Genomic DNA, 57671 nt, shown 5'->3' on the forward strand with positions numbered 1-57671 from the left:
GTTTTCAGCGCCGTACTACCCGATTGGGAGTGCAAAAGTCCTACATTTATTTTTGATATGCAAGTCCTGGAAGAAAAAAAATTAAAATAATTTTATCTTTTTTTATAACTCGCTAATCATCAAAAGTTTAGTTGTCAATTTTTTTTATGATTAATAGTATGTTTAGGAAGGGAGTGTTAATATGGTGGGCCTACCGAAAAAACTCGACCGTATGCTCTGAAGCATATTGGTCATCACCTGGCTTTATTCTTTTCACGAAAAAACGAGCCTTTTTCCCTAGCCTGAGGCTTGTGTATTTTGAAACAATATGCTCTTGTGTACCAAGCGGCTGTAAAGAGGGATACCAAAGGATGTAACCAGGCTTCTCAAACAAAAGTTGTGGTTCTGACCAGTTTTGGCTGTTTGCATCAATCCCCAGTTCAGGATTTTTATTAAATGAAATATAAACCTGACTACCCTGCCATGATTTACCAACTACCTTTGCCATTAACATAACCCAGCAATTCAGATAGGTGTTCCAGCTTACAGATGGCCCCCAATAAAACCCACCCGTTGCGGATGATGCGGGTCCTCCTCCTGCTTTCAAGGGAATTTGCAAACTGCTTATGGGTTTTCCAAAACTATTGTAAGCTGCACCAAAACCAGTCCCATCCCATCTTTTTGCTTTACCCTGAGGATTATCCAAATCTTTTAATGCGATACGGGCTACGCTTATGCACTGCCCTCCCCATTCCGTTTCCTTTTTATAGGTATGTTCATCATAAATACCGGGATAGCCGTACTCTCCATAGAATAGATAAAGATATTCTCCGCTTGCCACCGCGGATGGATCACCAACGCCACCAGCAAATGTGTTGGAGATGTTGTTAGGTTTTAAAATCATCCGGGGATTAAGATCTTCGATGAAAATACCTTTGTTTTCCCAGTTTTTTCCTCCATTTGTTGATTTCATAATCCCGATCCTGCACACCGCTGCGGGGCTTTCAGGCCCTTTTAACCCCTGAGGCCACTTTTCATTTTTATATCCTTCCCTGGTTATTGAATCGTAGGGAAGTGTCGATTGATAATTTTCGTTATGATAAACGGCGTAAAGGGTGTTGCCTGATTTATCGTGCGATTCCTGATAAACGGTTTCAAACCATACAGCACCATGTAAACCGGGTTTGCCAACCGGAGCATTTTTTGGCAGCACAGGATCTGAAAATTGGCTGGGATTACTCTTAAATGCTTCATCTGCATTACTTCCATTGGCAAATTTGAGATCTTTTGCATTACCCCAAAGTGGATCTTCGCCGTATTTGCCGGGGAAGATTCTGAAGGTATCGCCAATCCAGGCTTCTGCCATATTACAATCCACAAAAGAATTGAATACTATTTTTTCGGAAGACAGCAGCCTGAACTGTGGTTGACTTACCTCGCTCTTCTTGGGAGAACATCCTTCTGAAAAAGCCAACACCAGAGAAATACAGATCCAGGAGAATATAGAGGAATTGTTCATGATATAAATATTGCAAGATATTGTGTGTGAAAAAGAAGATGCAATATTCAAATAATATTCTGGGTGTACAAAAATATTTTAGGATTAATAATTAAAAGATATACGAACCTTAAACCGCAAGAAGCTTAAATATTTCTAAAATACTCAATCACATGCATCTTCAACAACGCTTCCTGCTTGTCAATACCGCCCTGAGGCAATGCCCGGTTTAGTGTATAATGCGGCCAGCCGTCCTTATCCCTTTTTTCAAACAGATAATAAGAAGACAGACTTAATACCTTACATATTCCTACGTGCATGAGATCCTGTTTTTGTTCTTTGGTAAATCTTTTAGCGCCCTGTCCCAATTCCTGTACGCCTATCAGAAATAATACGCCATTGAGATCACTTGGTCGTTTGCCCAGCAGTTCTTCCAATGTCTGAAGTAAATGTTCCCATTGCGCTTCCAGGGGTTGGTCTTCTATATTTAATGTGCTCATATTAGTTCTTGGTCTGTTAATATGTATCAGTCAAAACTTAGCCCGTAGCCTTATTTAACCAGTACAATAATTTATACCTATATATAGGAAAGGAAAAATCACATCAAATTGCTGACGATTAATCAAATCTCCGGTTTGTTTCTGTTTTATCAAAACCAATAACAGAAGGCGGACGTTCTATTTGTCACGATGTTTTAATTTTCCGGTTAAATGATTGTAAACTCTTGATCATATATAGAATAGAAAAGAGTGCATTTGCCGGTTTTTCCTAACTTTGGGTTTTGTGCGATACGAATGAAGAATACTGATACGAATAATATACATAAGGAGGGAGATAGATTGAGCAAGCCAGAATATTTAGATACACTGAACGAACCGCAGCGCCAGGCCGTGGTATATGGTAATGGTCCGTTAATGATTATTGCCGGTGCCGGTTCAGGAAAAACACGAGTACTTACTTACCGGATTGCCCATTTGATTGAAAATGGCGTAGATCCATTTCGTATTTTATCCCTGACTTTTACCAATAAGGCATCCGGAGAAATGCGGAAACGTATCGAAGGTGCTGTCGGAACAGAAGCGAGAAATATCTGGATGGGTACTTTTCACTCTGTTTTTGCCAAAATCCTGCGGATCGAAGCAAGATATCTGGGTTATACCAGCGATTTTTCGATTTATGATACGGACGATTCCAAGTCGTTATTGCGCAGTATTATAAAGGAATACAATCTGGATGATAAGGTTTACAAAGCCAATGTGGTTTATAACCGTATTTCCGGAGCGAAAAACAGACTGGTTTCTGCGGACGATTATATCAACAATGCCGTAATCCAGGCAGATGATGAAGCGGCCAAAATGAAGGAAATCGGGCGGATTTACAAAACCTACGTAACGCGCTGTTTTCAGGCGAATGCGATGGATTTTGATGATCTCCTTTTTAATACAAACGTTTTGTTTCGCGATTTTCCTGATGTTTTGTACAAATATCAGCACAAATTCCAGCACGTGATGGTGGATGAGTTTCAGGATACGAACGTTTCGCAGTATCTCATCACCAGAAAATTATCAGCAGTTAACCGGAATATTGTCGTTGTAGGTGACGATGCGCAAAGTATTTATGCTTTCCGCGGCGCTAATATTGAGAATATTCTGAATTTTGAAAAGGACTTTCCGGATGTTCAAACCATTAAACTTGAACAAAATTACCGTTCAACGAGCACGATCGTAAATGCTGCAAATTCCGTTATAGCCCGAAATAAATCCCAGTTAAAAAAGGAAACCTTCACCGTTAATGAGGAAGGTTCTATGATTGACGTGATCAAAGCGGGTTCTGATAATGAAGAAGGACGTTTGGTAGCCGGAGCCATTTTCGAGGAGAAAATGCAGAAATCGCTTAAAAACGAAAATTTTGCAATTCTTTATCGTACCAATGCACAGTCACGTTCCTTTGAAGAAGCGCTTCGAAAACTGGGAATTAAATACCGGATTATCGGCGGACAATCTTTTTATCAAAGAAAAGAGATTAAAGATATTTTAGGGTACCTGCGTTTTACGGTCAACCAGCGCGACGAAGAAGCATTCAAAAGAATTATTAATCTTCCGAAACGCGGGATTGGCGATACAACCGTTGCCAGGATTACAGTAACAGCGGCTGAAAATAATGTTCCTATCTGGGAAGTTGTGAGTAATATCGGTAATTACGCAACTGGCCGTACTATTACCCCGATTGAGCAATTCAGTACTTTGATCAAAAGTTTTATGTTGATGATCGAGGCAGGGAAAGATGCTTTTGAGGTGGCATCACATATCGCAAAAACATCCGGACTTCTTCGTGAATTGTATGAAGATAAAACCGTCGAAGGGCTTTCGCGTTATGAAAACGTCCAGGAATTGCTGAATGCGATCAAGGAGTTTGTTGATAGTGAAGAAAATGAAGACAAAACACTAAGTGCTTTTCTTCAATCGGTTTCACTTTTGACAAATGCCGATGAACCGGATGAAAACGAGGATAATGACCGGGTTACAATGATGACCATTCACTCGGCAAAAGGTCTGGAATTTCGAAATGTCTTTATTGTTGGTTTGGAAGAAGATCTTTTTCCAAGCCAGATGATGCTGGAAAGCCGGCAGGATCTGGAAGAAGAACGCCGTCTTTTTTATGTAGCGATAACCCGTGCTGAACAGAAACTTACTTTCTCCTATGCGGAAAGCCGTTACCAGTGGGGACGCCTGAAAATGTGTGAACCAAGCCGGTTTTTACTGGAAGTTGATGCAAAATATCTGAATATTTCTCAATCATTTCAAAGAGAAATTGGTCGTGAAGGTTCATCTTCATCGCCTATGTCCTTTGTCAAAAACCTGAGCCCGAGAAGACCGACAGAGCCTAGGCCGGCCACTGCCGCATCATCTCACATACCTTCTTCCGATTTTGTGCCTAGTGATACCCATGATCTTGCCGAAGGCGATAAAGTGGAACACTCCAAATTTGGTTTTGGCACGGTTGTTAAGATGGATGTGAACGGAACCGACCGCAAGGCAACAGTAAAATTTGATAAAGTGGGTGACAAAACTTTATTACTCAGTTTCGCCAAATTAAGAATAGTGAAATAAATCGTATTGCATAGTTATAGTACGATGATACAGGACTTTACATAATGTAAAACCACGCACCGCCACGAGACTCATTAGATTTAATACTCTTATGGCGATGTACTAATGATTATTTTTTAAACGATTAAATTATGTTCATCGAAAAAGACCTTCAACAGATTCAGGAACGCGGAAGCGATGCCACAGTAGTAGAGGAGCAGGTTCATTATTTTGTAAACGGGTTTCCGTTTCTTCATTTGTCAAAAGCGGCAACAGTTGGGGATGGAATTATTCGTCTGTCAGATGCACAGATTGAACTGGTCATTAAGGCGTTTGACAAAAGTTCGTCTGACGGCGAAGTGGCGTTATTGAAGTTTGTTCCCGCTTCCGGAGCCGCGACACGTATGTTTAAGTCATTATTCAGCTTTTTACAGGAAGATAAAAAGGATAAATCTGTTGACGAATTTTTTGCCAGACTTACCGAATTTGCTTTTTATGAAGATTTAAAGGCTTGCATGGCGTCAGATGGAATCGATATTTCTTCTGCTGATGAAAAAACAATCGTTTCTTACTTCCTTTTGAACAAAGGTTTAGGATACGGAGAATTGCCGAAAGGATTATTAAAATTCCATAATTATGATAGCCGTTCGCGTACGCCACTGGAAGAACATTTGGTGGAAGGTGCTCATTATGCGAATGCCGGAAGCAACGTTCAGATCCATTTTACAGTATCACCGGAACACCGTGATAAATTCGAAAAGTTAGTTGTCGAAGTATTGCCGACCTATCAAAGTGAGTTCGGTGTGAAGTATATGGTATCATTTTCCGAGCAAAAAAGCTCAACGGATACCATTGCTGTGAACATGGATAATTCGCCATATCGCGAAAAAGACGGCGGTTTATTGTTCCGTCCGGCCGGACACGGCGCTTTGCTTGAAAATTTAAGTCAGCTTGATGCAGACATTATTTTCATCAAAAATATTGATAATGTCGTTCCTGACAGAATTAAAGGAGATACTGTTACTTACAAAAAAGCACTGGCGGGTATTGTACTTGAATTCCAGAGAAGAATATTTGGTTATCTTGATAAATTGAGTGCAGGAGCTGATGCTTCATTGTTCTCAGAACTTGATACCTTTTTCCGTGAGGAACTATGTGTTGTGCCGCCGGCAACTTACGAAAGCTGGTCTGATGATCAGAAAAAGGACTATTTCGTTGGTAAGCTTGATCGTCCTTTACGTGCCTGCGGTATGGTGAAAAATCAGGGAGAACCTGGTGGCGGTCCTTTCTGGGCAGAAAACGCAGATGGATCTTCTTCTTTGCAAATCGTGGAATCGGCGCAGGTTGACGTTGACAACGAACAGCAAAATGGTATTTTCAAAAATTCAACCCATTTTAATCCGGTTGATCTGGTCTGTGCGATCAAAAATAAAGACGGGGAGTTATATGACCTCAAAAAATTCCGCGATCCGCTTACTGGCTTTATAACCTACAAATCAAAGGACGGAAAAGAGTTGAAAGCACAGGAATTGCCTGGTCTGTGGAACGGATCGATGGCGAACTGGAATACGCTTTTCGTTGAAGTTCCTTTGATCACTTTCAATCCGGTAAAAACAGTAAACGACCTGTTGCGCGAACAGCACCAATAGTGTCAACAGCATAGTTATAACAGGAAAAACGTCGAATCCGTAACGGGTCCGACGTTTTTTATTGGAATAATTTTCCTAATGTCATGCTGTCAGGGGCAATATTTCAAGGAATTGGTAAAACCTTACTTTCTTTGAAAGTTGACAAAATCACCATCGTTTGTGTGCTTGCCACTTCTTCAATTTCATTTATTTTTTCCAACATCAGTTTTTGGTAAGTGCTGATATCCTTTGAAATTACTCTTAGCAAGAAATCGCCTGTACCGGTAATATGGTGACATTCGATTACTTCCGGAATTGCATGTATTTTTTCAACAAATGATTCAGTAACAGCTTTTCTGTGGCCAACCAAAGAAATCTGCACGAATGTACTTACGCCTAGACCAACTCTTTCTGGTTCTAATTGTGCGTGATAACTTTTAATAATTCCTGATTGCTCAAGTTTCTTTACACGTTCAAGTGTAGGAGCCGGTGAAAGCCCAATTTCCTTTGAAAGCTGTGCGTTCGTTATCTTGGCATTCGTTTGTAAGATCTCCAGTACTTTACGGTCTATCTGGTCTAATTTAATGATAGCAGACATTGCTTATAACATGGTTTATAGTTAGCCCCACTTTTCAGGACGCTGCAAAACTAATTAGTTTCCCGAAGATAATTGTAACTTTATACTGAAAATTTGTCAAAAAAAAGAATTTTAATAGGTAAAATGGCCTTTTAGTACTGAATTGTTGGGTGATACTTTTGTAAAACCCATTAATATCTATTTTATTAAACGGAATAAGCCTCTATTTTCTGTAAAAAGTCCTGATACGTTATACGTATTCCTTCAGTCAGATCCGTCTTGTGTTTCCAGCCTAATGCATGAAGCTTGCTGACATCCATCAATTTGCGCGGCGTACCATCTGGTTTGTCCGTATTCCAATGAACTTCACCTTCATAACCTACCGTTTTCTGAATAAGCTCAGCTAATTCTTTAATCGTCACATCGCTGCCGACACCGACATTAAGGAAACCCGGCTCGCTATAATTTTGCATCAGAAAGTAACACGCATCAGCCAGATCGTCGGCGTGTAAAAATTCACGTAAAGGCGAACCCGTGCCCCACAGCTCCACAACAGGTTTATTTTCCTCCTTGGCTTCATGAAATTTGCGGATCATGGCGGGAAGTACGTGGGACTTATTCAGATCATAATTATCATTCGGGCCGTAAAGATTTGTTGGCATCACCGAAATGAAATCGCAGCCATACTGACTTCTGTATGCCTCGCACATTTTTATACCAGCAATTTTAGCGATTGCATAAGGTTCATTCGTCGGTTCCAGCGTTCCCGTAAGCAGAGAATCCTCATGAAGTGGCTGAGGTGCTAATTTTGGGTAAATACAGGATGAGCCTAAAAAGAGCAGCTTTTTTACATTAACCCGGTAGGCGCTGTCGATGATATTATTCTGGATTTGCAGGTTATCGAACAAAAATTCTGCACGATAAATATTGTTAGCCATAATCCCTCCTACCTTCGCAGCAGCCAGAAAAACATATTCCGGGCGTTCTGTTTCAAAGAAATCTTTTACAGATGCCTGGTCACGCAAATCAAGTTCTGAGGAGGTGCGGAATACAAAATTGTTAAAACCTTCAGCAGTGAGTTTACGGTGAATCGCCGAGCCGACCATACCGCGATGTCCTGCGATATAAATTTTAGCGCTTTTTTCCAATGTGTTATGTAAATTTGTAGGATGAAAAATCAATATCTTTAATACCCAATTCGTTACAAAAGTAACAATCTTACCCTGAAGAAAAATTCAATACACATGCAAAGAGTTATTCTGGTCTGGTGTTTCCTAACCATTTTCCTAGTGAAGGGAGCTTGGGCGCAGACTGAAACAAAGGAGTTTACACCGCCGTCATGGCTTCCAAAAGCAGCTGATCCCGATTCTGCGAAAGCGAAAAAAGCAGGTTCGAAGGATTTGAAATCGTTCGTTTCCGGGCTGGATCCTGCTGCAACTGCTACGCTTCCCGGCGGAAATAGCAAATCCACGTCTCTTACTTCCCTTTTCGGCGAAACGATTCCGGATCTTGGGCTTAAAGTAAAAGAATACAAAAGCCAGAAAGCGGACCGCAAATTAAAAAAGGAAAAAGCGCGGCTTGCAAAAGTGATGTATAAAGATGTGCCGATGGTGGCGATGGACATCCGATATGGCAGTGGTGACAGAACTACGCTCGAAACTTTTCACGTCCTGAAAGAGCCGAAACCATTAAATAATTACGCGCGTGCCACCGAAACACGCTGGTATGACACCAAGGGGAAAAAGCTAAGCTCTGCCATTATTAAGGATAAAGAAAAGTCGCTTTTGCTGCATGGCTCATATAAAAAGTATGTTGGAGAAAATCTGATAGAGGAAGGTTTTTACTACATGGGTGTGAAGGATGGCCGTTGGGTCAAATATGATACCAAATTTAACTTAATTGATAAGGCAGTTTGGGATAAGGGTTTTCCTGCCGAGTCCCGTATAACCTATTATGACTCAGCACATACAAAGTTAAAAGAAGTAGTGCCGGTGATGTTTGGCGAAACGTCCGGGGAATTTCTTCAATTTTATGACGAGGGCCAGTTAATGGCAAGCGGTAAGCTTGATCATGGAAAAAAAGTTGGTCGCTGGGTTGAATACTTCCAGTACCGTCGCCAGCGCAAAAAGGAAATTCAATATCCGAAAACCAGTTGGGATGAAGAGTTTGAACCGTTTGTGTTGCGGGAGTGGGATGAAAAAGGTAAACTTCTTTACGATTATACCAAAGATCCACGCGCCTCGGTTGAGGAAGAAGTTGAAAATTAATCGTTCGAATGGGTGGAAATTGCTGTCCATCTACTTTATTCGCGTGTTGGATTAACACGAGCCTAATCATTGTATGTTTCAAGCTTTCCTTAATTTTGCCAGGACTAAAACCTGGCTTGCAGTAATTTTTTGCATAATTCCTGTACTTATTTATTTTTTGGTATTTAAAGTAATAGCTTTGAATATCAATTATATAGCTTTCGATGACATCCTGATTTTAGGTATTATCCCGGGTTTTGAAGACGCTTCCTGGCCCGATCGCTGGAAACGGCTTACGGAACTTTTTCCTGAACACAGGCTGGTTTTTTCCCGCTCCATTATTCTTTTGCTCCATTCGATTTTTGGAAGGATCAATTTGATTTGGCCGATGATCGTGGCGAATATTTGCTGGACGGCCTGCGCATTCGTTTTTTACAAAGCATTCCGATATTTCCGGCTTTCAGTATGGTACTTTGTGCCCGTGATGTGGCTTTGGTTCTCAATCCAGTCATTTGAAAATGTCTTCTGGGGTGTAAGTTCCCTTTGTAATTTCGGCGTTCTGCTGTTTGTTTTGAGCGCACTTTATTTTGCAACACACCATCCGAAAAAACATTATATCGCTATCGTTTTCGCAGTTCTGGCGACTTTTACTTACGGAAACGGACTTATGGTTTTTCCGGTTATTGGATTAATAGCCTGGCTTATGGGGCGCAAAAGAGATTTTGTCATCACTGTGCTGGTAACGGGCATTATTGCTGTTATTTATTTTATAGACTTCACGCCGATCACGCAAAATCTTGATTTTTCTAATCCGCAGCAAGTCAAAGAAGGGTTTCTGGGATACTTCGGATTTATTGGTTCCATTGCGACGATTTCTGCTTACGATGCAGCAAATTCAGTTTTGATGACGGCTGTCGCGGCAGGATTTATTATGATCGCAGCACTTATCTATTTATTTAGAAAACAATGGATTTTGCTATGGAATGCAGCCTGGCGGAAAACGCCGTATTTAAATTCAGGAGCATTATTTTCATTGGGAATTGCAGCCTTTGTAGCCGTTACCACACTTGCGTTGGTTTATAAACGTATCCCGACTGATACTTTTGAAGGGATGTTCAAAGGTCGTTACCGGATGTATTCAACGCTTTGGTGTATCGCTCTTTATTTTGGGTTACTATCCCTGACATCAAGGCCTTCGCTACGCTTTTCAGTTGCCACGATCGTGCCCTTTGTCATTTTTCTAAATCTGATCATCCTTCACAGCAATTTCGCTTTGGCAATCAATAACCGTCGCATGGCGATCGTGCAGGAATTCAACGCACGGTACAATGCAGACTGGCTAGGGGTAAAAATGTTTTCGATGGATCAGGCGCGGTTTGAAAAAATACGAGCCTATTATAATTCAGAAGATCCGTTGACGGAAGGCTGGAATCCTCGTTTGGCAACAGATTCTATACCATGTCCGAAAGTTTATGAGCCTGATACGGTTAAAAAAGACGGTAGTTACATTGTTGTAAATTTCGAGAAAGACTTCTTCCCGGCAGAAAAAAATTATTCGGATGGTGCTTATGTGATACTAAAATCTGCGGAGCATACCTATGCGTCTGCACAAACGCAATATCCGGTTCCGCTGAAAACCACGCTTCGCAGATTTATGTATTTTAATAAGGGTGCTTATGTGAATTTCCACTCGGCAACTGTGGAACCAGGCTTGTACCGGATTTATTTATTGGTACGGAAGAATGGTCAAAACACCATTTTCTGCACCAATAAGACCTGGAAGGAGGATTAAAAGTTTGAATTGCCACAATATTTTGCATTCATTATGTCAGTTGCCTCTGTAAGTTGAATAACCGTATGCAGATAGTGTAATTGGAACATGATAATGTTTGCTGACTTTAATTTCAAAGACTACTTCGATAAAGGGATAAAAACTCTGTACATTCTGGCTTTTAAAATAATCTGCTGTCAAGAACGTCAATTTGTAAATACCTTCATTAGCTTTTTCAGAACTAAGAAAGTTGGAGATGCGGCCATTGGCATCCGTGATTTTTTCATCAATTACTGACCATGTTTTTTTATCTGTGTCCATCTTTTCAAGTTGGATGGGTACACCTGATGCGGGCATACCTTTGGAAATATCAAGGATATGACTTGATAACTGGAACGTTTTGGTCTGTGCGAAGGCCAGCGTAGTACTCAACGCTAAACTCAGCGTAAGAATTAAGTTTTTCATGTGTTTTTAGTTTAATTAATTTGTGTTAATATTCCTGCCTCTGAGATACCAGCCGATTTTGCGATCAAATCGTCGTTCTCAGGGCTTCCTCCGCCTGCAACGCCAATAGCACCGACCAGCTTACCTTCATACCAAAGAGGGCAGCCTCCACCAAGTAGCAGCAGTTCCGGTAGATTTGCCAAATTTTCTGTATCAGGATTTGACCGTGCATTTCTTGACAACACCAAGGTGGGGGTTCTGGTCGAAACCGAAGTATAGGCTTTCCTTCGGGCTGCTTCCGTATTGTGTGGTCCAACATTTTCCTGGCGACTGACGAGAATGACTTGACCTGCCGCATCCAAAATTGAAATGGTGACTGATTTCCCTAAATCGCTGGCACAAGCTCTCGCCTGTTTTACAAGTGCAACTGCTGCATCAAGTGTTAACTGATATGAAGGGCTCAGATAGCTGGTTGCTTGGGTAGAAACCCCTTGGTCGGGATTAACTGTTTGCGCAAGCAAAATGCCCGGAAATATGGATGTTAATATGAGCAGTTTGACTTTCATTGTAAATTGTTTTTTGCAAAACTACAATTTCAATCTGCCGGAAGTGTTGACCTATGTCAACGTTTTTAAAGCATTGATTTTGTCCTGCTTAACGTAGATGGAGAAATTCCCAGATAGGAAGCGGCCATTTTATTGGATACCCGAAGCAAAAAATTTGGCTGTGATTCGATGACCCACTTTACTTTTTCCAGCGCATTAAATCCCTGAAACCCATAAATGCGTTTTTGGGCATTAACAAAACCCAATTCAAGAATTTCTCTGTAGATTTGACTGAACTCAGGCACGGTATCTACGAGTTGAAAAAAGTCTTTCCTGGAAATTACAAGAAGTTCGGACTTTTCGATGGCCTGCAGATACTCCAGTGCTGGTCTCTGGTCTATAAAGCTGGGAAGGGCAGTGACAAACATGCCGTCAAATGCGAAATAACGGGATGTTTCAACGCCTGCGTTGCTCACTGTAAAAAGACGTAGACATCCGGAATTAATGAAGTAGTAGACTTTGCAAGTCTCATCGTAATCTATCAGTAACTGTTTGCGGTGAGCTTTTATGGGTTGAAAATAAGAGCATATATCTTGAAGTTTTTCAGGACCAATTTTATGTCGGTGCAATATGTAAGATGCCAAAGGCCGATATACCAGCGGCAGTTCGTTTATTGACTCTATATTTGCCATATAACTAGTGAAATGATAATCAACGTTTCAACTGTTCCGGCACCGGCGCGGCTGAATACCAATAGATATAAATAATGATCTGCAAATCACATAAAAGCCTAATATTTATTATGGATCCCGGTCAGTATTCGTTCCACTTCTTTCCGGACTTCTGAGCTTGGCTTGGTGAAATTATTGTTCATGAAGCTGAAAACCAGCGTTTTTCCTTTCTTTGTAACAAGATAACCGCTGAGGTTATAGTTATTACTGAAGCTGCCCGTTTTGGCAAAAATGAACGGTTCCTGCCCTTTGAACATATTTTTCAAACTTCCGGTGGCTCCGCCGTTTGGCAGTATTTTAAACAACCGCTCCTGAGGAACTTTTGCATAAATCTTCTGCAACAAAGCTGCTATAGTTCTTGGCGTAAAAAGATTGTAGCGGCTTAATCCCGAGCCATCCTTCCAAACCAGATTGTCAGGCATATCACTTAAATAATTCTTTTTGGCATGTTCAATCGCCTTTTCGGTATTTAACGGCAATCCGTTTGCAGAAGCATAAAGTAACATCAGCTGCTCAGCCAGCATATTATCGCTCACCTGCATCATACGCATATACAAGGAATCCGAAGGTATACTTTTAACTATTTGCAATTCAATAGTAAGCGGAACGTGAATCAGCTTGATTTCCTTTTTAAGGGCATGACTCAGCAGCTGAACTGTCATTTCATCCGTCATATGGACCGGAATATCTCTTGTTTTTCCGGCTGCCAGAGCTTTCGGAGAATAATGAAAAGTATTTTGAAATTCTTCTCTTTTTATGCCGACAACCGATGTGTCCGGTTGTAAGGATTTTTCCCAGATTTTCGGTTTTACGCGAAATTGTCTGTCCGTCAGTCCAGTAAAACGCGCAATATTGCCATAAACAGGCATTGGTGATATTTCCGGCTGATAGTCGTCATTATAATCGCTCCATGCCCATCCCGGACCGTAGCGCTCATCCTGGAAATTTACAGGAGAAAAAAATATTTGCTCTTTTCTGCTTTGTAAAAAGTCGATGACAGCGCTTTTAGGCAGATCAGGATGAAATAAAGACGGATCGCCGGTGCCACGGATAATCAAAAGCTCTCCCCATTCCAGATATTCCAAACCAGGTAAGGAGTCGCCAAGCGCACACAAACCAGCGTAGAAACTGAATAATTTTGTATTAGAAGCCGGATTGAAATATTTATCAGATTGATAAGACGCAACGGCTTTGCTGCCCGTCAGATTATTGATCGAAATACCGGTATGCTGCTGACTTAAAACCGGAGAATTTTTTATTTCGCGTTTTAAATAATGAGAAACCGAGCAGCCAGATAATGAAAAAATCGTTAACAGAGAAAGGAGCGTGCGCATAGAAATCGGTTAGTACCAGTCTGTAAAGTTAGTATTTTCGGCTAAAAAACGAAGAAAGCATATTCATAGTTTGATCAGCCACGATTTTTTTTGAAAGAATTACGGCTCCGAATTTAGTAATTTGCAAATCTTTTGACAAAACACATACAATGAGTGACCTTCACGCCGTCCTGAAACAATACTGGGGCTACGACCAGTTTCGACCTGTGCAGGAAGAGGCAATCCGGTCGGTGCTGGAAGGAAATGACACACTATTATTACTGCCCACCGGTGGCGGAAAATCAATCTGCTTTCAGGTTCCTGTACTTACGATGGCAGGTGTTTGCATCGTCGTAACGCCTCTTATTGCATTGATGAAGGATCAGGTTGAGCAGCTTAAACGAAGAAATATTCCGGCTGCTGCCATTCATTCGGGTATGAACCGCCATGAAATTGATATTACGCTGGATAATTGCATTCACGGGCAAACCAAATTTCTTTACGTTTCGCCCGAGCGCTTACGGACAGACATCATGATTGCGCGGACCAAACAAATGAAAGTTTGTCTGCTGGCCATCGATGAGGCGCATTGCATATCAGCCTGGGGTTATGATTTCAGGCCCTCCTACTTACTTATTGCAGAATTCAGATTATTAATTCCGAAAGTTCCGGTCATGGCTTTAACCGCCACAGCCACAGAGCAGGTTCAGATTGATATTATTGAAAGGCTGGAAATGAAGCCGGTCAGAGTTTTCCGGCAGTCTTTCGCACGGGCAAATTTGTCTTACTCGACATTTTTGGAAGAGAATAAAGAAAGAAAGCTGCTTCAGATTCTTAAAAATGTGCCGGGAACAGCGATCGTTTATGTGCGAACGAGAAAACGGACGAAGGAATTGGCTGACTGGCTCACCAAACAAGGTGTCCGCGCTTCGGGGTATAATGCGGGTTTGCCATTCAAAGAACGTTCCGACAGACAAACGGCCTGGATTAAAAATCAGGTCCGGGTGGTTGTTGCCACAAACGCTTTTGGTATGGGCATTGACAAGCCGGACGTGCGCGCTGTGGTTCATTTTGACTTGCCGGACAATCTCGAAGCGTATTATCAGGAAGCTGGAAGGGCTGGCCGTGATGAAAAAAAATCTTTTGCAGTTGCGCTTTATAACAAAATTGACCTCGACGAACTGGCCGAAAATGTTGAAAGGAAATATCCTTCCATGGATGTTTTAAGAAAGGTTTATCAATCGCTGGCGAATTATTATAAAATTCCCGTTGGGGGTGGTGAATTTTCTGGTTACAGTTTTGATATACAACATTTTACAGGAATATTTGGCCTGATTGTTAATGAAACACATTTCGCTTTAAAACTTCTGGAAGAGGAAGGTTTTATTCAGTTAAGCGAAAATTTCAACGATCCGGCCAGAATTCATTTTGAAGTAGACAACCGTCAATTATATGATTTCCAGATACGGTATCCGGAGTTTGATTCGTTTATAAAATTGTTGTTGCGGCTGTATGGTGGAGAACTTTTCACTGAATACATCAGGATTTCTGAAACCGAGCTTGGGCAGATTTACTTCGCTCCGGAGGCAGAAATTATAAAAAAGCTGTCGTTTTTGAAGGAACGCGGTATTATCGATTATGAACCACGAAGAGACAAACCGCAGCTGACATTTCTGACACCGCGATTTGATGCTGCTCAGTTACCGCTAAATGTTTTTGAAATTGAAAGAAGACGAGAGCGCGACAGACAGAAAGCAAGGGCGGTGATTCAATATGCATCCAATAAAAACCGTTGCCGTACACTACTTTTATTGGAATATTTCAACGAAATGGATGGCCATGAATGCGGAGTTTGCGATGTTTGTATAAGGAAAAAAAAGAATGAGTCCAATTCCGGGATAGATGAAGAATTAGGTAACAAAATACTGCTTTATCTGAAAGACACCGGCTCGGTAACACCTCGGTTTTTGAGCCAGATTTTTGATTATGCGCCAGAGCAGCTCTTTTTGCAAACGGTCAAATATTTGATTGAAGAAGAAATAATCCAATACGATAACGTTGGAAAACTAAATTTAAACAGCAGATACAATTCTTGAAAAAGCAACTTTTTAATCTTACACTATTAATAGGATTTTTGGCAAAATCCGCATATTCCCAACAAATTCCCGGACTGGTAACCAGCAATTATGGCGGACTTTACAGGGCAACTGAAAATCCTTCTGCTATTGCAGGTTCTCGCTACAAGTTTCAGGTAAATCTGGGAACGATCGGGAGTAGTATCAACCATCGGTATTTTGTGTTTCTAGGGAAAAACTCGTTGTTTTATCCACTGTTAGCGCCGCATTCCAAAGATGAACTTTATGGCCGGTCGCGCACGATGGGATCGCTGACAGACAAAAATCCTATTTATCTCGCAAGTGAAATTCGCTGGCCTTCGGCCATGTTTTCGATTGGGAAATATCAGGGTGTGGCGTTTCAATTGCGGACCCGTGGGTTTGTGCAGGGAAATAATGTGCCGGATGATATCAGGAATTTGTATTTTAAAAGACTGGATACCGGGATGGATGAAGTTGCCCGTCAGGAATGGGGAAATTTTAATCTTGTTCAGCAGAGTTTTTCCGAATTGAGCGCATCTTACGGCGTTCAGATTTTAGATCTGGAAGCGCACAAACTACGGATTGGAACTACTGTGAAAAGAATTTTCGGAGCCAGAATTGGTTATGTTACGGGATCTGTGAATGATTTTCAAGTCAGCCGCGTTGCAGGAGGCACAGATGAAAATCAATTAATTCTGAATGATTTTTCTTATGAAAGTGGTTATAGCCAATCCAATCAAAAGATGAAACTCGGCAATATTTTCAATTCAGATAAGTATGCAGCAGGCTGGGCTTACGACCTTGGTGCGACTTATGAGCTTGGAGATTATTGGCATAACGAAGACGAAGCATTCGATCAGAGCCCAACTTATCTGCTCCGTTTGGCCGCGTCTCTGACAGATATTGGTTCAATAAAATACAAAACACAAAACAGCAGAGTCGTTAGCGGGTTTCAGGAACAGGCTGTTATTGGGCAAAGGGAACTGGAAATAATAGGAAACGAAGGAGCAGACGGACTAATGAATTTATATCCTGAAACTTCTGATACCACGTTTCACAGAAATGTGAGGCTTCCGCAGGCCATGCATCTGGAAGCGGATATTCAACTGGTCAAAGGATTTTTTGTAACGCTGGCGCAAACGAAACGGTATAAGCCAAGAACCGATAACCCGCTTGATCTGACCCAGCCAAACGTCTTCACCATCACGCCAAGATTTGAAGATGAGGATTCAGACTTTGCCTTCCCGATTTCATTTATAAAAGGAAATAAACGCGTTTCCCTGGGCGCCATGGCTCACTTCGGGCCATTTTTTGTTGGATTTAGTAATATCAACGGACTTGTAAAAAAAGGCGGAGCGAGAGGCAGTATGGCTTATGTGGGCTTTTCAGTCTGGAAGTTGAAGGGGTGGAAGAAGGGGTAATTATGTCTCATTTCAAAGTTGATAAATTTCCTAATTCCTCTTTTATAGTCAGAAAATTTAGCTTAAAAATACGTTCCTTCATAGATATTATCCGAAGGTATAGTAGAAACTTCTAATGAGTTTTTTGGTATTCTTTCTCCCATAACGTTTCCGTTAGAACATTTGGCAAAATAAATGGGATATTAAGTTTCCATTTTATTTTTTCAGTGGAAGAGATATTAAAGCAAAGTTGGTTCTGGTAAAATTAGAGATTTTAGAGGAGATTTGCGCCTGTTTAAACCGCCTGTGACAGAATACGATGAATTCCCTGGACACGGCCACTGCTTTTAACTTTCCAGATATCAAAGTTTTTCTGCATGTCAAGCCAAAATTCTGCGTTGATTCCAAATCCACTTTCAAGCCGTACCGCCATTTCAGCAGATATAGAAGATGTTTCATTAACAATTGCTGATAACTGTTTCCTGCTGACGTTTAACTCCCTGGCTGCTTTTGTGATTGATATTTTCATTTCTTTTAAAACATCTTCCCGCAGAACGGCACCAGGGTGTACCGGTTTCATTTCACTTTTCATTATTGTATATTTTAGTGATAATCAATATAGTTGATATCAAATACATTCTCTTCTTCAAAGCGGAATACAATCCGATAGTTACCTGTAACCCAAATTGCCCAGTATCCTTTCAAATCACCGCTTAATTGATGTAACCGATAACCAGGAATTGCTTTGATCGGGTCGAGCGTTTTTGCGGTGTTTAAAACCGACAAAATACGCCTGATTTTTTCTATTTGTTCAGCAGGTAGTTTGGAAGGATTATTCTTTTCCCAAAGTAACCTAAGCCCCTTATGGGCAATGGTTTCAATCATTTTTACAAATATACAGTGAAACCCCAAAGGTTACAATTTTTGCAAATATTTTAATTTAGAAGTTAATCAATCGAAGAGTAAAGTGTCTGTAAATTATATCGTAGGAGTCTACCTTTTCCGCCCAAACAACCCCCCAATCCTTCTGAACATTCTCTTTTCAAATTCCCAGAAAAAAGTAAATTTTCCCCAAACCCAGCCCCAGGCTAATAAGACAACCTGATAGAGCGGAAGGATTATTAGGATATTTACTGCCCAGAGCATCCAGGATGGTGTTGATTCTTTCGAGAGTCCAACCAGATCGAAAAGCGCGCGCTTCATGTACAGAATAGAAAATCCTGTGCAGGCAAAAACCAACAAAATGATTAGTACATCCCATCCATTTTTAACATTCCAGCGCTGCTTTAACTTTTCAATCATAAAGGTTATTCGTATAAAAATCCTAAATGTTCCGCTTTGATCGGCTCAGTATCCAATGGCAGGAATTCTTCCCAGAAAGGATCATTCGGTACACCGGCTTTGCATATAATCGGCTCTTTTTTTACCGGATGTTCAAAGAAAAGACGACGTGCATGTAAATTGATGCTTGCATCCGGATTTGCTTTTGGGTAGCCATATTTCAAGTCACCGCGGATCGGGCAGCCCATAGAAGCCAGCTGCACACGAATCTGATGAGGACGGCCGGTAACGGGTGTTATTTCCAGCAAATTGAATTTATTAACATCTCCCAGAAGCCGGTAACTAAGCTCGGCGCGCTGTGAACCAGGTACTTCGTAGTCATAAGCCGTTGTCACATTTCTTTGCTCATCTTTAATAAGCCAATGTACAAGTTTGCCTTTCTTTTCCGGCGGACGGTTTTTAACGACAGCCCAGTATGTTTTCTGAACATCGCGCTTACGGAAAATTTCATTCATCCTTTCCAGCGCTTTTGATGTTTTTGCAAAAACAACCAAACCACTAACGGGACGATCCAAACGGTGGACAGTACCCAGAAAAACAGCCCCTGGTTTGTTGTATTCTTCCTTGATATATTCTTTCAGCATGTCAAGCAAAGGCTTGTCACGCGTGGAATCTCCCTGCACAAGTATGCCGGGTTCTTTGTTAACAATCAGCAGGTGATTGTCTTCGTATATAATTTGAAATGGACGCTTTGCCATAATATTCAGTGTTAATTTTTCCCGTAAAAATCAGGAAAATAGGTGATCAATAAGATTCTTTCTCGTTTGGGAAAGATTTGCCTTTAACGTCTTTAATATAATTTGTGATTGCCTCGTTCATGATGTCGTTTAAATTGGCATACTGACGAAGAAAACGCGGTTTAAAACCTTTGTTGATTCCTAACACATCATGCAGAACGAGTATCTGGCCATCGGCATGTGGTCCCGCACCGATGCCAACCGTAGGAATGGCTATGCTTTCCGAAACCTGTTTGGTAAGCGCCGATGGAATTTTTTCCAGGACAACAGAAAAACAGCCTATTTCATCCAGCATTTTAGCATCTTCCAAAAGCTTTTTTGCTTCAACTTCTTCTTTGGCACGGACCGTATAAGTACCAAATTTATAAATGGATTGCGGCGTAAGTCCCAGGTGGCCCATAACCGGCACTCCAGCACTCAAAATCCGCATCACAGATTCTTTAATTTCTAATCCGCCTTCCAGCTTGACTGCATGTGCGCCAGATTCCTTCATTATGCGAATGGCAGAACGAAGTGCCTCTCCAGAATTTCCCTGATATGAACCAAAAGGAAGATCAACGACAACCAATGCACGTTTCACAGCTCTGACAACCGATGAGGCATGATAAATCATCTGATCGATCGTAATCGGCAAAGTCGTTTCATGGCCAGCCATCACATTGGACGCGGAATCTCCAACGAGTATCAGTTCAACGCCGGCAGCGTCAACGATACCTGCCATTGAATAATCATAAGCGGTCAGACAGGAAATTTTTTCGCCCCGCGTTTTCATTTCCTGAATGATATGGGTCGTAACTCTTTTTATATCAGAACTATGTATAGACATCTTTTTTAATGATTAATTGTTAATGGTAAATTGTTAATGATGGTTAATAATAAATGGCCGACATTAAGCATTAATCACTAACCATTAATCATTAAAAAATTACCTTCTGATCAGCCAGCTTTCCGGGTTAAGACGGGATGTACTTTTCCAGATCTGGAACTGAAGCTCCGAGGTGCCGTCGCTGTCAGTCGCTACGCGGCCTATTGTTTCCCGGGCTTTTATTTTTTGTCCCGCCGTCACTGTAACACCTGACATTTTCGCGTATACCGTCATATAATTACCGTGTTGAATTGCTACAACATTACCCATTCCCGGCATTTGTGTTACATCCAAAACAACACCATCATACACGGAGCGTACAATTTCTCCTGCATTTGTTTGAATATCAACGCCGAGGTTATCAACCATCACGCCTTTTAAAACGGCATGTGGACGTTGTCCGAAATGACCGGAAATAAATCCTCTTGTTGGCCATGACAAACGTGACTGGGATGCTGCAAACGACGATGCAAGCGTAACTTCTTCATCACTCATACCACTTGAAGATATGGCAGGTTCTTCTTTTGGCTCTTCTTCAACAACTTTTGCCTCGCCTTTTTTCTCTCTTTCAGCATTCTCGCGGGCTATGCGCTCCCGTTCTGCTTTTCTTCTTGCTTCTCTGGCAGCACGTTCCTCCCGTTCCCTTCTCTCCCGCTCTTTCTTTTCTCGCTCTGCGATCCTTCGGATGTTGGCTTCTAACAGATTTGTCGCCTTTTTGTTTGCAGCTAACTGATTACGTAATTCAACCTCTTTTTGAGACAATTCCTGAACAACCTGATCCTGTTTGGTCTTTAAACCTTCCAGTTTTGTATTTTCTGAAACCTGGGTCGTCAGTACAGTTTGTTGCTGCTGTTTTTTAGAAGTAATACGCCGGCGCTCTGCAAGTAGTTCCTTTTCAAGCACTTCCATTTGTTTTACCTGCCCCTGACGCGCATCCGTATATTGCTTCAAATATTTATACCGAAGTACGAATTGATTAAATGTACCTGCTGAAAATAAAAAGATCAACTGGTTCATGTAAACATTCCGCTTGGAGGCTTCGTAGATCATGTCGCCATATTCCGCCTTTAATTTGCCAAGATCGTTTGCCAGAATCTGCTGCTTTTTTTCAAGTGTTTTAAGTTCACCATCCAGCAATTTTAAGTCGTCTGACAACAGGTCTATTTTTTTCTTAAGCGTATTAATCTGCTGACTAAGTGCGCGCAACTGACCTAAGTTTACTTTTTTCTGGGAAGATGTTTGTTTCAGAATTCCCTGAATTTCATTCATCTTGCTCTGGTTTTCACTTTTTTCCCGTTCCAGTTGCTCACGGGTTTTCTGCGCAGATACGCTAAGTGCTGTACAAAACAGAAGAGTCAGTACCAGAAATATTCGTCGATAATACGTTTTGTGAAAGGGCATATTAATTTTTCTTGCTGCCAAAATACCTTAAAGGTCAGGCAAAGTTAAGCAGACTTCACGTTTTTGCGCCTATAAAACAGTAGACAATCTGTTATTTACCTTTTCGGGCATAACTGGACGGTATGCTAAACGGGAATCCGGGACTTTGGGATACCAACTCTACTTTGCTGTGTTTGATCCGCATAGTAGTCTGATAGAACTGGTTATCTTTTTTGGATTGTACGTCCAGATTGATAAGGCTGCTGAATGGGAACAACATACTGTTCACTTCCTTAAAATCCTCATAATCCAAAGTAATTGTGTTATTTGTAGGCATTTCGACGGCCTTAAGACGTTCAAGTTTTTGATTTTTTTCACCAATATAATTGTCAACGACAATTTTTCCACTGTTTTGGCGCAGTGTAAAAAAATCGTTTTCCTTGTAAAACTTGGCGTCAGTAGTTTGCTGAATAGGTAAATTTCCAATGATGATCGACTGCAATAATTTGAAATTAAGTTCAAAATTATATTGCTTACTCAGCTGCTCGTAGGTTATGACAAAGTACTCTTTATGAAATTTATCAAGAAAAACGATAGAATCCGGCGTGATCAATCCGCGCCCTACTTCAAAACCCACGCCGGTTACTGAAAGCCAAATCAGACTGTCTTTTTTGATACGAATATTTACGTTTGTATTTTCAAAATCCTGTGTGCTGCTGCGAAGTGAAAATTTAGATTTGGCAACAAGGTAATCAAATGCAATTTCCTGCACTTTTACCGGAACTGCCTCTCTGTTTTCCGATACTGAATCTATTTTGGAAGAATCTATGGATACAAAACCAGAATCTAAACTCGGCCTTGTTGTGCCTTTTGAAAGATGTTTTTTGTGGCACGAAGTTAACCAGATACACCCGAAGGCCAGAAACCATACCGTAATCTTATTGCTCATGTAATGTTCCGGTTGCTATTTTTTTGTCAAGAAGTTCTGTTGTCTCACCCATTTTTTTTGCCTTTTTCCACTGTAAAACCGCATTCTCGCGCTCTCCCAGCTTAAACAGCACATCCCCATAATGTTCAACAATCGTGCCACTGACATTGGTAGAATCGCGCATTGCTTTTTCAAGAGACTCCTTGGCTTTTTTGTAATCTTTCCTGATATAAAGTACCCAGGCATGTGTGTCCAGATAAGTTGGGTTATTCTGATGCTGCTGAATCAACCGCTCCGACATTTTCAAAGCCTGGTCAAGTTTTTCTTTACGCAGTGAAAGAAAATAGCTGTAATTATTAAGGACGTGGTCGTTATCTGGATTTTCCATCAAGGCAAGATCGTAGGCTGCGTCGGATTTTGCATTCTCTCCCAAGCCGTTGTAAGCATCTCCAAGCTGCGCATGGATGTAAGGAAGCATGTCTTTCTCAGTAAGCAATTTCAAACTTTCTTCAAATGAAGAAATGGCTTTTTTATAATCCTTCTTCATCAGATGCGCCGTTCCGTTTGAATACCAGAGCAACCCCTGATTGGGAAATACTTCCAAAGCTTTTTCCGAATGAACTAATAGACTGTCAACCTGATTTAATTCTCCATCCAGCTGGATAACAGCGCCCCAAACCTTATAGTCAGATCCGTCGATCGAGGTTGCTTTTACATACCTGTCACGCGCTTCGGCTTTTTTGCCGTTGCGCATTAATAAATCTCCGTAAATGACGTTAGTTCTGGCATCGTTCGGATGGGTATCCACAAGCTGTTTCGCAAGAGCCAAAGCTTCCCCCGTTTCCTGATCCGATTTCAGCATTGTCAGATATCCGGAAAGCACGCGGATCTTCGGCTCAGCATCCAGGTTCGGGTTAGCAAAAACAAGCTTTAACTCCTGGTTGCATTTTTCAATATCACCATTTCTGCGATAAATATCTGCAAGCAGCACATGCGCCTGTGCCTCGTCAGGATTAATTTTTAATGCCTCTTCCAAAGGAGCGACGGCCTCTGAAATTTTGTCATTTGCGATAAGCATTTCAGCAAGTTCAATCCTGTAACTTACTTCACTTGGCTCGTTTGCAATAAGTTTGTTTGCCTCTGCCAACGCTTTGTCAAGCTTGTTTTGTCTTAAATAAAGCTGTTCTTTCTGGTGAGTTATTTCTTCGGTAATACCTATGGATTTTTCAAGTCCGTCATACGTCTGGATGGCCTCGTCAAACTGTTCATTAAAAACATAAATGGCAGCCAGCTCAATTCCATATTGAATATTTTCAGGACTTTGCGCGACCAGTGTTTCATAAATTAATGCTGCCTCAGCGTATTTTTTCTTTTTTGCATAAAGCTCTGCCAGCTGCTGCGCGTAGAAAAGATTTGTTTTATCGAGGTCATAGGCTTTTTTCGATGGAACCAGCGCATCATCCTGGCGATCCAGCTTCAATAAAGCGGTAGCAACCAGATAATATCCGGCAGGGTCCTGAGGACTTTTTTGAGTGATCTGCTCAAATATGGGAAGTGCCCGTGCCGGTTGGTCCGTCATCATGTATTTCATTCCATCGGATGTTAACGTCTCTTCTTCGAGACGAAATCCGATAGGTGCGGTCTTTTCCTTTTCACGGGTTTTTGGCTTACGCTGAGCGTCTGCCGGCGTGATTTCGGAAGCCACCAATAGGCCTGCCCATAAGCATATTTTGAAAAATTCTGTCCTCATATCTTATCTTGTTGCCAATCATAAATCGAGACAGATCGGCCATTTCAATATAAACAGCAAAGGTATCACTTTTTTTGGGGATGGACAGGGTCAAATTTCCACCTGCTTTTGATTACTAACGCATTTTATGAAGTAATCTTATAACCGGGTTAGTTATCGTACCGAATATCCTGTTTCTGCCGAACCAGGTATTCCCCAAGTTGTTAATGCCTCTACGCGAATATTGACGTTCGTACTGGCGTCGGTATTGAAATAGCTGAATTTTACTTTTCCATCTTTGCCTGTCCGCAATAAGGGAGCCCAATGAATGGTTGTCCGGTAATCCGGTCTGGCATCTTCAGGTCGCTTCAGGTCGTAAAGAGGTTCGTAAAACTTTTTGGGCGTATCAAACCCTGCAATTTTCGCTACGGTAACACCAGGCGTAACATCCTTCGAATAATCGTAGTTTGAATTCCCCCTTTTTGTCAAAATAGAGATCACGCCTCCTCCTCCCCGGCTTCCATAAATAGCAGCAGACGCGCCTTTCAAAACATCAATCGATTCCACATCAAAAACAGACAAAGAAGTGATCAGATCTTTGTCAACAGGCATTCCATCCAACAAAAACGTGGGCTCATTTCTACCTCCGCGAATGGATACTCTTGCATTGGGTCCGGAGCCCATCACTGAAACCCCCGCCACCCTGCCTTGTAACATATCCAAAACCGTATTCGCACCGCCGGTCATTTGTGGCGTGACTTTGATAGAAGCATCAGCGCGGCTATATAGTTTTCTCGAATCTCGTTCTTCGGCTCTTTTTCCCTTAATCGTTACCTCTCTCAGCAGTTTTTCCCGGCTTGCTCTGATTTTTCTTTCTATTTCAAGATACTCTTCCGCCCGTTTTAAATATTCCGACATTCTCACAGCGTCTACTGTCATTGGGTAAAATGGAATTTTCAATATAGTAAACTTCGGTGGGTCAAACGGTGCTAAAATGATGTTAAGACCAGCGCTGTTTCTTGCATTCATTCCCTGCAGGCGAACGTTCAGCGAATCATCAAAAATCAGGTTTTCAAGCGAAAAGCGGCCGGACTCCCCTGTTTCGGTGGTCAGAAAAGTATTGATACTGTCATTCGTCAAAAAGACAGATAACATCACTTTTTCGGCTAATTTTTTATTTCCCTTTTTAACTTCACCCTGAACTGAAAACCCTTGCTCAACAAATCTTGTAGGTGTTGTATGATTTTCCTGTAAAACATCAGCCCACTCGAATCGCCGCCAGCCCTGCGTCATCATTAGTATATCCAGCTTTATTTTACGATCGGTTTTTGTTGTGTCAAAATAATAGGCTGGTTGTTCAATATGGCCTTTTAGATCTGATGACAACAGCAGGTAAGAAATAATGTTCTGTTCGTAAGGCTGTTGCGCGATCTGGCCGCCGTCGGTAACAGCGACAGAAAGTATAGTTTCAACTGGCTTGCCTGCCGTATCGGTAGCCATAATTTCAATCTCGGTTTTTTCTCGTGGATTGTAAGAATCCTGATTTTTGTTGATCTTCAAATGCAGTCTTTCACCGTGATCTACAAAAATAAGCCGTTCGCTGACGGGATTGTTCTGGCTGTCAAAAAGGGTAAGTTGGGTAATGCCATCAGGTAAAGTTGATGTTGGAATATTAATCTGTAATCCCTTTTTTGATACTTTTCCCTTGGCTGCAAATGCTACCAAACCGCGGGTATGCGCAACAATATTCACTTCTTTTTCGATATTGTCGGGAAAACTGGCATAAACCAAAATACGCATTTTATCGGTTGTTGTCAGGTTATTTACCATCATCGTAAAACCTTCTCGTTTAACTTCCGGAAATGTAAAACGTTGGTAAGAGCCTGATTTTTTTCGTAGATAGGCAGTGTATACCTGGCCTGCTACCGGCTCCAAGGGAAATCTGCCCATTCCTAAATGTTCACTTTTGAGCGCTACGATAGTGTCGTTTTTCTGATTTAATATAAAGCCAGTGACATCAGCTCCCAACCCTGTTTCATCTATCGCCTTAAATCCAACCCTCGTACTCAGGCCTGCAACCAACTGCCCTCCTTCCGGGAAAAATTGTACATCCAAAGCCGACGTTGCAGTCTCTTGATTGTTGGTTTCATTGTTAAAAACATAGACATCTTTATGAAAGAAATAATCTTCGGAAAAGTTTCGCATCCAGTTGGTATAGGCGCGAATAGTATATGCTCCGACCGGCAGCGCGTCATCCAGTTTAATTTCCCCATTTCCAAAACCTCCGTCCAGTTTTACACGTTTCAAAGAAATATTTTTTCCTGTTCTTTTCTCAATCAGATCAACGTACAAAACACGGCTTGCACTGTCAGCAAAATGGACTGACCCTTCGGCAAGATATGCACCAAACCAAAGCGTATCTCCTGCAACATAGTATGGTTTATCAATATGCAGGAATGCTTTTTCCTGAGGAAATATCTTCCGGTATTCCTCGAGCCTGCTAACGATCAATTTTGAAAAATCGTCTTCTGCCCATTTGTAGGAAACCAGTGCGAGTGCTAATGTGAAAAGGGCAATTTTAAAAAATGAGGTTTTTAAGAGCATGGCTGTTGATTAATCGGTTTGTTACTCAAAGGCTACAATTTAGATTTTATCATGGGTAATTTATCAATAATTATTGAAGGTTGGTTAATAGTTCTTCTGTCACCCATTCTGGGTTGGGGATAGTTAGTGTCAGAATTTTCTACAATACTTTCATCCCTCCGGGATTTTTAGCAATCGTAATGCTCGTCATATTCGCCAATTCTGGTAGGTTGATGGTTTTCTGGAGTGTCGGAATCAAGATTCGTGGCCCTTCTGTCTTCTTTCATCTTTTCATGGTTTTGATGACATAGCCTGATGCTGTTTTTTACAATACTTTCATCCCTTCGGGATTTTCGGCAATCGTAGTGCTTGTCATATTCGACAATTCTGGTAGGTTGATGGTTTTCTGGAGTGTCGGAATCAAGATTCGTGGCCCTTCTGTCTTCTTTCATCTTTTCATGTTTTTGATGATATAGCCTGATGCTGTTTTTTACAATACTTTCATCCCTTCGGGATTTTCGGCAATCGTAGTGCTTGTCATATTCGGCAATTCTGGTAGGTTGATGGTTTTCTGGAGTGTCGGAATCAAGATTCGTGGTCCTTCTGTCTTCTTTCATCTTTTCATGTTTTTGATGATATAGCCTGATGCTGTTTTTTACAATACTTTCATCCCTTCGGGATTTTCGGCAATCGTAGTGCTTGTCATATTCGGCAATTCTGGTAGGTTGATGGTTTTCTGGAGTGTCGGAATCAAGATTCGTGGTCCTTCTGTCTTCTTTCATCTTTTCATGGTTTTGATGATATAGCCTGATGCTGTTTTTTACAATACTTTCATCCCTTCGGGATTTTCGGCAATCGTAGTGCTTGTCATATTCGGCAATTCCGGTAGGTTGATGGTTTTTGGAGTGTCGGAATCAAGATTCGTGGTCCTTCTGTCTTCTTTCATCTTTTCATGGTTTTGATGATATAGCCTGATGCTGTTTTCTACAATACTTTCATCCCTTCGGGATTTTCGGCAATCGTAGTGCTTGTCATATTCAGCAATTCCGGTAGGTTGAAGTTTATATGGAAGTGGTGGAATTAGAATTCTTGGGAACATCTATATGGTGACTCTTCTGTCACCCTTTCAGGGTTTTTATGTATATCATGACGGCATATTCTACAATACTTTCATCCCTTCGGGATTATAAAAATTTCCTCAATATCGGTTTATAATAATCCCGAAGGGATGATATTATTATAGAAATAGCAGGATTCTACTTCGGGCGTAAATCCGGAACGGGTGACAGAATAAACCTATTATCACCAAAAAATTTTCCTGTAAACTTGAAAAATGTTGAATTTCAAACCGTTCAAATGTTATACCCTTCCTAAATCCCGAAGGGATGACAGTATTATAGAAACAGCAGGGGCCGGCCTACAACGGAAACCCGGAACGGGTGACAGATTTACAGCCCCGAAACCTGGATTGTTTACACAATTACTCAATCCAGTCAATCAAATATTTCTCATCATACGAAACTTTAAACTTTTCCAGCATAGCAAGATATTCCTCTCGAAATGTTCGTTTTTGATGATGACTTTCCTGATTTTTGATATAATTAAAAACCGAATCAATTTGCGATTGACTATAGGAAAAAGCACCATATCCTTCTTGCCAGGAAAATTTGCCGGCAACATACTTTTTCGAATTGATAAAATTGGAAGAATTATTCTTTACGTCCCGTACCAAATCTGATATGGACATAGAAGGACGCAACCCGACAAATAAATGTACATGATCACCAACGCCATTAACAATAATTGGTTTTTTCCTCTAATGATGCCAGCGATGTATTCAAAAATCTCTGTTCGAAATTCCTTTCTAATCAAATTTTCTCTGCCTTTCACGGCAAAAACGACCTGAACATACAATTGTGAAAAAGTGCCAGCCATGGTAATTTTAAGTTAGTGTGTGTTAGAATATTTGAAGGTTAATCCTTCCGGTTCAACCGTTGAACAGCCAGGAAAATCGGATAACTTAATACCAGAAATAAAATTGAATACTTGCTGCTTGAAATATCCTGCACGACAGCCGAAACCAAAAATGCTAATGAAATAATTAACATCAGAATTGGCAAAACCGGATAGGCAGGTACTTTCCATGGACGCGCCAAAAGCGGTTCTTTTTTTCGTAACATCAGTAAGGAAGCGAATCCGGAGGCATATCCTAAAACAAAAAAGAAGGTAGCTATGTCGGAAAGTTTTTCGCAGGCTTCTTTGCCTACAAGGATCAGTACAATAGCAACAGCGGCCGTTATCGGCATGGCAAGGGCTGGTGTTCCACCTTTGTTTACATAAGTTGCGGCATTAATAAACAAGCCATCCCGGCTCATGGAATACAAAACTCTGGGGTTGAACAACATCTGCGCATTCACAATCCCGAGAATGGATACCATCAGGAAAATGGTAACAATTTTCGCAGATCCTTCACCAAATATCAGTTTGATCGCATCGGCAGCAGCCAGTTTCGAATTGGCCAGTTCATTCATTGGCAGAATATAAAGTATTGCCAGATTGCAGAGCAGGTAAATAATGATAATCAATAAAACACCGCCAATCATCGATTTAGGAAGGTTTTTTGTCGGATTTTCATCTTCTTCTGTGAAATAAGCTGCGGTGTGCCAGCCATCATAAGTATAAAAAATTGCCTGAAGAGAAAATATGACCGGACCGATAAAACTTCCCGTTTGAATAATTTTACTTGTCGTTAAAGTGGCATCGGCAGAGGAAATCTCATTTCCATACATGTAACAAACTGCTACAAAAGTGAATAGTCCAACAGCTTTAAGAAAACTCATTACATTTTGAAAGGTACTTGCCAGGGCCAGGCCAATCCAATGTATACCTGTCAGTATCAACAATATGGATGCGGCAACATAAGGTTCATAACCCAGAAGTGACGGTATTAAAAGTGCGAGATATTCGCTCATGGTATATACTCCGAAACCCAATGCAGCGCAGGTCCCCATCCAGCTGTTAATTCCAACAACAAATCCGGCATAATCGCCAAATGCACGGCGCGCATAAACATACCAGGCACCTGCTTTCGGGACGGAGGTTCCCAATTCAATGGTGCATAACGTTCCCAGAAAAGCATATAAACTTACTGCAATCCAAACGCCCATGATGAGCCATGGTTCACCAAGTTGGGCGGCAATGGGGCCTGGTTTTCGAAGAATTCCTGTTCCGATAGTACCACCGATTGTTACGGCAATACCAAAGCCAACACCGAGTATTTTCAGTAATTCTTTTTTGGGAGAAGGTTGTGTCATAGGAGTGATTAGGAAAAGTGCTTTTCCGAAAATAGTTAAACTTTCGAGAAAGTTAAGAAACGTCACCCCTATTTGTTCTGGATGAGTAATTCAAACGGGTATAAAAAAACAGGGTACACGCCGATAGCGTGCACCCTGTTCAAATTTTATTATGTTTTACCCTACAAAACCGCCTCAGCCAAAACCAAAACTTTATTGTTCAGTACCTCAACCACACCACCATCGATGGTATAAGTTGTTTTGGCGCCGCTGATATCTACAACTACGTCTCCACGTTTAAGCGAGCTTACAAGTGGGGCATGGTTGTTCAATACCTGAAACTGTCCGTCGGTACCCGGTAATGTTACAGCATTTGCCTCGCCGGCAAATACTTTTTTATCTGGGGTAATGATATCTAAATGCATATTTAATTGGCTTTTGGCTGTTAGCGATCAGCTGTTAGTATAGATATGAATATCTCACTATCAGGCTGTTAATCAATCATGTGATTATCTGTTAGCAGCTTCTGCCATCATTTTTTCACCTTTGATCTGAGCATCTTCGATCGTACCAACAAGGTTGAAAGCCATTTCAGGCAGGTGGTCATATGCACCGTCCATAATCTGGTTGAAACCTTTGATGGTATCGTTGATATCTACCAATACGCCTTTCAAACCTGTAAATTGTTCAGCCACAAAGAAAGGTTGTGACAAGAAACGCTCTACACGACGAGCACGTGATACAACAAGTTTATCATCATCAGATAATTCTTCCATACCCAAAATCGCGATGATATCCTGCAATTCTTTGTAGTGCTGCAAAATATTTTTAACACGTTGCGCACAGTCGTAATGTGCGTCACCCAATGTCTCAGCATTCAGGATACGTGAAACTGAATCTAGTGGATCCACAGCAGGATAGATACCTTTTTCAGCAACTTTACGAGAAAGCGTAGTCGTTGCATCTAAGTGGGTAAATGTCGTTGCCGGTGCCGGATCCGTCAAGTCATCCGCAGGTACGTAAACCGCCTGTACAGATGTAATAGATCCGCGTTTTGTTGAAGTGATACGTTCCTGCATAGCACCCATTTCTGTTGCTAGTGTAGGCTGATAACCTACCGCAGATGGCATACGACCCAAAAGAGCCGATACTTCAGAACCCGCTTGTGTAAAACGGAAGATATTGTCAATAAAGAAAAGAATATCACGTCCTTGTCCTTCACCATCTCCGTCACGGAAATACTCAGCAACTGTAAGACCTGAAAGGGCAACACGCGCACGAGCTCCAGGAGGTTCGTTCATTTGACCGAAAACGAAAGTAGCCTGTGAATCTTTCAAAGTGTTGTAATCAACTTTGGAGATATCCCATCCACCTTCTTCCATGCTGTGCTTGAATTCGTCACCGTATTTAATGATACCTGCCTCGATCATCTCGCGCATTAAATCATTTCCTTCACGGGTACGTTCTCCAACACCTGCAAATACGGAAAGACCAGCGTGTGCTTTTGCAATGTTGTTGATCAATTCCTGAATCAATACAGTTTTACCAACACCAGCACCACCGAACAACCCGATTTTACCACCCTTAACATAAGGAGCAAGCAAGTCGATCACTTTGATACCTGTGAAAAGTACCTCCGTTGCCGTTGCCAGATCTTCAAATTTTGGAGCTGAACGGTGAATAGATACACCGTTAACAGAAGAATCAACCGGTGTAAGACCATCAATAGCTTCTCCGATTACGTTGAACAAACGTCCTTTGATCGCTTCGCCTGTAGGCATTTTGATCGGGGCGCCCAAAGGTTTCACCGCCATTCCGCGCTGCATACCTTCTGTACTGTCCATCGCAATTGTACGAACTCTGTCTTCGCCTAAATGTTGTTGACACTCAAGGATTACTCTTTGACCGTTTGATTTGATGACCTCTAATGCATCAAGAATAGCCGGGATGCGTTCGCTGTCTTCAAATGATACGTCTACAACGGGGCCAATTACCTGCGTAATTTTTCCTATGTTTGTCGCGTTTGCCATTATAAGAATTTTAGTATAGTCTATGAGAGGTTATTTCGAACCGCAAAAGTAGGAGATAATTTGGTCAGTACCAATAGTGTCCCTCGCGATTTATTGGATATTTTTTAGAAAATCACCCAAATTATGTGAAAAGTGTATAGAAATTATCAGAATTGATGTCAAATTCACTTTGGAAAGGAACTTTTTCTTTCATGTTTAGACAAATACAATTAAGCTTTAAGTTATATTTTGATTTCCGAATTAGTTAGGCGCCCATTTGATGACGTTCTGAAATTGTTTAAATTTGAGTAATTATTAACCGAGTATTTATGAATGCACAACTTCTAGAGCGTATCACATTCAATCCTAATCAATGTGGTGGAAAACCTTGCATTCGAAACATGCGTATCCGGGTAACAGATGTTATTGAATTACTAGCCAATGGACTCACTCCTGAACAAATTGTGAATGACGAATTACCCGCTTTGGAGCTTGAAGATGTAACTGCCAGCTTGCTTTATGCGGCGGCGAAAATAAATCATCCAGTCTTTCAAGCGGCCTGATGATCATTCTTGATGCTCACATTTCGTTTCACTTCTCATGCGTAACGGAAGTCCTCCAAAATTAATTTGGCTTACTTGTGGTAATACTTCAAAGAGCAGACTGCAGGAAATTCTTGCAGTGAATTTAACACAAGCATTAAAACTCCTCCAAACAACCGATCTGGTGGAAATCACAGGACGATAATGTTCGTTTTATATATCAAAGCGCGGCACATCTGCGTTTGTAATTTCTTGATATCGGGTTAAAAAATATTTATGAAAGAACTTTTTTTTTGGAAAGTATGGTCTTCGTCAGAACGCAAAATCACGATAACCGCTCTCGTCATCGTCGCGCTCGCCTTGCTTTTTTTTATTGTTAAAAGTATCAATCCTCTCGCCAATGTGATCCGCTGGGACGTGCTCAGCGAATTGTCTGAAATTTCAACCGTTGTTGATATTTTAAAGTTTGATCAATGGCAGTATGGTATATCCGCGCCTTCAAACCTCGTGACGGAACAATTCGTCGCATCGACAATGGAAACGGATTTCCTGACCATCAGGATATTTTGGGGATTTATCATCGTAGGACTTTCTTTTATTCTTGCTTCACTGACCACAATGCCCCGGTTTTGGTATCTGACCGGAATGGTGATTTTTATTCTTTTACTTGCTTCTGCGAGACTGGAAACACTGGGTATTTTTGGAGAGGGAAACAAAGCACTTTTTATTATCACAATAACATTATATACCGGAATAAGTTATTACTTCCATGCGTTTCGGCCTGATATCGGCATCGGAATCAGGATACTGGGAATATCAGCGGTTTCTCTATTTCTCTTTGGACTGGTCGCATTTCTTTCGCCCGTTGCATTTCCGGCGCTCACAGCCGCATCCTATTCTTTGCCGGTCTGGCTGCTAATTTCCATTGCATTTTTATTAATATCCGCCACTGAAATAGTCGCTGGTCTGGTTTGGCTAAGTACCAGCGGACAAAATAAAAACGGCAAATCCGGATTGACTAATTTTCTGGTAATCAGTATTCTGTATTTGTTGTCACTTGTTCTTTTATACCTAAAAAATACAAGACAGATTGACTGGGATCTCACGTTTTTAAGCCCGGTTTATCTGGCTATTGCTGCGGGGATTCTGGGTATTTGGGGATTCAAAAAAAGAGCAGATGCTACAAACGGGTTATTATCTTTTCGTTCGAACGGATTCTGGTTATACATCGGAATGTTCATCGTCACCGCTGCTTTTGCCGGATATGCAAGTGGAACGGCAAATGATCCGCTCATTGAAGTATTGGAAGATGTAGTCGTAAACGGACAGCTCGCCATGAGCCTGGTTTTTCTGTTTTACATTCTTGTCAATTTTTTTGCTGTTTTCAAGCAAGGGCTTGCAGTTCATAAAGTCTTGTATAAACCAATGCGTTTTGGATTAACGCAAACGCGTTTGTTCGGTTTTGCCGGGGTGGTAATCTTATTTTCTGTACAACGATTACTTCCTGTTTATCAGGGAATTGCAGGTTATTTTAACGGTTTGGGTGATTTGTATAGCAACACGCGTGAATATCCGCTGGCAGAGCAATATTATAAAATGGCTTTACAGCAGGAATTTCAAAACCATAAATCCAATTATGCCCTCGCCTCGCTGGCACTGAACCAGGGAGATAAAGTTGCTGCGGCCTATTATTTTCGTCAGGCATTATTGAAAAACCCTTCCCCACAGGCTTATGCCGGTCTGACTGATGTATTAATGCAGGAAAGTTTGTTTTTCGATGCTGTTTTCAGTTTACAGGAAGGACTCCGGACTTTTCCTGAAAGCGGAGAATTGCTGAATAACCTGGGTATGCTTTATGCCAAAACCAATGTTGCGGATTCTGCCCATTATTATCTTGACAAAGCAGAGAAAACCAGTGAAAAACCGGAAGTTCCGGCGACAAATTTGCTGGCAATCTGGGCGAGAAGTACAGATTCCGGACTGCTTGACTCCCTTGCGAACAACAGTAATGCTAAAAAATATCTTTCCTGGCAGGCCAACTGGCTGGCGGTTCAAAATCTTCGTCAGAATTTTTCAAAGCGGGATTTTCAAAATAATGCCATCAAATTGGATTCGTCTCTGAGTGTCTCCGGCCTGGCATATCTGGTTAACTATGCCAGAAACCAGGCGGAGGAGGATAGTCTGCCGGCTACTTTTTTACCAAAGATCGCCAACAAAAATCAGTTGCTTTCTGAGGACTTGTTACTTGCCTCACTGTATCCTGAATTTTATAGTGGTAATAAATTGAAAGCCATCGAAACTTTGTCGGTTTGGGCAGAACAAGGTGGTGAAAAAAATAAGCTATATCATAAAATCCTGGGTCACTGGTTTTTGCAGGTAGGTTTATACGATTTGGCTATCAAGCATTTAGGAAATGTGGATGGAATAGAAGGAACATTGGGACAGGCTGTTGGGTATGCACTTTCCGGCCAGCAGGCGATCGGAGGATTATTGTTGGAAAGGATGCAGGAAAAAGAACCAAATCCCGCGTTGCAAAAACTTCAGAATTCCTTAATGTCGATCAAGCCGCCGACATCGAAAGCAGATTCCCTGTTTGCAGCAGCAAAAAAATCACCATCTGATAAAAGTTATACCGCAGCGGTTCATGCCAATCCATTTGACGCGAAAATAGTATCGTCAGCTGCGAATTATTTTAGACAAAAAAAGCAGATCCCAAGAGCATACCGGATTGTTCTGGATGCATTAAAATATAATGACCGGGCGGCTTTACTTTGGGAAGAATATACCATTTTAAGTCTTCTGCAGGGATTGACCGGACAAGCAGATGAAGGCGAAGCGCAAGTGAAAGTATTGTCGTCTCCCGCCGATTATCAGGCATTTGTCACGCGCTATCAGCCTATGCGCGCTCTTATCGAAAAACAGCGTGCAGAGTTTCAGTGATTTTTTATTTTAGCATTTGAAATGTGTTAGTAGCCACCGCGAAAATTCTTTATTCATTGGTGGGCTGAAATTTCTCAAAAATCCCGAAAAAGTTATGACGTTACAGTGGACATCAACAATGATCGGAAAGGAGACACGTATTTTTCGTGGGAAACTGATCGTCGGTCTGTTGAAACGTAGCCTTTGGAAAGACGATGCTTACGGCGAACTGGACGGATATATGGTTCGGTTTAAAACCACCGGCTTTTGGAAGAGAAAAACAGCAATTCTGGATATTGAAGGCGTAAAACAACTTGGACATATTGAATACAACTTCTGGAAAACTTCTGCGGTGATCACTTATGAAGGCAGATCTTGTAGCTGGACTTTTGACTCTTGGATGAGGAAGAGCTGGAAAATTGTTGGCGGTCAGGATCAGGCGATTTATTCCAAACCCAGTGTCTGGAAAAACAAAGGGGATATTGAAGTAGACAATATGTCTCCGGTTATGATTCTCGCCGGACTTTTTGTTTACGGGTATTTTCAAAAAGCAGCAGCAGCCGCGGTGGCGTCTACATGAAAACTAAACTTTCCTATCAAAACATAATTTCTGTATGAAAATCATTGAAACGACCGATATCTCAAAACGTTATGTGATGGGCAGTGAGGTTATCCAGGCTTTGAAATCAGTAACAATCTCTGTTAGCAAAGGAGAATATGTCGCTTTCATGGGGCCTTCAGGTTCCGGGAAATCTACTTTGATGAATATTATTGGCTGTTTGGACACACCCAGTACAGGAAAATACATTTTGAATAACAAGGACGTAAGTGATATGACGGAAAGCGAACTGGCCGAGATCCGTAATAAGGAAATTGGTTTTGTTTTTCAGACTTTCAACCTTTTACCCAGAATGTCGTCTCTTGATAACGTTGCTCTTCCACTGATCTATGCAGGATTAAACAAAGCCGACCGGACAGAAAAGGCGATGCTTTCCTTAAAAAATGTAGGTTTGGAAAACCGTGCCGGACATAAGCCAAATGAACTTTCCGGCGGTCAGCGCCAGCGTGTTGCGATTGCACGAGCGCTTGTAAACGACCCGAGTATTTTATTGGCCGATGAACCAACGGGAAACCTTGATTCCAAAACTTCCTATGAAATTATGGATCTTTTTGACCAGTTATATAGCAAAGGAAATACGATCGTGATGGTTACCCACGAAGAGGATATTGCGTACTATGCACACAGAATTATTCGTCTCCGTGACGGTCTGGTGGAGTCCGATACGATAAATCCAAATCCAACAAAGGTAAGCCAGCTGGTTTGACGCGAATTTTATTGCTAAGTACAAAATAGTTAACTTTGATAAAAAAAGAGATATGCTGTTGTAATGGAATTAGTTATAACCGTTTATCGTTCTTTTCACTCGTCAGAGACTTCACTGATAAGTAAGAACCGGTCATAAAAATGCACAAACTGACTGGAATACAGTACTTAGTTAAATTATGAAAATCAATTTCGCAGACTTAATTTTATTTGAAGACGAGGACTTTCTTCTCGTAAATAAACCGCCTCATTTGGCGACGTTGGATGAGCGTACTGCCGACCGTGGTGGTAGTGTTTTACGCCTTGCAAAAGCACATAATCCTGAATTACAAGCAGCACACCGGCTGGATAAGGAAACCTCCGGCGTACTGGCATTTGCTAAAAATCCCGCAGCTTATCGCCATTTGGCCATGCAGTTTGAGCATAGAGAGGTTACCAAACGTTATCACGCCGTAACCAACGGCATTCACAATCTGGAAGGTATCTCCGTTTATCTACCGATTTTAGCATTGAAAAATGGTACGGCCGTGAAGATCGATCGTGCCGAAGGAAAAGTTGCTGAAACTATTTTTAACACCTTAAAAGTATATCGTGGTTATACTTTGGTAGAATGTATCCCGGTTACAGGACGCATGCACCAGATCCGTATCCACCTTTCGTGCCTGAAAGCACCGATCGTTTGCGATCCGCAATATGGCGGCGAGCAAATTTTTCTTTCCAGCCTGAAACGTAAATTTAACCTTAAAAAAGAAACAGAGGAACAGCCACTGATTCAGCGGGTTGCCCTTCATGCGTTTTCACTATCTTTTGCTCTGATGAATGGCGAACGCGTGAGAATTGAAGCACCATATCCAAAGGATTTTGAAGTGTTGGTGAAGCAGCTGAATAAGTTTGGTGTTTAGCTGTTAACATCAAGTCAAATTGCCCTAATAAACAATCCGTCCATAAGTTACCATCTTTCAATCCTTCTCAATAGTTTATGAAATTAATTTTATCATTGACCAAAAGTACAATAACGATTTTTATTTTTGTGGTTGGCTTAACCAGTATCTGCAACGGTCAAACTAATCGCAAACCGGATATTATCGTCCTGAAAAACAATTCCAAAATCGAGGTTTCTATTCAGGAGGTTGATGAAAAGCTTATTAAATATAAAAAATTAACGGATCCGGATGGCCCGGTTTTCTCTGTGAATAAGACAGAAATTGCGTCAGTGCTTTACGGAAATGGTGATGTTGCTACTTTTCCGGAATCTTCCAGCAGTGAATTTTTTAAAGAAGAAGGTGGGGCGAAACCAGTAGAACGGAATCCGCAACCACTCCCGGCTAGCAAATTTGATGAAACCATATTTGCCCAAAAATCTAGCCAGCTCAAACAGTCGTATCAATATTATAAATCAAGATCCAAGAACGGATTGGTTTCAGGAATTGTCTGGACTGTCCTTGGAACAATTTCTATGGGTGTTGGTGCCGCATTAATTACAAATAGCGGATACACAAGCAATGGTTACGGTAGTTATAGTTACAATAATAATGAAGGGACCGGTGCTTTGCTGGTGATCGGGGGACTAATTGGCGGTGCAACTTTCGGAACAATTGGCTTTGTCAAAGCAGGGAAAAACGGGTCAAAAGCTACCAGAATTCGCAGAGAGCTTTTGAGAAGAGGAGAGCCGATTTCATTAAAGTTTGGACCTGGTTTTAATCCGGTGACGAATTCGGGATATTTATCACTAAAAATGATGTTCTAATTTTAAAGCATAATAAAAATCGGCTGAGATATGAATCCCAGCCGATTTTTTATTTGATGACTTAAATTTTAGAATTTGAATGTAATACCAACTTTCAAAGGAGATGCATTGTGACCAACCTCGGCAAAAACTCCCATGGCTGGTTTGAAATAATAACGAGCACCAGCAAATGCTCCAAAAAAGACACCGCTGCCATAAGAATTGTTATACCCAAGACCATCATAATTGTAGCTTGCAGCTCTGTATCCTAATGAAGGGCCTGCGTATAGATCGAGCGTGTTGATTGTTAAAAAGTGCTTACCAAAGTGATAAGAACCACGTGCAGCAATGGTGAAGAAGTTGTATCTGATGTCACTTCCAACCCAGCCATAATTCCATGTAATGAAGTCTGCCTGACCTCCAACACTAATAAAATCATGCACACCATATTCGTAAGAAGCTCCTATTCCGACGCCACCTCCGCCATAAGTTCCTCCTAAGTTAATACCTGCATTTAATAATTTATCTCCTTTTTCAAATTGCTCCTGTGCAGAAGCCGACTGTGACGAAATTCCGAGAATCGCGATAACGAATAGCGTTGATAGAATGTTTTTCATTTTCATAGACTGATTAAGTAAAAATTAATGGCACAAATTAAAGCGTTAAATACGTCGCTTCAAAACTTGTGCCATTGATACTTATTATACGGAAATTTACAATGATCAAAGGGGCTTTTGAGGCATTGTGTGGTTTAAAAGCTAGATATTCTTCTTCAATTTATCATGAAATACCTTACGGAATTTATCAAGCTTTGGTGCAATTACAAATGCACAATATCCCTGATCAGGATTTTTTGCAAAATAATCCTGATGATAATCTTCAGCCGTATAAAACGTTTGTTCCTTCGTTATTTCAGTCACAATCGGTTTGGCATAAGCGCCTGATTTGTTCAACTCGGCTTTTGCTTCTTCTGCAAGTTTTTTCTGCTCATCATTATGGTAAAAAATCACGGAACGATACTGCGGGCCAACGTCATTTCCCTGACGATTTAAGCTTGTTGGATCGTGGCCTCTGAAAAATGCTTCCAGTAAAGCCGTGTAAGTGATCTTTTTAGGGTCGTAAATCACCTGAATACATTCGGCATGGCCGGTCGTCCCTTCACAAACCTCTTTGTAGCCTGGGTTTTTAACATGTCCTCCTGAATAGCCTGAAACGACGTCCTTTACCCCGTCCAATGTTTCAAACAGAGCTTCGGAACACCAGAAACAACCGGTTCCAAAAGTTGCGATTTGTGTATTAGCTGTATCCACTGGAGTTGATACGGAAGATTCATTGCTCATTTTTTTCTTCTGCTTTTTATCGGATTGTGCGCAAGATATGACCACCATACAGCACATCAGTACGAATGTGAAAATCGGGACGATTGGTTTCATTGAAAGTATATAGTTAATTTTAAACTTCTATCAGGTTAACAGTTATTCAAAGCATAAAGTTTGTATTAATTTTTTCACGTAAGGCAGAAAACAAATACTTTGAACTTGTAACCATTGTAGACGATTTCTACAATTTATGACAATTAATATACGATACAGGATTCCGAAATGGATCATTACATCGATTTAATATGTTGTCATCGGACAACCGAATTTATGATCATCACCCTAATGAATAATGACTTATTTACATTTTAAAGCACTCCATATTATTTTCGTCGTCAGCTGGTTTGCGGGGCTTTTTTATATGCCAAGGTTGCTTGTTTATCACACCGAAGCGCAGAGCAAAGCGGACGCCATCAAAGACGCTTTGAGTGCAGAGTTTCAAAAAATGGAAAAATTGCTTTGGAACGCCATCATGGTTCCGGCCATGTGGCTGACATTAATTACCGGATCGATCATGATCTACATCACACCTGACTGGCTTAGCCAGGGATGGATGCATATGAAACTGACTTTCGTACTCGGCCTGGTGGGATACCATTTTTTTACCCGGAAACTAATCCTCGAAATAAAAAAAGGACAATTTCGGTTTAGCTCGATGCAACTCCGGCTGTGGAACGAAGTGGCAACCATTTTCCTTTTTTCGATCGTATTTTTAGTGGTACTTAAAAATTCTGTTGACTGGATCTGGGGTGTTTTGGGGCTGATCGCCTTTGCGGTAATAATTATGTCGGCAGTGAAAATTGTCAAAAAACTTCGGGAGAGTAAATAATAGTATTTTTTCATCAAGGCAAATTTTTCCTTGAAAATAAGCGTTTTATAGAATATTCAGGAATGTGCCGCTTTGGTATGGTTCTTTTATTTATTTAATTGTTTATTTGTTACATACAAAACTTGACGATCATGACATACTTAAATAAAGCGATATATTTTATAGCCAAAATCTGGTTTGCAGTGATCATGGTATTAGCATTGATTTTGACATCAATCCTTTCATTGCCATTTTTTATCATTGAATGGATCGATGGTAAACCGTCCAGATCAACAACCTTATTATTAAAGAACAGAAGAATGATTGCGGATAGACATACCAGCTAATAACCTTAGGACAGAAACAAAAAAGGAGCTCTTTAAAGCTCCTTTTTTGTTTCTAAACTTCCACACTTTCATATAATGCCGGTATGTGGATGTGCTTGAATCCAGCCTTTTCAAGTTTGATCTTAAATGAAACCTGCGTCTCATATTCTCCATGTACCAAAAATATTTTTTTAACATGTTCAGGATCCTGGCAGGACAGAAATTGTAACATTTCACTGTAATCTCCGTGTGCCGAAAATGAATCCATTACTTCTACCTGTGCTTTCACCGGATACATTTCCCCAAAAATATTTACCTCTTCATCTCCCCTTTTCAAGGCACCTGCCAAAGTATTTGGCGAAGCATATCCTACGAGCAAAATCGTTGAATTGGGGTCATTTACGTTGTTTTTGATATGATGTTTGATACGGCCGGCTTCTGCCATACCCGATGCTGAAATAATAATACAAGGTTCTTTGGATTCGTTTAAGGCGATGGATTCGCTTACGTCAGAAATATAATGCAGGTTAGGAAAAGCAAAAGCGTCGCCATCTTTTTCGATATAATCCAAAATTTCAGGATTAAAACATTCCTCATGTTCTTTCATGATTTTAGTGGCGCGGATTGCCAGCGGGCTATCGATATAAACATCGATTCTGGGAAGTTTGCCAGCGCTCGAAAGCTGGTCGAGGGCATAAATTAATTCCTGCGTCCGGTCAATGGCAAATGCAGGAATAATGACTTTCCCTTTTCGTTCCACACAAGTTTCGTGTACTACCCGGAGCAGATGTGCCTGCATATCCGTCTGCTTTTCGTGTAGCCTATCCCCATAAGTTGATTCACAAATGATAAAATCAGCCTGAGGAAAGTGATCTGGTTTGCGCAAAATATGATCTTCCGGTCGGCCGATGTCTCCGGTAAAGGTCAGTTTTTTAAAAGTACCTTTATCAGGAATACTCAAATGAACAGCAGCGCTCCCCAAAATGTGCGCCGCATCTGTGAAAAAAACGGCCACTTCGTCGTCAGTTCCAAGATGAAATGTTTGATTATACTGGACGGTGTGTAACAAAGCCAATGCTTTCTCCGCATCCTCTCCGTTATATAATTCTTCCAATAATGGCCGGCCCTGTCTTTCTCTTCTCCGGTTGATTCGTTCAAGATCCTTCACCTGGATATGTGCGCTATCCATTAACATGATCCTGCATAGATCTGCCGTTGCAGATGTGCAGAAAATGGGTCCAGAAAATCCTTTTCGGACCAGTCGTGGAATCAAACCTGAGTGATCAATATGGGCATGAGAAAGAACCAGGTAATCAACTTCGGCTGGTTTAAATCCAAATTCCTGATTAAACTCATCCGTCTGAATTCCCTGAAATAATCCGCAGTCCAGTAATATTTTTGTACCTCTTTCAGTAGTAACCAAATGCTTGCTGCCCGTAACGGTGCGTGCGGCACCAAAAAACTGAATTCGCATGATATAGTCGCTTTTTGATGGATATTAAAAATTCAATTTGAGGAAATTCAATCAGAATTAACGCAAATGGATTTAAAATTTTCCTGAAAAGATACAATTCAGTATTTTTGTAAATGCAGTTTATTCAGGTAATACATACAGCGCGTCCAGGTTACGGCCCAATCCGTCATAATCCAGACCATATCCAACAACGAAACGATTTGGAATCTCGAAGCCGACATAACGCAGTTCAATCGGTTTTTTTATAGCCTCGGGCTTGTGGAGCAGCGTCGCAATTTCAACAGAATTTGGCCCTAATTCCCGGATTTGCAGAAGCAATTGGTGCATGGTGAGACCGGTATCTACAATATCTTCTATAATAATTACATCACGATCGATAAGGTTTTCTTCCAAACCAATGATTTGCCGTACCTTTCCGGTTGATTCTGTTTGGGAATACGACGACAACCGGATAAAAGTGATTTCGCAGGAAAGAGGAATTCTTTTTACAAGCTCGGAAGCGAAGAGAAAGGCTCCATTGAGGACAACCAGAAAAAAAGGCTTTCGTCCTTGATAATCAGTATTAATCTGTGCTGCAAGCTCTGCAATACGGTTTTCAATAACCTCCTGGGAAATGAATGGAGTAAATGTTTTATCGTGAATTGTAATCATGTCGGATTTTCTTAAACAGTAATATTAACTCTTTTTTCAAAAACACACTTCCCCGCAAACGTAAATTATGAATCGAACGTTAATATTGACAGATTTTTAAGCTTAATTATGAAAAAAGTGCTGGTTAAACCTATTGCTTACGTTCTTGTTATTTTTCTTTCGATCACTTCTGCTGTTGCCCAACTATACTCCTCGGCCGAACTGGACAAGAATTATGATATGGTTCTTAAGAATCCGGGCGTCCAGATAGAAGCGACAGAGGCAATTAATATGTTGTATAACTATAAATTTGCCGAAGCTGATGCAGAATTCCGCTGGCTGCGATACCGCTATCCCAAACATCCCATGCCTCATTTTTTGATGGGTCTGGCCGAATGGTGGAAAATTGTGCCAAATACTGATATTGAGACGTATGACAAAAAATTCCTTGCGCACATGGACTCTACCATTACGTTGGCTGAGACCTTGTATGAAGACGAAAAAAATAAAATAGAGCCTGCATTTTTTCTTGCAGCAGCCCACGCATTTAAAGGTCGTCTGTATTCCGAACGCAAACAATGGACAAAGGCTACATTTGCAGGAAAAAGCGCGCTGAAATATCTGGAAATATGTAAAGGAAATGGCGATTTATCTCCGGAGCTGCTTTTTGGAGATGGCCTCTATAACTACTATGCGCAATGGGTGTCAAATGAGTATCCACTGCTTAAACCCATTCTTGCTTTTTTCCCAAAAGGCAATAAAAAACTGGGTGAACAACAGCTTGAAAAGGTTGGAAACAATGCATTTTACACGAGGGTTGAGGCAAGATATTTCCTTTTGCAGATTTACAGCATGGAAAATGAATATGGAAAAGCTTATGAAATGGCGAAGTACATGTGGCAGACCTATCCTAACAATCCATATTTTGAAAGATATTTTTGCCGGACAGCGTTTGTGACCGGAAAAACAGGTGAAGCTGAAAAAGCCGCACAAAATATTCTCAATAAAATAAGTCAGGGAATGCCGGGATATGAGGGCGTAAGTGGCAGAAATGCAGCGTACGTTCTTGGTTTTTACAACATGCAATATTACAGGAACTACGATCTGGCCAGTCAGTATTTCAAAAAGGCCGTTGAGTTTTCTACGCAGACAAATTCGATGAATGCCGGTTATTATGTCTCTTCACTTTTAGGTTTAGGGAAAATCGCAGAACTTCAAAAAAACTATGATGAGGCGTTGAGTTATTACAAACTCGCAGACGACAAAGCAGACCGTAAGTCAAGCCAGCATAAGGAGGCTAAAAAACACATTGACAGCCTGAAAAAGCTAAAAAGGGAAGAGCGACGGAACAGGAGAAAATAGATGTTTTTATTACCCGTCGGATGGTGAAAAAAACCATCCGACGGGCCTCCCGTCCTACGGCTTTTTCGCCGTCGGACGGGTAATAAAAGACAGCCACTAATCATAAGCTTTTTCGCCGTCGGACGGGTAATAAAAGACAGCCTACTAATCATAAGCTTTTTCGCCGTCGGACGGGTAATAAAAGACTGCCACTAATCACAAGCTTTCTCGCGGTCGGACGGGTAATAAAAGACAGCCACTAATCACAAGCTTTTTTGCCGTCGCACAAACAACCAAACAACCTACTCCCCTTTCTTCAATTTAGCATAATGCTTGAAAAACAAAGGAATCGTTTCAATGCCTTTGTAAAAATTAAACAGACCATAACTCTCATTCGGTCCGTGAAGGCCATCGATATCCAGGCCAAAACCCATCAGAATACTTTTTCTTCCCAGTTCCTGCTCAAATAATGCAACGATCGGAATACTTCCGCCTCCACGTGTTGGAATCGGCTTTTTACCAAAAGATTCTTCCATCGCCATTTCTGCCGCTTTGTATTCCATAGAATCTGTTGGCGTAACATAAGGCAAGCCGCCGTGATGCGGAACAACTTTAACCTTCACCGAAGACGGCGCGATGGCTTCAAAATGTTTAGTGAAAAGATCACAAATCTCCTGATCCGTTTGATTTGGTACCAGGCGCATTGATATCTTGGCGTTCGCTTTTGATGGCAAAACTGTTTTTGCTCCTTCACCAATATAACCTCCCCAAATTCCATTGACATCCAGCGTAGGACGAACAGAAGTACGCTCAATCGTTGAATATCCTTTCTCTCCCGCCACATCTGCGATTGAAAGATCTCTTTTGTATTCTTCAAGATCAAAGGGCGCAGCGTTCAGCGCATCTCTTTCCGTTTGAGATAAATCCTGGACATTGTCGTAAAAACCTGGGATGGTTATATGCCCGTTTTCATCTTTGAGCGAAGCGATCATTTCACACAACACATTAATCGGATTTGCCACACCGCCTCCGTACACGCCCGAATGAAGGTCTCTGTTAGCGCCCACAACTTCAACTTCAAGGTAGGTTAATCCACGAAGTCCTGTTTCAATGGACGGTACATCGTTTGCGATCATACTTGTATCCGAAATAAGAATGGTATCACATTTCAGCATCTCGCGATTTTCTCTGACAAATGTTTCCAGATGGGAAGAACCAACTTCTTCTTCTCCTTCGATCATAATCTTGATATTGCAAGTCAAAGAATCTGTTGCCAGCATTGTTTCCAGTGCCTTTACGTGCATATAAAACTGACCCTTATCATCGCAGGCACCGCGGGCATAAATACGGTCGTTTTTAATAACAGGTTCAAAAGGCGGGGAATCCCATAATTCGTAAGGATCCGCCGGCTGAACGTCATAATGTCCATAAACCAAAACTGTGGGCAGAGCCGGATCAATCATTTTTTCACCATAAACAATCGGATGTCCCGGCGTTTCATAAATTTCTGCCTTATCCGCTCCTGCACCGACGATACTATCACGCACAAATTCTGCGGCTTTGATCATATCGTTTTTAAACTTTGAATCAGCACTTACCGAGGGAATTCTGATTAGGTCTAAAAGTTCGTTTAAAAATTTATCTCGGTTTTTTTCGATGTAGTCATTCATTTTTTATCAGTCTAAAATTAAAATATTAACCGTTTTTGATACGATTACAATATGCAAATCTATAAGATTAAACGGTGCCCAATTTAAAAAAATAACCCCTAAGGCAATCACCTTAGGGGTCGGTATTTCTAATTTTTTGTTTCTCAGGAATGTCCTTTCGATTTTGATTTTGCGAAAATGTTTACGCGGCTCTCATTACCGTTCAGCAGTCTGACAATATTTTTCTGGTGCGTGATCACAACCAGAACAAACATGACAAAACCAAAGATTACGAGCAATGTTTCTGGCTGACCGAAAACGCCGAGTAAAGACATAACCGGAAACGCCAATGTGGCCAGAATTGAACTTAAAGAAACATATTGAGAGGCAATCAATGTCAATATAAAAATGGCGATACTCAATGCTGCAAGTTCCGGGTGAATGGCAAGTACCATACCAAGCAATGTAGCAATCCCTTTTCCGCCTTTAAACCCAACGAATACCGGGAAAATATGCCCAACTATGGCGATAATACCAAAGATGATCTTGTACATTAAGATATCTCCCTCGGCAATTGTTCCCATGTAAAACAACATGGAAGCAAGGCAGGTTGCCGTCCAGCCTTTCATGACATCGATAAGCATAACAATAGTCCCAGCACGTTTGCCAAGCACCCTGAAAGTATTGGTAGCTCCTGCATTTCCACTTCCGTGTTTACGTACATCAATTCCGAAATAACCAATTCCGTACCATACCGAACTTGGAATGGATCCTAATAAATAGGCGGCTATTGTCGTAATTATGAATAAGGCAATGCTCATTTTGTATTATTGGTAGGTTAATTTGAACTTTAAAAGTTTCTTAAAAATACGGCTCTTTTGCCAATTAAGCAAGCAAACGGTATTCTAACATTAAAATGCAAAAATAGGTTTTGTTCGCCAAAAAATAAAATTCCGTATCTAACGATTTGACTGTCAGAAACCCTCGGCTTTTTCTTCTTTCTTCTTTTTTTCTTCTGCCGGAATAACTTTTTTCTTAACGGTCTTGGTGAGCTTGGCCTTTTTAACTGCTGGCTGATAGAAGTCGTCAAAGCGGCTTACAAACAAATCTTTCTCTTCGACGCCAATAGATACCAGCGACATATCTTTGGATTTTGAATTGGCACCTTTTGAGGTAACCAGATCATTAAAATCCATTTGTGACGATACAACACCTAGTTCTTTTTCTTTGTAATCAAAATAATACCAAACGTCTGGCGAGGCCTGCAGATACATGCTAAATTCGTCACCAAGCTCAGACCGACGGATTTCAAGGACACCTTCCATCTGTGCATTGATGTTATTTTTCCCAAAGTGGGAAACGCCAATGGGGCCTTGCGAAAAATAAGCGTTATGAACCGGCGACCAGTGTAAGTCAACGCTGGATAGCGCAATTGGTGCATCAAGTGTCGGAGATGCATCGAACAAGGGCTTATATCCGGCAGCCGAAAGTTTGAGATAAGCGTCAACACCTTTTGAACCAATAAGCGCTGACAATTTCCTGTTTAGGTTTTCAGCATCGTCGTCGGCCGCCGTACTGTTCTGTTCTTCAAGATTTGTTTCAACGATTTTTGCAGCCAGCTGAGGTAAAACCGGTTCCAGCGCTGAAAGTTTCATCAGTAACATTGAATTGAAAGTAAACCGTGAACTATCAACCTGCACATTGGCAATACCTGCCGACTGCAGCCAATCCGATGAGGTATATTTCATCGGGCCGGAGAAGGATGCAATACCGGTTTTATCGTCAAATGTTAACGTATTTCCTTCGTCCACAAGCCCGTCCGGTCCCGCTGGCGGAGCAACTTTAAAGGCTTTGTTATCCTCGTCATAGTTTAAGGTTCCCTGCGCAAGGTAAATATCCTCGTCACCATCGGACTCTTTTGGAGACAAAAATGACATGTACATTCCGCGGCTTTCATTGAAATGCAAACCAACAGAAAGCGGCAGATCATGCTCATTGCGGAGGTTTTTGTCAATTTTTATACCAACGGTTTCGCCTGGTGTATCCTTGTAAACGATCCAGGAACTCTGGAAATCTTTGCGGAATTTGATAACAGGTTTTACAAATCCTTCAAGCTGAAGCGACGGCTGATAAGCGATCAGATTGATATCGCCTTTGTACTGAATTCTTGGAGAAAGGATTAAATTTTCAGCTTCCTTGATATCTGCTTTTGCTGTGGTATAATACTGGATCGGTCCTGATTCCGTATTTCCTTTTGATTTTTTTCCTTCTGCCGCAGTTTCAATTTCCCTTAATTCAAAGTTCTGCATTTTGATATTAAAGGTATCTTTTCGAGCCGTGATATACTGATAGGTTGCAGAGCCCTCAAACCGGTTCCGGGAATCAATTTTAATATCTGCATCGCGCAAACGGTGAGAGGCATTTAAAGTATCGATTTCTATTCTGGCTTTTTTCAATGGCGCGATTTGCCCGTTACTGCCAATGCTTACCATTCCTTTGTCAGGAATAATTTTGACGTCAGCCGTGCGGATAAAGGGCACGCCGCGTACGTTCAATGTTACTTTTTCGACATCATAAATCCCTTCCGAAGCTTCAAAAGTCAACCCTTCCTGTTCAGGAGCAAGTGAAGTGTAAGACGATGTTTCTCCAAATCCCTTCATCAAAATGGTCTTTTTCAAAATATCCCATTTTGCAGTGGCGATCAAAGTTTTGTAAGACGCCGCCGGAAGCTCCATACCGGAAGAATCAGAATCAAAACCAGTTGAATCGGTAACGAAATTCACGACCGAAGTTTTGATGTTAAAATCGATATTTACATTTCGTCCCGTGAGGATATTTTTGGCAGATTTAGCTTGCCCGCCATTAATTACAAAAAGGGATCTGTTTGCTAAAAAACCATCTTTATTGAATTTGATATCGTCCGAAGTTAATTCCGAGTCCGGACGTTTAAGTTTTCCATTTCCATAAAGTCCGGAAGACCTCAGCAGCAATCCACCTTCAAGACTGGTTGTGCCTTTGTAAAATGAAAAAGATTTTCCCTGTGTATTGATAAACATACTGTCAGAATTTGGAAACCAGCGGAGTGCATAATCTTTTAATTCTACCGCAGGAAAATATCCTTTGCCAATCGTAGCTTCCTTGATGCTGGCAATTTCTCCCGAAGCAAGTAAAGAATCAGCTGTCAGCAATACATTTTTTGCCGTCATCGAAGCAGACAGGTAACGCATAACGGCTTTTGATTTTAAGCCACCGTTATCCATTGTCAGCGTATCTGTAAAACGCGCCATCGCTTTTCCTCCATATAACTTCAACTCGGTCACAGGCGGCTTATATTCAAAACCAAGAGAGTTGTCGGGCATGCTTTTCAGTATGGTCTGAATTGGAGGAAGTATTCCATTAGAGTTGAAAGTACCGTCGAAGATCACATCGCGCTGATCCAGTCCGTCCATATCAATTTTAGGAATTTTAAAGAAGACTTCCCGGGGATATAGGATCGTTCCTCTTTCCGGCTGATCGAAGTATACGATCATACCATCCGGTACCACCAGTCGCGGCGACTTTTTGCCTTTTTGAACACCTGATTTGTTTGCAGGATCACTTAAAAAGAAAGTCCCGCCTTTTTCATATTTCACGTGGCCACCAACTTCTCCGCCTTGTCCTTTGGCGAATTTTTCTTTTGGCGTGAACGTGATTGAGTCGTTTGGATTGACATTAACAAAAAACTGTCCGTAGTTGAATTTAAGATTTTGTCCCCGAAACTGGTAATTGTTGGCAACCAACTGTCCGTTTAAAGAAAAGTCCCTGTTACGGCCAATAACGAGTTTTTTATCAGATGGAATGGCAAATATCTTCAATGAATCACTAACGATGAAACGACCTACGCCCAGGACTGTCAGTAAAGTATCTTTCAGCGAAATCGTTGCATTGGCATTTTCATCGTTCGAAGCAAACTGAGAGCTTACCTGGAAATTGTCGTAATCCGTTTTATCAAGGCTTCCCAGAACATATAAAATTCCTTTTTTTGATACTGAATATTCGTCAGTTGTTTTGTCGTATTTGAAATAACCTTCCAGCGCTAATCTTTGTAAAGCCCGACGAATGATTACCGGATCCTGTTTGAATTTTTTAGCGAGATCTTCGGCCAGAAACGACGGTTTTTTTTCGGTCTGTGTATAGTTTGCAGCCATCAGAAGAGGCTGAAAACCAAATTCCTGAGCGATACCACGGAAACGTTCTTTTTTGAAAAAATCAAAAGATTCGAGTTTTACCGGTACAACCTGTTTACCGTCAATCCGGGTAAATTCAACTTTTTCGTTTGGAAAAGTCCAGCGCATCAACTGAGCCCAGATATTCATTTTGTGGTAAGAATCCTGATAAGGTAATGGCCCAAAATCAGTTTTTTCGGCACGCCCGAGTTTCACTTGTCCTTCCTGGTCGTTGTAAGTAAAAGTGACGCCCGGATGATACAGAGAATCTTTTCCCATGGGCATTGTGAAGGAAGCCAACGGGGCAGAAATTACAGAATCTTTCAGCGAGAACTTTTTACTGGTTGCCGAAAATGCCGGTTTGTCCTGAAAAGAAACGGTAATTTTAGAGGGTTCATCGCTGAGCGACGTACTGAACATGGTTGTTCCGATTAATGCAAACCCGCCCTTATAAGCGATGTTTTTCCTGGATGCTTTTAACTGTGCATCATTTTTATTGGAAACAAAACGCGGGTACTGCGCCGGCTGACTTCTGGATCTTTTAACACTTCGATATTCCAGCGTGCCTTTGATTGGATTGGCCAGTTGGTTTTCATTATGCAATGTCACATTTTCAGCGACTATTTTTGGCTGGGTTATATTAAAAGAATAGGTATCAAAATCAGCGTAGATTGAGGAGTCGCCTGCCGTTTGCCAATTGAATTTTCCACCCTTTCCTGCAAAAATTCCGTCTTTCAGAGAAACACTTCCTGTTGTTGGTCCAAAAGCGACAGAATCGCCAGTGGCTACCATACCCAGAACAGCATTTTGAAGATCAATTACAGCTCCTGAAACTGGCGGCAGAGGTTTTGATTTTGGAGCAATCACCAAGTTGGAATCAACCGGAGTATCCCAATTGTCGGCTGCCTGAACTTTTTGCGCTTCAACAACGGCGGCGCTCGTGGTATCGAAACGGAATTTATAAGTACCGCTAAGCAGATAAAGTGAGTTAAAATTTGATGTGTATAGCTTGTTCGTTTCTATTGTATTTTTGACGGTTTCAAGGATCCGCTGCATGGTCTTTGCATCATATTTTTCGCCAGACTTTGCGGCGAGGTCGAGAAACCCGTCAACGTCTCCCTGCCCTTTCAACAATGTGGTTGTATTTTTGATCAGCAAATGAAGGATCGGACCTGCTTTCTGTCCCTTTGAAAATTGCGTTTTGACAACCCCAATAAACTTACTTTGCTGTGGGGAACTGACGGAGCTCATCCAGACACTGTCCAGCTGGGCTGTCGACCGGATATAAACCGGGTTTTTGCTACCGTCCATCAGTTTCCTGATTTGCACCATAAACTGACCAGGATCGTCGGAGGCTTTGAGGTTTTGAGCGGAGAGATTTTTGCCTCCGAGTAAAATAATACAGGATAACAGGAAGTAACGAATGATCTTCATGTAGTATTTAGCAGAGTTTAATCTTAGTGTTTCGAGTTTAAGATACTGAAAATCAGTAATTAGAAGTTCAGTATCTTAAACGCTTAATCTATTTATTCTTTTCAAAAATGACAGTCGCCCATTGGTTGCGTGTATTTGATCTTAATTTGGTAAGTCCATTTTCTGCTCCACAATTTTCGATATCAGCCTGATCCATTTCATAAAATCCGCTTGTGACAAGCCATCCACCTGGCAATAAATGAGAAACGTATTTCGGGATCTCGTCGAGCAGAATGTTTCGATTAATATTTGCCAGAATTCCACCGAATTTCTTATCGGCAGGCACTTCATTAATGGTCCCTTTAAAGACTTCCGCCTCCTCTCCCAATCCGTTCATTGCAAAATTTTCTGCTGTATTTTCAACAGCCCAGTCGTCAATATCAAAACCCAGTAAACTTTTCGCACCCAGTTTTGAAGCCAAAATGGCCAGAATACCTGTCCCACAACCAACATCCATAATCGAAAGACCGTCGTGAGGAAGATTAAGTTGCTCATTCATCACAAGCCAGGTTGTTTCATGATGACCGGTCCCAAAAGACATTTTTGGCTGGATCAGCAGGTCATAAGTGAAACCTGGATCCGGCTCGTGAAATGTAGCGCGAACGCGGATTTCTTTACCTACTTCAATGGGCTCATAACTTCTTTCCCACTCCTCATTCCAATTCTTCCTTTCTAACGATTTCCATGAACTAGCTATTGCGGTAGTCTCACTGTATTTGGCGATTAGCGCTTGTAATACAGTTTCATTAAAATCTTCCTCCGGGATATAAGCGGATAACCCTTCGTCGGTTTCGACAAAAGATTCAAATCCAGCCTCAGCCAGTTCGGCCATTAATATTTCTGTAAAGTCAGAATCGAGTTCGAGTTGTACTTCTACGTAATTCATGCGATTTGTTATAGATATGCTATGGTGAAGGTCTTGAATTTTTTTAGAAATTCAAGGAGAGAGATAACATTAAAAAGGCCCACATATGCATGAATTTGCACTGCGGGCCGAATCAATATTTTAAACTGTCAGCGATTATTTAGAGAATAAGATCAAGGTTTTCTCCGCTTTGTTGCCAGATCGTGCGCTGTGTCATAATACGATCTTAGATTCATCCAGTCGAAAACATCTGAGATATTTTCAACACGGTTTCGTTGCATGATACGATCACGGCGCTGCATTTTAACAAATTTGAAAAGAATATCAGCCATTTGGTCTGCTGCCTGGGCATAAGTCTGTGACTTGCGGTTGATCACATAAATCCCACGATTTTCATAATCGCGCATAATCTGCATAATATAATCGCCGAACCCGGACAAATCACTCGTAACCGTTGGAACTCCGCGCACTACACATTCCAATGGAGTATAACCCCATGGCTCATAATAACTTGGGAAAACGCCAAGGTGGCATCCACGAACAAACTGACCATAATCTAACCCAAACAGTGGATTAGTTGATGAGATAAAATCCGGGTGATAAACGATTTTAACGCGGTCGCGCTCGTTATTGACAAGATTTGCTTTTTTACAGAAATCGGTGATACCGTCTTCTGCCTTCAAATCGTGTGTAACAAAGGCAGGTAATTTATCTGTTTTCCAAGTTTGAATCGTGCGTCGTAAGCGAAGACGCCAGTATTCGTCGACGAAATTATTTAAATCCGGCATTTTGTGATCTGCGCCGGAAGCTGCTGCAAGAAATAGTTTTTCTCCAACTTCCTTTTCAATCGCTGTACACGTTTCCTGCAACTCATTCAAAACGGCCCGTGACTGAAGCACATCCGGATTCACTGAATAGTACGGCTGTTTGGTAACGATAAACATCACAACAGTCATATCCATATTTGCCTGAACCATTTTCCAGTTCAGTCTTGCGAGCGCTTCGAGTGTTAAATCATAACCTTTGTTGCTGTACTCATAACGTCCGGACGTGAAGAAATATAACGTTTTGTCCAGATCAAAAGAATAACTCGGGAAAAAATGACCCAGCACAAACTCGTGAATACGCTCTTTGTATTTCAAATGGAGATTCTGGAATTCATGAACAGCCTGGAAACGGACAACGTTAAGTCCGTTAGGCGTTACAAGATCCGGCATTCTGCCCAGGAAAACTTCGCACTCTCGGGCAGTAACATCACTCACAGTTGTTAACACGTGTGCACCTAGCGCTGCTTGTCTTTCGATGGAAGCCTGGGTTAAGATACCGTAATTTTTAGCTTCCTGCTCCCAGTCAAAAAATGGAAGTTTGCTGTAAAATCCTTCAACATTTTGCGCAAGATAACGTCCAAGCATCGTCGCATGCGTTGTAAATGTTGTCGCTACTTTAACATTTTCTCTTTTCAGGTCAGGCAGCCCGCTGCTGGCCATCCACTCATGGAACTGTGCAGAAATATCCTCCCTTCGCGCATTTTCTTCTGCATACTCTTTAAGATAAATCCGTACCATTTCACCAAAACACAATGTTTGGTTAACCAACGGCTCAGCATTAATTGTAGAGATACGATTCTTTTCCCAGAGATTATATTTCACCAGATCCAGTTCATGCGCAATGCTTTCCAGGTCAAACAGAACGACACGGGGTTTTCCGGTTACCAGCCAAAAGCCATAATGAACAGAGTAGCCCATTTCACGCATTCTGCGGACAGTTCTCCCGACGTTGCAGTCGTCCAGATCCGTGATTTCTTCAAATTCAGCAGAAGCTTTTTTCTCAAAATATGGCCCTAGCAGGTAATAATTATCTTCCCACTTCTCGACCATCGCTGGCACTTTGGTTCTGATAACAGTGTAAATCCCACCGACCTGATTGCAAACCTCCCAGGCTATTTCAAAAAGGACGTTTTTTTTAGTTGTTTTTACAAATGGTTCCAATATGGGATATGGGTTAAAACGTTATAGCTGTACTAATAAAGGTAATTTTCTGAGGATTTGTCACAAAAAATCCTTGTAATTACACAATAAATATCCAGAAAAATAATTCACAATAACAATATAATGGACATGTTTATTTGCCGCTACGACAAATTAAGCAAGTTCTCGGCTAACTTTGGTCTAAAATACGTTACTTTGATCGGATTAACATTTTGCATGCGTTTAATAGTGAAAAAAATTCCAATTATTGCGTTTTCTTTATTGCTGACCATTATTTTGCTTCAGGGATGTAAGGCACAAAGCACAGATTTCGAGGCAATTTATCCGCCAAAACGGGAATTTAGAGCTGTCTGGATTGCCACAGTAGATAATATCGACTGGCCTAGCAGTAAAAATCTTGTGCCCGATGAGCAACGTAATGAGTTTTCTGCACTACTTGATTTTCACAAGCGGAACGGAATGAACGCAGTTTTTGTGCAGGTCAGGGCGGCTGGAGATGCGTTTTACGCGAAAAGTTCGGAGCCGTGGTCGGAGTGGTTAACGGGGCAGCAAGGCCGGAAACCAGAGCCGATGTGGGATCCTATGGAATTTATGATTAAGGAGTCGCATCGGCGCGGATTGGAATTCCATGCCTGGTTAAATTTGAACAGACTTGTTCATAAGTCTTCCAAAAGTGTTTCTTCTGAGAATATAAGCCGACTGCATCCTGATTGGATTTTGAGTTACGACGGATATAAATTATTTAATTTTGGTATCCCGGAAGTTCGCCAGTTCATTACTGAAATTGCCGTTAATGTTGCTAAAAACTACGATGTTGACGGAATCCATTTCGACGATTATTTCTACCCCTATGCTGTAGCCGGCCAGGTGATTTATGATGACGCTACATTCAGGCAGTATGGGCGCGGATTTACTAATAAAAATGATTGGCGCCGGAATAATGTGGATTTGCTTGTTAAACAAATCCATGATGCCTTGATGGAGGTTAATCCGAAAATTAAATTTGGGATCAGTCCTTGTGGTGTATGGAGAAATAAAGGTACAGATTCCGAAGGTTCCAAAACGTATGGCGCGCTTGCGTCTTATGATGATCTTTACGCTGATAGCAGGAAATGGGTTCGTGAAGGCTGGGTTGACTATATCGCTCCACAGGTATATTTTTCTTCGAAATTTGGAAAGGTACCTTACAAAAATCTTGTTGATTGGTGGACCGAAAACTGTTATGGACGTCACTTTTATGTTGGACTTGGCGCCTACCGGGTGGGTGGAAAAGAGAAAGATACGCAATGGGCGAATCCTAATGAACTGCCCAATCAGATAAGATATTCGAGGGAAAATGAAGCCGAAGGGACGATATTTTTCAGCTCTCGTTCTTTGAAAAATAATAATCTCGGCTTCGTAGATACATTAAGAAATAATCTGTTCCGTTATCCGGCGCTGGTGCCTACAATGTCCTGGAAAGATGCAGTGCCGCCGCTAACGCCTAAAAGCTTAAAAGCAACTTTGCTGAATAACGGACTTGAATTATTTTGGGAAAAGCCGGACCAGGCATCTGATGGAGAGACGGCTACATACTACGTGATTTATCGTTTTGCGCCTGATGAAAAGCCTTCCGCCCATGATCCCAGAAAGATAATAGGCATGGCCTTTGATGGTGAGAAATTTGTCGATATGACTATTCAAGTTGGGGAAAGATATGTTTATTACATCACCGCTGTTGATCGGCTGCACAATGAAGGCCGTCCTATTGGCCCTTTAAAAGTTGAAGTGCTTGACCAAAAATTACAGCGTTTTTAAATTAACAAAATTCAGCTGAGTTACAATTTCCCATATTTGAAGATTCAGAGGCAATCAATTTAGAAAGGTTTTTGTTATTTTAAACGATACAGCTTTCTAAAAAAATTATAGATAAACCGCATGAGTAACGACATCCAGTACAAATATCGTCCAGAATATCTTTCTATCTCAGCACCCAATAAATACAACTCCGAAACGCTTCGTACTGAGGAAATGGTGTTGAATATGGGGCCTCAACATCCGTCTACGCATGGAGTATTAAGGTTGGAAGTAGTGACGGATGGTGAAGTGGTAGTTGATGTAGTTCCGCATCTTGGTTATCTGCACCGCTGTTTTGAAAAACATGCAGAAGCTTTGCCTTTCAACCAGATTATTCCATACGTAGATCGTATGGATTATGTGGCGGCTATGAACTCTGAACATGCCTATGTCATGGGTGTTGAGAGAATGCTGGGTATTGAAAATGACATTCCTAAAAGAATTGAATATATCCGGGTGGTTGTAGCAGAATTAAACAGGCTTGCTTCTCACTTTGTTGCATTAGGAACCTATGCCATGGATATTGGTGCTTACACGCCTTTTTTATGGATGATGCGTGATCGTGAACAGATCTTGCGTCTTTTAGAATGGGTTAGCGGAGCAAGAATGCTCTATAATTATATCTGGATAGGCGGTTTGTTTTATGATCTTCCGGTCGGTTTTGAAGAGCGGTGTGCAGAATTCGTAAAATACCTGAAACCTAAACTTATTGAGCTCCAGCAGCTCGTTGTCGATAATAAAATTTTTATTCAAAGGACGGCAAATGTTGGCGTCCTTCCGTTGCCAGTGGCCATAAACTATGGCTGCACAGGCCCAATGATGCGTGGCTCTGGTCTGCGCTACGATCTTCGTCGTGTTGATGGATATTCAGTATATCCCGAGCTCGATTTTGATATACCTATCGGAGAGGGGAAAATGGGAACTGTCGGCGATTGTTGGGATCGTACCTGGGTACGAGTTGTTGAGTGCTGGGAATCAGTGAAAATTATTGAACAAAGTCTCGA

Annotated in this window: 48 protein-coding genes and 2 pseudogenes (1 of these 50 running past the window's edge); 18 read left to right on the forward strand and 32 right to left on the reverse strand. The window is 41.3% G+C overall.

The window, feature by feature from the left end; all coding sequences use genetic code 11:
• Positions 1 to 190: 190 nt before the first annotated feature.
• Both AC1XUO_RS19875 and AC1XUO_RS19880 read right to left on the reverse strand, forming a co-directional pair.
• The gene (locus AC1XUO_RS19875; RefSeq protein ID WP_483331527.1) at positions 191 to 1498 is read right to left on the reverse strand and encodes a hypothetical protein; all 1308 of its coding nucleotides are present in this window, start codon (positions 1496 to 1498) and stop codon (positions 191 to 193) included.
• A gap of 125 nt (positions 1499 to 1623) precedes the next feature.
• Positions 1624 to 1977, reverse strand: coding sequence for a hypothetical protein (locus AC1XUO_RS19880; RefSeq protein WP_483331528.1), 354 nt, complete (start codon positions 1975 to 1977; stop codon positions 1624 to 1626).
• 294 nt (positions 1978 to 2271) lie between these two features.
• Between AC1XUO_RS19880 and AC1XUO_RS19885 the strand changes: the two genes are divergently transcribed.
• Complete coding sequence (locus AC1XUO_RS19885) at positions 2272 to 4587, forward strand: ATP-dependent helicase (RefSeq protein ID WP_483331529.1); 2316 nt, start codon at positions 2272 to 2274, stop codon at positions 4585 to 4587.
• A gap of 131 nt (positions 4588 to 4718) precedes the next feature.
• Positions 4719 to 6215 (forward strand): DUF4301 family protein, encoded by a 1497-nt coding sequence (locus AC1XUO_RS19890; protein ID WP_483331530.1) that lies wholly within the window; start codon positions 4719 to 4721, stop codon positions 6213 to 6215.
• Positions 6216 to 6318: 103 nt separating this feature from the next.
• On the opposite strand, the gene AC1XUO_RS19895 is transcribed toward AC1XUO_RS19890, so the two are convergent.
• On the reverse strand, positions 6319 to 6792 hold the full coding sequence (locus tag AC1XUO_RS19895) for an Lrp/AsnC family transcriptional regulator (RefSeq protein WP_090340796.1): 474 nt from the start codon (positions 6790 to 6792) through the stop codon (positions 6319 to 6321).
• Positions 6793 to 6977: 185 nt separating this feature from the next.
• Positions 6978 to 7919, reverse strand: a complete 942-nt coding sequence (gene fcl, locus AC1XUO_RS19900; protein ID WP_255717857.1) for a GDP-L-fucose synthase — start codon at positions 7917 to 7919, stop codon at positions 6978 to 6980.
• A gap of 96 nt (positions 7920 to 8015) precedes the next feature.
• On the opposite strand from fcl, the gene AC1XUO_RS19905 reads away from it, so the two are divergent.
• Complete coding sequence (locus AC1XUO_RS19905; RefSeq protein ID WP_483331531.1) at positions 8016 to 9038, forward strand: toxin-antitoxin system YwqK family antitoxin; 1023 nt, start codon at positions 8016 to 8018, stop codon at positions 9036 to 9038.
• Between the two features lie 73 nt (positions 9039 to 9111).
• Positions 9112 to 10809 carry a hypothetical protein gene (locus tag AC1XUO_RS19910; protein ID WP_483331532.1) on the forward strand — a complete coding sequence of 566 codons (1698 nt, stop codon included), beginning with the start codon at positions 9112 to 9114 and terminating at the stop codon, positions 10807 to 10809.
• A 36-nt stretch (positions 10810 to 10845) separates the two neighbouring features.
• On the opposite strand, the gene uraH is transcribed toward AC1XUO_RS19910, so the two are convergent.
• The 4 genes from uraH to AC1XUO_RS19930 form a co-directional block, all read right to left on the reverse strand.
• A complete protein-coding gene (uraH, locus tag AC1XUO_RS19915) occupies positions 10846 to 11253 on the reverse strand; it encodes a hydroxyisourate hydrolase (protein ID WP_483331533.1) in 408 nt (135 codons plus the stop codon).
• 11 nt (positions 11254 to 11264) lie between these two features.
• Complete coding sequence (locus AC1XUO_RS19920; RefSeq protein ID WP_483331534.1) at positions 11265 to 11798, reverse strand: GlcG/HbpS family heme-binding protein; 534 nt, start codon at positions 11796 to 11798, stop codon at positions 11265 to 11267.
• A gap of 65 nt (positions 11799 to 11863) precedes the next feature.
• Entirely contained in the window at positions 11864 to 12469 is a 606-nt protein-coding gene (locus tag AC1XUO_RS19925) for a Crp/Fnr family transcriptional regulator (protein WP_483331535.1), read from the reverse strand.
• A 98-nt stretch (positions 12470 to 12567) separates the two neighbouring features.
• On the reverse strand, positions 12568 to 13842 hold the full coding sequence (locus tag AC1XUO_RS19930; RefSeq protein WP_483331536.1) for a D-alanyl-D-alanine carboxypeptidase/D-alanyl-D-alanine-endopeptidase: 1275 nt from the start codon (positions 13840 to 13842) through the stop codon (positions 12568 to 12570).
• 149 nt (positions 13843 to 13991) lie between these two features.
• Here AC1XUO_RS19930 and AC1XUO_RS19935 point away from each other — a divergent pair, with 149 nt between their 5' ends.
• Both AC1XUO_RS19935 and AC1XUO_RS19940 read left to right on the forward strand, forming a co-directional pair.
• A complete protein-coding gene (locus tag AC1XUO_RS19935; RefSeq protein WP_483331537.1) occupies positions 13992 to 15917 on the forward strand; it encodes a RecQ family ATP-dependent DNA helicase in 1926 nt (641 codons plus the stop codon).
• A complete protein-coding gene (locus AC1XUO_RS19940) occupies positions 15914 to 17338 on the forward strand; it encodes a DUF5723 family protein (protein WP_483331538.1) in 1425 nt (474 codons plus the stop codon). Before AC1XUO_RS19935 ends, AC1XUO_RS19940 begins: the two co-directional genes overlap by 4 nt.
• 274 nt (positions 17339 to 17612) lie before the next feature.
• Here AC1XUO_RS19940 and AC1XUO_RS19945 read toward each other — a convergent pair whose 3' ends face one another.
• From AC1XUO_RS19945 to atpD, 15 genes and pseudogenes are all read right to left on the reverse strand, one after another.
• Positions 17613 to 17909 carry a HigA family addiction module antitoxin gene (locus AC1XUO_RS19945; RefSeq protein ID WP_483331539.1) on the reverse strand — a complete coding sequence of 99 codons (297 nt, stop codon included), beginning with the start codon at positions 17907 to 17909 and terminating at the stop codon, positions 17613 to 17615.
• Between the two features lie 11 nt (positions 17910 to 17920).
• Entirely contained in the window at positions 17921 to 18202 is a 282-nt protein-coding gene (locus AC1XUO_RS19950) for a type II toxin-antitoxin system RelE/ParE family toxin (RefSeq protein WP_483331540.1), read from the reverse strand.
• Positions 18203 to 18310: 108 nt separating this feature from the next.
• On the reverse strand, positions 18311 to 18619 hold the full coding sequence (locus tag AC1XUO_RS19955) for a DUF6787 family protein (RefSeq protein WP_483331541.1): 309 nt from the start codon (positions 18617 to 18619) through the stop codon (positions 18311 to 18313).
• A gap of 5 nt (positions 18620 to 18624) precedes the next feature.
• Complete coding sequence (locus tag AC1XUO_RS19960) at positions 18625 to 19356, reverse strand: RluA family pseudouridine synthase (protein WP_235151423.1); 732 nt, start codon at positions 19354 to 19356, stop codon at positions 18625 to 18627.
• Positions 19357 to 19402: 46 nt separating this feature from the next.
• The gene (panB, locus tag AC1XUO_RS19965) at positions 19403 to 20221 is read right to left on the reverse strand and encodes a 3-methyl-2-oxobutanoate hydroxymethyltransferase (RefSeq protein WP_235151424.1); all 819 of its coding nucleotides are present in this window, start codon (positions 20219 to 20221) and stop codon (positions 19403 to 19405) included.
• A gap of 99 nt (positions 20222 to 20320) precedes the next feature.
• The gene (locus AC1XUO_RS19970) at positions 20321 to 21661 is read right to left on the reverse strand and encodes a murein hydrolase activator EnvC family protein (protein WP_483331542.1); all 1341 of its coding nucleotides are present in this window, start codon (positions 21659 to 21661) and stop codon (positions 20321 to 20323) included.
• A gap of 91 nt (positions 21662 to 21752) precedes the next feature.
• Positions 21753 to 22589 carry a lipoprotein insertase outer membrane protein LolB1 gene (lolB1, locus tag AC1XUO_RS19975; protein ID WP_483331543.1) on the reverse strand — a complete coding sequence of 279 codons (837 nt, stop codon included), beginning with the start codon at positions 22587 to 22589 and terminating at the stop codon, positions 21753 to 21755.
• Complete coding sequence (locus AC1XUO_RS19980; RefSeq protein WP_483331544.1) at positions 22579 to 24318, reverse strand: tetratricopeptide repeat protein; 1740 nt, start codon at positions 24316 to 24318, stop codon at positions 22579 to 22581. The genes lolB1 and AC1XUO_RS19980 overlap by 11 nt, the downstream gene beginning before the upstream one ends.
• Positions 24319 to 24471: 153 nt before the next feature.
• A complete protein-coding gene (locus tag AC1XUO_RS19985; RefSeq protein ID WP_483331545.1) occupies positions 24472 to 26901 on the reverse strand; it encodes a TonB-dependent receptor plug domain-containing protein in 2430 nt (809 codons plus the stop codon).
• A 167-nt stretch (positions 26902 to 27068) separates the two neighbouring features.
• On the reverse strand, positions 27069 to 27662 hold the full coding sequence (locus AC1XUO_RS19990; RefSeq protein ID WP_483331546.1) for a hypothetical protein: 594 nt from the start codon (positions 27660 to 27662) through the stop codon (positions 27069 to 27071).
• 38 nt (positions 27663 to 27700) lie between these two features.
• Entirely contained in the window at positions 27701 to 27979 is a 279-nt protein-coding gene (locus AC1XUO_RS19995) for a hypothetical protein (protein WP_483331547.1), read from the reverse strand.
• Between the two features lie 381 nt (positions 27980 to 28360).
• A pseudogene (gene tnpA, locus AC1XUO_RS20000) lies at positions 28361 to 28815 on the reverse strand (IS200/IS605 family transposase).
• Between the two features lie 38 nt (positions 28816 to 28853).
• Positions 28854 to 30194, reverse strand: a complete 1341-nt coding sequence (locus tag AC1XUO_RS20005; protein ID WP_483331549.1) for an APC family permease — start codon at positions 30192 to 30194, stop codon at positions 28854 to 28856.
• 161 nt (positions 30195 to 30355) lie between these two features.
• Positions 30356 to 30598, reverse strand: a complete 243-nt coding sequence (gene atpC, locus AC1XUO_RS20010; protein WP_090340768.1) for an ATP synthase F1 subunit epsilon — start codon at positions 30596 to 30598, stop codon at positions 30356 to 30358.
• An 84-nt stretch (positions 30599 to 30682) separates the two neighbouring features.
• Entirely contained in the window at positions 30683 to 32203 is a 1521-nt protein-coding gene (gene atpD, locus AC1XUO_RS20015) for a F0F1 ATP synthase subunit beta (RefSeq protein WP_090340766.1), read from the reverse strand.
• A gap of 308 nt (positions 32204 to 32511) precedes the next feature.
• Here atpD and AC1XUO_RS20020 point away from each other — a divergent pair, with 308 nt between their 5' ends.
• The 7 genes and pseudogenes from AC1XUO_RS20020 (at position 32512) to AC1XUO_RS20050 (ending at position 38714) form a co-directional block, all read left to right on the forward strand.
• Complete coding sequence (locus tag AC1XUO_RS20020; RefSeq protein ID WP_483331551.1) at positions 32512 to 32745, forward strand: DUF433 domain-containing protein; 234 nt, start codon at positions 32512 to 32514, stop codon at positions 32743 to 32745.
• A gap of 31 nt (positions 32746 to 32776) precedes the next feature.
• Positions 32777 to 32929, forward strand: a pseudogene (locus AC1XUO_RS20025) (DUF5615 family PIN-like protein); the annotation flags it as partial.
• A gap of 71 nt (positions 32930 to 33000) precedes the next feature.
• On the forward strand, positions 33001 to 35664 hold the full coding sequence (locus AC1XUO_RS20030; RefSeq protein ID WP_483331552.1) for a tetratricopeptide repeat protein: 2664 nt from the start codon (positions 33001 to 33003) through the stop codon (positions 35662 to 35664).
• 94 nt (positions 35665 to 35758) lie between these two features.
• Positions 35759 to 36223, forward strand: a complete 465-nt coding sequence (locus AC1XUO_RS20035; RefSeq protein WP_483331553.1) for a hypothetical protein — start codon at positions 35759 to 35761, stop codon at positions 36221 to 36223.
• Positions 36224 to 36257: 34 nt separating this feature from the next.
• The gene (locus tag AC1XUO_RS20040) at positions 36258 to 36968 is read left to right on the forward strand and encodes an ABC transporter ATP-binding protein (RefSeq protein ID WP_483331554.1); all 711 of its coding nucleotides are present in this window, start codon (positions 36258 to 36260) and stop codon (positions 36966 to 36968) included.
• A 178-nt stretch (positions 36969 to 37146) separates the two neighbouring features.
• Positions 37147 to 37869: an RluA family pseudouridine synthase gene (locus AC1XUO_RS20045; protein ID WP_235151435.1), complete on the forward strand. Its 723-nt coding sequence runs from the start codon at positions 37147 to 37149 to the stop codon at positions 37867 to 37869.
• 77 nt (positions 37870 to 37946) lie between these two features.
• Positions 37947 to 38714, forward strand: a complete 768-nt coding sequence (locus AC1XUO_RS20050; RefSeq protein WP_483331555.1) for a hypothetical protein — start codon at positions 37947 to 37949, stop codon at positions 38712 to 38714.
• 68 nt (positions 38715 to 38782) lie between these two features.
• Here the strand turns inward: AC1XUO_RS20050 and AC1XUO_RS20055 are convergent, their stop codons facing one another.
• Together AC1XUO_RS20055 and msrA are read right to left on the reverse strand one after the other, a co-directional pair.
• Positions 38783 to 39310, reverse strand: a complete 528-nt coding sequence (locus AC1XUO_RS20055) for a hypothetical protein (RefSeq protein WP_483331556.1) — start codon at positions 39308 to 39310, stop codon at positions 38783 to 38785.
• A gap of 141 nt (positions 39311 to 39451) precedes the next feature.
• Positions 39452 to 40126: a peptide-methionine (S)-S-oxide reductase MsrA gene (gene msrA / locus AC1XUO_RS20060; RefSeq protein ID WP_483331557.1), complete on the reverse strand. Its 675-nt coding sequence runs from the start codon at positions 40124 to 40126 to the stop codon at positions 39452 to 39454.
• 238 nt (positions 40127 to 40364) lie between these two features.
• Between msrA and AC1XUO_RS20065 the strand changes: the two genes are divergently transcribed.
• Positions 40365 to 40901, forward strand: coding sequence for a CopD family protein (locus AC1XUO_RS20065; RefSeq protein WP_483331558.1), 537 nt, complete (start codon positions 40365 to 40367; stop codon positions 40899 to 40901).
• Positions 40902 to 41032: 131 nt separating this feature from the next.
• Positions 41033 to 41227, forward strand: a complete 195-nt coding sequence (locus AC1XUO_RS20070) for a hypothetical protein (protein ID WP_483331559.1) — start codon at positions 41033 to 41035, stop codon at positions 41225 to 41227.
• Between the two features lie 52 nt (positions 41228 to 41279).
• Here the strand turns inward: AC1XUO_RS20070 and AC1XUO_RS20075 are convergent, their stop codons facing one another.
• A complete protein-coding gene (locus tag AC1XUO_RS20075) occupies positions 41280 to 42680 on the reverse strand; it encodes an MBL fold metallo-hydrolase RNA specificity domain-containing protein (RefSeq protein WP_483331560.1) in 1401 nt (466 codons plus the stop codon).
• Positions 42681 to 42800: 120 nt separating this feature from the next.
• Positions 42801 to 43331: a hypoxanthine phosphoribosyltransferase gene (gene hpt / locus AC1XUO_RS20080; RefSeq protein ID WP_483331561.1), complete on the reverse strand. Its 531-nt coding sequence runs from the start codon at positions 43329 to 43331 to the stop codon at positions 42801 to 42803.
• Between the two features lie 108 nt (positions 43332 to 43439).
• On the opposite strand from hpt, the gene AC1XUO_RS20085 reads away from it, so the two are divergent.
• Entirely contained in the window at positions 43440 to 44672 is a 1233-nt protein-coding gene (locus AC1XUO_RS20085; protein ID WP_483331562.1) for a tetratricopeptide repeat protein, read from the forward strand.
• 281 nt (positions 44673 to 44953) lie between these two features.
• On the opposite strand, the gene AC1XUO_RS20090 is transcribed toward AC1XUO_RS20085, so the two are convergent.
• From AC1XUO_RS20090 to AC1XUO_RS20110, 5 genes are all read right to left on the reverse strand, one after another.
• Complete coding sequence (locus AC1XUO_RS20090; RefSeq protein ID WP_483331563.1) at positions 44954 to 46321, reverse strand: dipeptidase; 1368 nt, start codon at positions 46319 to 46321, stop codon at positions 44954 to 44956.
• 143 nt (positions 46322 to 46464) lie between these two features.
• Entirely contained in the window at positions 46465 to 47121 is a 657-nt protein-coding gene (gene plsY, locus AC1XUO_RS20095; protein WP_235151443.1) for a glycerol-3-phosphate 1-O-acyltransferase PlsY, read from the reverse strand.
• Between the two features lie 153 nt (positions 47122 to 47274).
• Positions 47275 to 51939, reverse strand: a complete 4665-nt coding sequence (locus AC1XUO_RS20100) for a hypothetical protein (RefSeq protein WP_483331564.1) — start codon at positions 51937 to 51939, stop codon at positions 47275 to 47277.
• An 88-nt stretch (positions 51940 to 52027) separates the two neighbouring features.
• Positions 52028 to 52864 carry a 50S ribosomal protein L11 methyltransferase gene (gene prmA, locus AC1XUO_RS20105; RefSeq protein WP_483331565.1) on the reverse strand — a complete coding sequence of 279 codons (837 nt, stop codon included), beginning with the start codon at positions 52862 to 52864 and terminating at the stop codon, positions 52028 to 52030.
• Between the two features lie 152 nt (positions 52865 to 53016).
• Entirely contained in the window at positions 53017 to 54831 is a 1815-nt protein-coding gene (locus AC1XUO_RS20110) for a glycosyltransferase (protein WP_483331566.1), read from the reverse strand.
• A 228-nt stretch (positions 54832 to 55059) separates the two neighbouring features.
• On the opposite strand from AC1XUO_RS20110, the gene AC1XUO_RS20115 reads away from it, so the two are divergent.
• Together AC1XUO_RS20115 and AC1XUO_RS20120 are read left to right on the forward strand one after the other, a co-directional pair.
• Positions 55060 to 56628 carry a glycoside hydrolase family 10-like protein gene (locus AC1XUO_RS20115; protein WP_483331567.1) on the forward strand — a complete coding sequence of 523 codons (1569 nt, stop codon included), beginning with the start codon at positions 55060 to 55062 and terminating at the stop codon, positions 56626 to 56628.
• 120 nt (positions 56629 to 56748) lie between these two features.
• A protein-coding gene (locus tag AC1XUO_RS20120) for an NADH-quinone oxidoreductase subunit D (protein WP_483331568.1) crosses the window boundary here: on the forward strand, positions 56749 to 57671 show its 5' portion. The gene runs 295 nt beyond the window's last position; the window shows 923 of its 1218 coding nt (coding positions 1-923); the start codon lies at positions 56749 to 56751; its stop codon lies beyond the right edge, outside the window.

It is taken from the genome of Dyadobacter sp. HNCC25DJ186 (assembly GCF_056895235.1).

What these genes read in the sequence shown, in the direction of transcription:
- AC1XUO_RS19875 (WP_483331527.1), bottom strand. Translation starts at nt 1,498, where the DNA reads ATGAACAATTCCTCTATATTCTCCTGGATCTGTATTTCTCTGGTGTTG.
- AC1XUO_RS19880 (WP_483331528.1), bottom strand. Translation starts at nt 1,977, where the DNA reads ATGAGCACATTAAATATAGAAGACCAACCCCTGGAAGCGCAATGGGAA.
- AC1XUO_RS19885 (WP_483331529.1), top strand. Translation starts at nt 2,272, where the DNA reads ATGAAGAATACTGATACGAATAATATACATAAGGAGGGAGATAGATTG.
- AC1XUO_RS19890 (WP_483331530.1), top strand. Translation starts at nt 4,719, where the DNA reads ATGTTCATCGAAAAAGACCTTCAACAGATTCAGGAACGCGGAAGCGAT.
- AC1XUO_RS19895 (WP_090340796.1), bottom strand. Translation starts at nt 6,792, where the DNA reads ATGTCTGCTATCATTAAATTAGACCAGATAGACCGTAAAGTACTGGAG.
- AC1XUO_RS19905 (WP_483331531.1), top strand. Translation starts at nt 8,016, where the DNA reads ATGCAAAGAGTTATTCTGGTCTGGTGTTTCCTAACCATTTTCCTAGTG.
- AC1XUO_RS19910 (WP_483331532.1), top strand. Translation starts at nt 9,112, where the DNA reads ATGTTTCAAGCTTTCCTTAATTTTGCCAGGACTAAAACCTGGCTTGCA.
- uraH (WP_483331533.1), bottom strand. Translation starts at nt 11,253, where the DNA reads ATGAAAAACTTAATTCTTACGCTGAGTTTAGCGTTGAGTACTACGCTG.
- AC1XUO_RS19920 (WP_483331534.1), bottom strand. Translation starts at nt 11,798, where the DNA reads ATGAAAGTCAAACTGCTCATATTAACATCCATATTTCCGGGCATTTTG.
- AC1XUO_RS19925 (WP_483331535.1), bottom strand. Translation starts at nt 12,469, where the DNA reads ATGGCAAATATAGAGTCAATAAACGAACTGCCGCTGGTATATCGGCCT.
- AC1XUO_RS19930 (WP_483331536.1), bottom strand. Translation starts at nt 13,842, where the DNA reads ATGCGCACGCTCCTTTCTCTGTTAACGATTTTTTCATTATCTGGCTGC.
- AC1XUO_RS19935 (WP_483331537.1), top strand. Translation starts at nt 13,992, where the DNA reads ATGAGTGACCTTCACGCCGTCCTGAAACAATACTGGGGCTACGACCAG.
- AC1XUO_RS19945 (WP_483331539.1), bottom strand. Translation starts at nt 17,909, where the DNA reads ATGAAAAGTGAAATGAAACCGGTACACCCTGGTGCCGTTCTGCGGGAA.
- AC1XUO_RS19950 (WP_483331540.1), bottom strand. Translation starts at nt 18,202, where the DNA reads ATGATTGAAACCATTGCCCATAAGGGGCTTAGGTTACTTTGGGAAAAG.
- AC1XUO_RS19955 (WP_483331541.1), bottom strand. Translation starts at nt 18,619, where the DNA reads ATGATTGAAAAGTTAAAGCAGCGCTGGAATGTTAAAAATGGATGGGAT.
- AC1XUO_RS19960 (WP_235151423.1), bottom strand. Translation starts at nt 19,356, where the DNA reads ATGGCAAAGCGTCCATTTCAAATTATATACGAAGACAATCACCTGCTG.
- panB (WP_235151424.1), bottom strand. Translation starts at nt 20,221, where the DNA reads ATGTCTATACATAGTTCTGATATAAAAAGAGTTACGACCCATATCATT.
- AC1XUO_RS19970 (WP_483331542.1), bottom strand. Translation starts at nt 21,661, where the DNA reads ATGCCCTTTCACAAAACGTATTATCGACGAATATTTCTGGTACTGACT.
- lolB1 (WP_483331543.1), bottom strand. Translation starts at nt 22,589, where the DNA reads ATGAGCAATAAGATTACGGTATGGTTTCTGGCCTTCGGGTGTATCTGG.
- AC1XUO_RS19980 (WP_483331544.1), bottom strand. Translation starts at nt 24,318, where the DNA reads ATGAGGACAGAATTTTTCAAAATATGCTTATGGGCAGGCCTATTGGTG.
- AC1XUO_RS19985 (WP_483331545.1), bottom strand. Translation starts at nt 26,901, where the DNA reads ATGCTCTTAAAAACCTCATTTTTTAAAATTGCCCTTTTCACATTAGCA.
- AC1XUO_RS19990 (WP_483331546.1), bottom strand. Translation starts at nt 27,662, where the DNA reads ATGAAAGAAGACAGAAGGACCACGAATCTTGATTCCGACACTCCAGAA.
- AC1XUO_RS19995 (WP_483331547.1), bottom strand. Translation starts at nt 27,979, where the DNA reads ATGTTCCCAAGAATTCTAATTCCACCACTTCCATATAAACTTCAACCT.
- AC1XUO_RS20005 (WP_483331549.1), bottom strand. Translation starts at nt 30,194, where the DNA reads ATGACACAACCTTCTCCCAAAAAAGAATTACTGAAAATACTCGGTGTT.
- atpC (WP_090340768.1), bottom strand. Translation starts at nt 30,598, where the DNA reads ATGCATTTAGATATCATTACCCCAGATAAAAAAGTATTTGCCGGCGAG.
- atpD (WP_090340766.1), bottom strand. Translation starts at nt 32,203, where the DNA reads ATGGCAAACGCGACAAACATAGGAAAAATTACGCAGGTAATTGGCCCC.
- AC1XUO_RS20020 (WP_483331551.1), top strand. Translation starts at nt 32,512, where the DNA reads ATGAATGCACAACTTCTAGAGCGTATCACATTCAATCCTAATCAATGT.
- AC1XUO_RS20030 (WP_483331552.1), top strand. Translation starts at nt 33,001, where the DNA reads ATGAAAGAACTTTTTTTTTGGAAAGTATGGTCTTCGTCAGAACGCAAA.
- AC1XUO_RS20035 (WP_483331553.1), top strand. Translation starts at nt 35,759, where the DNA reads ATGACGTTACAGTGGACATCAACAATGATCGGAAAGGAGACACGTATT.
- AC1XUO_RS20040 (WP_483331554.1), top strand. Translation starts at nt 36,258, where the DNA reads ATGAAAATCATTGAAACGACCGATATCTCAAAACGTTATGTGATGGGC.
- AC1XUO_RS20045 (WP_235151435.1), top strand. Translation starts at nt 37,147, where the DNA reads ATGAAAATCAATTTCGCAGACTTAATTTTATTTGAAGACGAGGACTTT.
- AC1XUO_RS20050 (WP_483331555.1), top strand. Translation starts at nt 37,947, where the DNA reads ATGAAATTAATTTTATCATTGACCAAAAGTACAATAACGATTTTTATT.
- AC1XUO_RS20055 (WP_483331556.1), bottom strand. Translation starts at nt 39,310, where the DNA reads ATGAAAAACATTCTATCAACGCTATTCGTTATCGCGATTCTCGGAATT.
- msrA (WP_483331557.1), bottom strand. Translation starts at nt 40,126, where the DNA reads ATGAAACCAATCGTCCCGATTTTCACATTCGTACTGATGTGCTGTATG.
- AC1XUO_RS20065 (WP_483331558.1), top strand. Translation starts at nt 40,365, where the DNA reads ATGACTTATTTACATTTTAAAGCACTCCATATTATTTTCGTCGTCAGC.
- AC1XUO_RS20070 (WP_483331559.1), top strand. Translation starts at nt 41,033, where the DNA reads ATGACATACTTAAATAAAGCGATATATTTTATAGCCAAAATCTGGTTT.
- AC1XUO_RS20075 (WP_483331560.1), bottom strand. Translation starts at nt 42,680, where the DNA reads ATGCGAATTCAGTTTTTTGGTGCCGCACGCACCGTTACGGGCAGCAAG.
- hpt (WP_483331561.1), bottom strand. Translation starts at nt 43,331, where the DNA reads ATGATTACAATTCACGATAAAACATTTACTCCATTCATTTCCCAGGAG.
- AC1XUO_RS20085 (WP_483331562.1), top strand. Translation starts at nt 43,440, where the DNA reads ATGAAAAAAGTGCTGGTTAAACCTATTGCTTACGTTCTTGTTATTTTT.
- AC1XUO_RS20090 (WP_483331563.1), bottom strand. Translation starts at nt 46,321, where the DNA reads ATGAATGACTACATCGAAAAAAACCGAGATAAATTTTTAAACGAACTT.
- plsY (WP_235151443.1), bottom strand. Translation starts at nt 47,121, where the DNA reads ATGAGCATTGCCTTATTCATAATTACGACAATAGCCGCCTATTTATTA.
- AC1XUO_RS20100 (WP_483331564.1), bottom strand. Translation starts at nt 51,939, where the DNA reads ATGAAGATCATTCGTTACTTCCTGTTATCCTGTATTATTTTACTCGGA.
- prmA (WP_483331565.1), bottom strand. Translation starts at nt 52,864, where the DNA reads ATGAATTACGTAGAAGTACAACTCGAACTCGATTCTGACTTTACAGAA.